The sequence below is a fragment of the Clostridium sp. CCUG 7971 genome, from assembly GCF_017590215.1.
GTDB lineage: Bacteria > Bacillota > Clostridia > Peptostreptococcales > Peptostreptococcaceae > Faecalimicrobium.
Genome location: NZ_JAFFPK010000045.1, coordinates 1 through 45698 on the forward strand (window position 1 = coordinate 1; position 45698 = coordinate 45698).

Sequence of the window (45698 nt, forward strand, 5' to 3'; positions counted from 1 at the left end):
ATGAATTATATTTAAGATAATCGGGGGATGACTATGAAAAAAGATAAAAATGATTTGAATGAAGTTTGGTATAACAAGATATTTTGTGATTACATTTCAAGGCAATATACTTCTTTGAATAGTATTAATAACCATAAAAGAAGAGAAGAAAAATTAGATGTATCAGGTAGTTGGTCAACAAATTGGGGAGCTTTGAAGTTATTTCAAGAAGGCAATGTGGTTACTGGAAGCTATGAGTGGGATAATGGAAAAATAGAAGGAACAATAGATGGATATAATTTTAAAGGATTTTGGTCAGAGCCACCAACTTATGAATGTCCAGATCTTAAAGGTGAATTAAATTTAAAAATTTCTATTACAGGCAAAAGTTTTGATGGAACCTGGTCATATTGTGATCTAACGAAAGGAGGAGTATGGGTAGGCGCAAAAACTGCTAAACCAGAATCAACAAGTGTAGATGGTTCATGGTCGGTTAATAATGGTATATTACTTTTAGAAGAAGGTAATGGAAAAGTTGATGGAACTTATATAGAAGGATTAAGTGAAAACCCTATTAGATTATATGGAGATATTGTAAAAGATGATAACTTAAATAAGTTTATAGTGGATGGTGAATGGAATAAAGGATCTACTTATGAATGTCCAAATGATAAAGGAAAGATACGTATAGAATTTGATATACCAATAAATAATGCAAAAATATATTTTCTAGATTGTGATGGAAACGTAGATAGAACTAAAATATATGAAGGCATAAGAATTGTTGGTCCAGAGCCGTTAAATATATCCGGTGATTGGAATGCAAATATTGGAAATATAAGATTTGTTCAAAATGGAGGAGTAGCATTAGGCTCGTACAAGCTAGGAAAGGCTAGTATGGAAGGAAGAATAATAGGTAATGTTTTCATAGGGAAATGGTATGAAGCTGGTAGTTATTCTTGCCCATATGATAGTGGAAATGTACAATTAATATTTTCAACTAATGCAAGAGTTTTTGAAGGATATTGGTCATACTGCAATGAAAATTTCAACTATACAAATGTATGGAAAGGTGTAAAGACTAGTTAATTATTAATGATAAAAAACTATAAAAGAATAAAAAATAGCAGCTTGAAAATTAATTTCAAGCTGCTATTTTTTATTCTTTTATTTTTAATTTTGCAACTAATTCTTCTGTTGGTGTAACATATACAGTAGAATTAGTTTCATAAATTACCATACCAGGTTTTGCTCCATTAGGTTTTTTGATATTTTTCTTTTTAGTATAATCAACAGGAACTTGTGATGACATTTTAGATTTACTAAAATATGCTGCAAGCATAGCTCCTTCAAATATAGCTTCATCACTAACTTCTTTACCTTCAGTTTTTATAATAACGTGAGATCCAGGTATATTTTTAGTATGCATCCAGATATCATTATTGTCTGCAATCTTTAAAGTAAGGTGGTCATTTTGCTTATTATTTTTACCAACTAGAATTTTAAATCCATCAGAACTTATAAATTCATGAGGTTTTGTAGTAAGCTTAGTTTCTTTATTAGTGTTTACTTTTTTATTATTTTTACCTTTAATTTTTAGATATCCAACCCTAGAAAGTTCTTCTCTTATATCTAAAAGCTCGGCTAAATTTTCACAGTTTTCTATACTTAAAATAATATTTTCTAAATAATTAATCTCATCAAGGCTTATTTCTATTTGATGAGCAAGCTCTTTTTTTGCAGTTTTCATTTTATTATATTTTTTAAAATACTTTTGAGCATTTTCAGAAGGAGTAAGATTTTTATTTAAGGATATAGTTATATCTTTATACTCAGGGTCGTAGAAGTTAGAAACTTCAACATTTTTCATTCCTTTTTCTATCATATAAATATAAGATGTTATTAACTCACCTTTAACTTTGAAAATATCTGCATTTTCAGATTCTATTAACTCTTCTTCTTGTTTGTGTAACTTATTGTAAAGTCTATCAAGCTTTATAGATATACTTTTTCTTAAATCAGAAGAACGTTGATGTATTCTATCTTTTATATCTTTAGTTCTATAATAATCCTCTAGTATTTTAGACATACTTTCATCATTTATAAATGATAATTCTTTAAATAAAGTTAAATCAATACAGCTAAAATCTATAACTTTATCTATATCTTCATTAATAACAATACATGGATTATATTTATTATTATTTATATTATTGAATAAATTTGAAAACTCACCGTAAAGAGAATCAAATTGACTATCATTACAATCTGTAGTATTAAGTTTTTCATCTATATTAGCCCTAAAACAAATTTCCTTAGCAACAATAGGACTTATACCTAAGAATTTAGAGTATACGGACTTAAAGATGGCTCCTTCAAAGCTCTTTAAAGTTGTTACAAAACTCTCCTTAGGTATATTATCAAGTGGATTAAGTTTATCCTGAGAAGGAGGTAAAACATAAGTTACACCGGGTAATAATTGACGAACTCTACTTACGCTAAAAGGAATTCTTTTAGCAGAGTCTATAACCTTATTATCTAATGCATGAGTAAGTATTATATTACTGTGTCTTCCCATTATTTCTATATATATATCCTTAGTAGTTTTTTCTTTTAGTTCATCAAAAGATTCAACGCTAATTTTTATGATTCTTTCGAATCCAATTTGAGATACTCCGACGACGATTCCGTTTTGAATATATTTTCTAAATAACATACAAAACATTGGTGCGCTTATTGGATTTTCCTTTTTATAATTTTCTGCAAGATATACCCGAGGATTAGAAGCACTAGCGCTTAATATTAATTTGAAATTTTCTTTATTGTTTCTTATATGTAAAACTAATTCATCATTTTCTGGTTGATGAACTTTATCTACTTTACCACCTAAAATTTTTGATGATAACTCATCTACTATAGAATGTATAACTAAACCATCTAAAGCCATGATATCACTCCTTTCATAAACGTAGTACGTTATAAACTAATTATTACATAATATATATATATTGTGAATAGTCAGCTTTATTTAATCAACTTTTTGGATGAATATTTAATATATTTTTTAACTTAATAAAATTTCCTTTTCTAAGTGAAATATTGTATAATTATAAGTTAGAGATTAAAAATAAAAGGGGAGATATTATGAAATTTTGGAAGTTGCATGGAATAGGAAATGATTTTATTGCTATAGACAAAAGATTTGATCAAAAATCATCCTCAAGCTACTCTAATTTAGCTAGACTTGTATGTCATAGAAGATTTTCAGTTGGAGCAGATGGTTTATTAATTGTTAAAAATTCTAACAGAGCAGATGTAGAAATGGTATACTATAACTCAGATGGCTCAAGAGCTGCAATGTGTGGAAATGGACTTAGATGTTTTGTAAAATTTGTTTATGATAATAATATAGTTACTAAAGAAGAGTTTAGTGTAGAAACATTAGATGGTATTAAAAATATAAAGATTAATACAGAAGATAAAACTATAAAAGTAAATATGGGGAAATATAGTTTTAAATCTAATGATATTTTATTAGATAACAATAAAGATAAACTTATAAATGAAAAGATTAAAATTTTAGATAAAGAATTCAATATAAACTTTGTACTAATGGGTGTACCCCATGTAGTAATATTAGTCGATAAATTAAATAAAGAAGAAGTATTTAAATATGGAAAAGAAATAGAAAATCATAATATATTCCCTAATAAAACAAATGTAAATTTTGTTAAAATAAACGATTATAAAAATATACATGTCCATACATGGGAACGAGGATGTGGATATACATTTGGATGCGGAACAGGAATGAGTGCATGTGCAGTAATTTGTAATTATTTAAATAAGGTAGATAAAAGTGTGAATGTCACATCACAAGGTGGATGTGTAAAGATAGATATAGAAGATTTTGTTTATATGACAGGACCTGCTGTAAAAATATGTGAAGGAAACTTGGAGGTATAAGATGGCTGTAAGTATGACAGGCTTTGGAAGAGGAGAATATAAAGATGATAACTACTATTTTTTAGTAGAGTGTAAAACTATAAATCATAAATATGCAGATATAAATATTCGCCTTCCAAGAAAGATATCATTTTTAGAAGATAAGGCAAGAAACTTAATTAAAGATCACGTTAAAAGAGGGAGAGTGGACTTATACATAAAACTTGACTTCCTAGGTAGTGAAGATGTAAACTTAAAGTTTGATGAGACGCTAGCTACTCAATATGTAGGTATATTAAAACAAATTAAAGAAAAATTTGATTTAGTAGATGATATAAGTGTTATGAATGTAGCAAAATTTCCTGATGTAGTTAAAAGTGAAGAAAAAGAAGAAGATGAAGAATTACTATGGTCTATGTTTAAAAAAGCATTAGAAGAAGCTTTAGTAAAATTAAAAGAAATGAGAAGTGAAGAAGGAAAAAAATTAGCAGAAGATATTGCAATGAGATGTGACCTTCTTAAAAATTATATTGAAGAAATTGAAAAGTACTCATATAATGTTGTTATTGACTATAAAGAGAAGTTAAATAATAGAATAAGTGAAATCCTGGAAAACCCTAGCATAATAGATGAAAATAGACTAGCTCAAGAGGTTGCAATATACGCAGATAAAAGTAGTATAACTGAAGAGATAGTTAGATTTAATTCTCATATAGAACAACTTAAAAAGACAGTTGTAAAAAATGAATCAATAGGAAGAAAAATAGACTTTTTAATTCAAGAAATGAATAGAGAGACTAACACTATAGGCTCAAAGTCATCAGATTTAAATATAACTAACTTAGTTGTTGAAGTAAAAAGTGAATTAGAAAAAATAAGAGAACAAATACAAAATATAGAGTAGATAGAAATAAAAACTATAACATAGATTCTAATAAAAATGAGAAACATTTGTATAATGAGAAAGGAAGATATTAATGCTTAAGAGAAAAGGGCTATTATTAGTTGTATCAGGGCCATCAGGTGCTGGAAAAGGTACTATATGCAAAGAGTTATTACAAAAAAATGATCAGATAAAATTATCCGTATCAGCAACAACGAGGAAACCAAGAAATGGAGAAGTTGATGGAGTAAATTATTTCTTTATAGAGAAAGAGAAATTTACAGATATGATAGGAAAAGGTGAGTTTTTAGAGTATGCTCAAATTTATGATAATTTTTATGGTACTCCAAAAGCAGCTATAATAGAATGCTTAGAAAATGGGCAAGATGTTGTATTAGAAATAGAAATGCAAGGAGCTAAGCAAATAAAAGAAGTTTATCCTGAAGGAGTGTTTATATTTGTACTTCCTCCATCTCTTGAAGAACTAAAAAATAGAATAGTTGGAAGAGGAACAGAAACAAAAGAAGAAATAGATAAAAGATTCAGCTGTGCATTTGAAGAAATAAATCAAATAGTAAATTATGACTACTTTGTAGTAAATAAAGATGTAAAACAATCAACAAAAGAAGTAGAAAGCATAATATTAGCTGAAAAGAATAAAGTTACTAGATATAAAAATAATATAATAGAAAAGTTTAAGGAGGAATTATAATATGTTAAAACCATCAATCAATGAAGTATTAAACAAAATAGACAATAGATACTACTTAGTAGGAACTGTTGCAAAAAGAGCTAGAGAAATAATCGACGGTGCAGATATCTATGTTTATAATAGACAAAATGAAACTAAACCAGTTAGCATAGCTACTCAAGAAGTTGCTGAAGGAGAAATAACTTATAGATTATTAACTCAAGAAGAAATAGATATAGAAGAAGCTAAAACTCAAGCAGAACAAAGACAAAATATAATAGAGGAGTAATCCAAATGCTTAAAAACAAGACTGTTGTAATTGGTGTAAGTGGCGGAATAGCCGTATATAAAGCATTAGATGTTGTAAGTAGACTAAAAAAATTAGGCGCAAATGTACGTGTGATAATGACTAAGTCAGCAACTGAATTTGTTACTCCGTTATCATTTCAATCTTTAAGCCAAAATTATGTAGTTTATGACATGTTTGAGGAGCCGAAAACTTGGGATGTAGAACATATATCACTAGCTAAATCTGCGGATGTGTTTTTAATAGCACCGGCAACGGCTAATGTAATAGGTAAAATGGCAAATGGAATAGCTGATGATATGCTTACAACAACAGTTATGGCAACAAAAGGAAAAATATTAATAGCACCAGCTATGAATACTAATATGTATGAAAATCCTATAGTTCAAAGAAATATAAGTATATTAAAAGAACTAGGGTATGAATTCGTCGAACCTGAAAGTGGTAGACTTGCTTGTGGAGATGTTGGTAAAGGAAAATTAGCAACTCCAGAAGATATAGTAAATCAAGTTGTCAAATTACTTACAAAAGAAAAAGATTTAAGTGGTAAAAGTATAATAGTTACTGCAGGACCAACAATGGAAAGTATAGATCCAGTAAGATATATAACAAATAGATCAAGTGGAAAGATGGGATATTCAATAGCAAGTGAAGCTATAAGTAGAGGGGCTGATGTAACTTTAATATCAGGACCTACAAATATAAATCCACCACAAAATCTTAAAAAATTAATTAGAATAGAAACAGCTCAAGAAATGTATGATGCAGTTATAAATAATATGGATGATAATCAAGTAATTATAAAAAGTGCAGCTGTGGCAGATTATAAGCCTAAAAACTATTCTAATAAAAAAATAAAGAAAACTAATGATGACTTATTTATAGAATTAGATAGAAATAAAGACATTGCTTATGAAATAGGTAAAGTTAAAAATGATAAAGTATTAGTTGGATTTGCAGCAGAAACTAATGACCTTATAGAAAACGCTAAAGGTAAAATTAAAAAGAAAAACTTTGATTTTATAGTAGCAAATGATTTAACTAAAGAAGGTGCAGGATTTGGAGTTGACACTAACATAGTAAAGATCGTAGATAAGGATGGAAACATTACTGAATACCCAAAAATGAAAAAAGAAGAAGTAGCTAACGTTATTTTAGATAAAGTTAAATTACTACTTGAAAGATAAGCATCTATTTAATAGATGCTTATATTTTTTAAGTATAATAAAATTATATTTTATCTGGTTTATGGAAAAAATATAATTTTTAGAAACTAAATTTGAGAAATGAATTTTAAATTATAAATAACAGTATGATAAAAATCGAGGTTATAATATGGAAAAATATGCAAAAGTCATAGTTAGAAGTAATACTATACATACAGACAACCTATTTACATACCAAGTTCCGGATTTTTTTATAGAAGAATTACATATAGGTCATAGGATCTTAGTTCCATTTGGAAAGGGAAATAAGCCAACGGAAGCCTTTGTATTTGAACTTACAGATGATATAGATGAAAAAATAAAAGCTAAAGAAGTTATAGATTTATTAGATGAAAATCCTATATTTAGGGTAGAAGATTTAGAATTAGTAAATTGGATGAAAAACAGATACTTATGTACATATATAGATTGTATAAACTTAATATATCCAAAGGGGTATAAGCTTAATAACTATAAAGTTGTAAGTTTAAGTGATAAACTTTTAAGTTTAAGTAACATTCAATTTCAAAAAGTTCTAGAAACATTAAATGAAAATCAAAGTAAAGTAGTAGATGAGATTTTAAGAAGTAAAGGTAAAGTTAAGGTTGAAAAGTTAAAATATATACAAAATATAAATAGTTTATTAGATAGAATGAGTAAGAAAAATATAGTTAAGTTAAGTTGGGAATATAAAAATCATAAAAATGAAAAAAAGATATGCTATATATCATTAGCTATTGAAAGTAATGAAATAGATGAATTTATAAAAACAAATAAAATAAATTTAGGAAGCAAGCAAAAAGAAATAATAAAATTCTTAAAAAATAATGATAATGTTGAAATAAATGATTTGGTTGAAATCTTAAAAACATCAAAACAAAGTATAAATTCTTTACATGATAAAAATTTAATTACATTAGAATTAAAAGATTATTATAGAAATCCAGACGAAATATATAAATCGGTAAATAAAGAGATAATACTTAATGATGAACAAGCCCATGCAATAAACAAGGTAACATCAGAAATGTTTGATGAAAATAAAAAACCATATATATTAAAAGGTGTTACTGGCAGTGGTAAGACGGAAGTATATATGGAAATTATAGATTATGCACTAAACCAAGGATTAGATAGTATTGTATTAGTTCCTGAAATAGCACTTACTCCACAAACAATATCTAGATTTAAAAATAGATTTGGTGATATTGTAGGAGTATTTCATAGTCAGTTATCAGAAGGTCAAAAGCATGATGTATATAAAGCTATAAAATCTGGAAAAGTAAGAATTCTAATAGGCGCAAGGTCGGCGTTATTTGCACCATTTAATAGCTTAGGCGTTATTATAATAGATGAGTTTCATGAATCATCATATAAATCAGAAAAGAACCCTAAATTTAGTGCAATAGAAGTAGCAAGATATATGGCTATGAAAAATGATGTATCTTTAGTTTTAGGATCAGCGACGCCTTCAGTTGAAGAATATTATAAAGCAAAAAATGGTGAGTATGAACTTATTGAAATAAAGCAAAGAGCAAATAAAAAGCCTCTTCCTAAAATTGAAGTTGTAGATATGAAGTCTGAGCTAAATAACGGAAATAAAAGCATATTTAGTAATAGGCTTCAAGGAGAAATAGAAGAAGCAATTAAAAATAAAAATCAGGTAATACTATTTTTAAATAGAAGAGGATATGCAAGTTTTGTATCTTGTAGAAAATGTGGATATGTATTTCAGTGTGAAAACTGTGATATATCTCTTACTTATCACAAAAGAAGCAATAGTGGAAGATGTCATTACTGTGGGTACGAAAAAGAAATACCAAAAGAGTGCCCTGAATGTGGTAGTAACTATGTAAAACCTTTTGGTATAGGGACGCAAAAGATTGAAGAAGAATTAAACAGTATATTTGAAGATATCAAAGTATTAAGAATGGATAAAGATACAACATCAAAAAAAGGTTCTTTAGAAGAAATTTTAAATAAATTTAAAAATAAGGAAGCTGAAGTATTAATAGGAACACAGATGCTTAGTAAAGGATTAGATTTTGATAATGTTACTTTAGTTGGAATTTTATCTGCTGATATGATTTTAAATTTCCCTGATTTTAAAAGTTTTGAAACAACATTCCAATTAGTTACTCAAGTTTCAGGACGTGCAGGCAGATCTGACAAAGAAGGAAAGGTAATACTTCAAACTTATGATACAGACCACTATGCAATAAGACGAGCTATAAACTATGATTATGAAGGATTTTATGAAGATGAAATAAAAATTAGAATGGCTTTTGGGTATGCACCATTTAATAATATGGTAAGTGTGGTAATAAGTGGAGAAAATGAAAGATTAGTAAAGCAAAACGCTCAAAATATGTATGATTCGATTATTTACTTACTTAAAAGTAGGGGGATAAATGATTTTGATTTTGTATTAGGTCCAAATCCTTGTTCCATATCTAAAATAAATCAAAATTACAGATGGCAGATATTATTTAAGGATGATAATATTGAAATTAATTTATTAAAGGGTATAATAAAATATATATGTATAACGAAAAGAGATACAGTATTTAATAAAGAAATTAATGTATCAATAGATATTAACCCAAATAGCGTATTATAAACTTAGGAGGAAAGAAAAATGGCATTAAGAGAGATTGTTCAAATAGGAGAACCAGTACTTAGAAAAAAATCAAAAAAGGTAGAACAAATAGATAATAAGATAATACAATTATTAGATGATATGGCAGATACTATGTATAATGCGGATGGTGTTGGTCTTGCTGCACCACAAGTTGGTATGCTTAAGAGAGTTGTAGTTATAGATATTGGAGATGGATTAATAGAACTTATAAATCCTGAAATAATAGAGACATCTGGAGAGCAAGTAGATGACGAAGGATGTTTAAGTGTTGTAGGTGAGTCAGGTGCTGTTAGAAGACCATATTATGTAAAAGTAAGAGCATTTGATAGACAAGGTAGATTATTTGAAATGGAAGGTGAAGAGCTATTAGCTAGAGCTTTCTGTCATGAAATAGACCATTTAGATGGAGTATTATTTGTAGATAAAATAGGAAAGTAGTAGGTGTTAATTTAATGAGAATATTATTTATGGGAACACCTGACATTGCAGTTGGATGTTTACAAAAAATTATAGATGAAAAACATGAAATTATAGGTGTTGTAACTCAGCCGGATAAACCAGTTGGAAGAGGTAAAAAACTAGGTATGCCACCTGTAAAAGAACTAGCCTTAAAATACAACATAGATGTATATCAACCAGTAAAGGCTAGAGATGAAGAATTTGTTAATGTATTAAAAGAGTTAAGTCCAGACTTAATAGTAGTAGTTGCATTTGGTCAGATATTACCTAAATCAATCTTAGATATTCCAAAACTTGGATGTGTAAATGTCCATGTTTCATTATTACCAAAGTATAGAGGAGCAGCTCCGATAAATTGGGTAATAATAAATGGAGAAGAAAAAACAGGTGTAACAACTATGTATATGGATGAAGGCTTAGATACAGGAGATATGATATTAACATCTGAATTTGATCTTGATGATGAAATAACAGCTGGAGAACTTCATGATAAAATGATGGAAATTGGAGCTAAAACTTTAAAAGAGACAATAAATTTAATAGAAAAGGGAGAAGCTCCTAGAATACCTCAAAATCATGATGAATTTTCTTATGCTCCTATTATGAATAAATCATTAGGTAATATTGATTGGAATAAAAGTGCAAGAGAAATACATAATCTTGTAAGAGGAGTAAATCCATGGCCAAGTGCTTATACAACTTATAATGATGCTACTATGAAAGTTTGGAAAACTAAAGTTCTAAGTGAAAGTAGTAAAAAAGCACCTGGAACAATACTTAAAGTAGATAAAGAGGGTATAAGAGTTTCAAGCAACGACAATGTAATTTTAATAGAAGAAATGCAAATGCCAGGAAAGAAAAGAGTTTTAGTATCAGAATATATAAAAGGAAATAGTATAGAAACCGATATAGTTTTAGGTTAGGTGGAAGACATTATGGACGCAAAAAAGTATATGACTACTGTAGGTATATTAATAGGAATACTTATAGTTGGAGGATTAGGTATAAATTTATTCGTATCTAATTTAACTCATGTTTTTTCAGTATTAATAAACATTATAGTTGTAGTATTAGTATGTATAATAATATTTTCATTAATTATTACAAATAATGTTATTAAAGATAAAAAAGTTAGTCCGCATTTTATGAAAATTAATTTTAATATAGTAAGTTTATTATTTCCTGTAATAACACTTATAGGAAATAGCATAGGTGTATCTAAAAATGAGCTAAGAAAAGTATTTGTTAAGTTAAATAACAATTATATATATAGTAATAAATATAATTTAAAGAGTGAAGAAATACTTATACTAATACCTCACTGTATACAAAAGAGTAGTTGTAAATTAAAAGTAACAACTAAAATAGAAAACTGTGCAGAATGTGGATTATGTAATGTAGGAGATTTAGTTAAACTAAAAGAGAAAACAAATGTAAATATATTCGTAGCTACAGGAGGAACTTTAGCTAGAAAAATTATAATAGAAAATAAACCTAAAGCAGTTATAGCAGTTGCTTGTGAAAGAGATTTAACATCAGGAGTTCAAGATGTTAAAGGTATACCAGTACTTGGGGTATTTAATAAAAGACCTAATGGACCTTGTGTAGATACAACTATAGATATAAGTGAAGTTGAAAGAGCTATAAACTTTTTCATAAATAAAAATTAATGATAGGAGTGTATTTTATATGCCTGGATACTATGGATATGGTTATGGAATTCTTGATCCAACAATGATTATATTAATTCCTGCTATATTATTTACAATGTATGCTCAATTTAAGGTGAGCTCAACAACAAGTAAATACTTAAGAGTAAATGCTCAAAGAGGATATAGCGGAGAGCAAGTGGCAAGAAAAATATTAGATTCAAATGGATTATATAATGTTAGCATAGAAATGGTTAGAGGACATTTAAGTGATCACTATGACCCAAGAAGAAATGTAGTAAGATTATCACAAGATATATACTATGGTACTTCAATTACTTCAGTTTCAGTTGCAGCACATGAGTGTGGTCATGCAATCCAACATGCAAAAGGATATATACCACTTAACTTTAGAAGCGCATTAGTTCCAGTAGTAAACTTTTCATCAAATATATCATGGCTTTTAATAGCTTTAGGATTTATTATGAGAGGCCCATTTTTACAAATTGGGATATTATTATTCGCTGCGTCAGTATTATTCCAACTAGTAACTTTACCAGTAGAATTTAATGCTTCAAATAGAGCGGTAGTTCAACTTGCAAACTTAGGACTTGTTGAGGGAAGAGAAAAAAATCAAAGTAGAGAAGTTCTTACAGCAGCAGCTTTAACTTATGTTGCAGCAGCATTAACATCGGTGCTTCAACTTTTAAGATTATTAGCAATAGCAAATAGAAACAATGATTAAAGGAGATTGTCCTAGTATTTCTAGGACTTTTTCTATTTAAGTAATGGACCGGACTTTAAAGGTCATTGGCGATATGAAGTGGTTTTAACGAAGTAAATTTGTATATAACTTAAGGAGAAATTTATATGAACGCAAGAGAAATAGCATTTAAGGTGCTTTGTGATATAGAAGAAAATAACAATTATTCTAATATAGCAATAAACAAGCACTTTAAAAATTTAAGTTTAAGTAACCAAGATAGAGGTTTTGCCACAGAACTTATATATGGAGTGGTAGAAAATAAGTATTATTTAGATTATATAATCGATAAACTTTCAAAGATTAAGACGCAAAAATTATCAACTTATGTTAAAATATTGCTAAGGATGGGAATTTATCAAATCGCGTTTTTAGATGGCATATCAGATTATGCGCTTGTAAATGAAACTGTAAATTTAGTAAAAAAATATGATAAAAGATCATCTGGATTTGTAAATGCAATTCTTAGAAATATAATAAGAAATAAAGAAGAAGTGTTAAAGGTAGATACAGGTAGTGAAATAATGGACTTATCTACAAAATACTCATATAGTCCATGGATGATAAAAAATTGGATGAATAGCTTCTCTAAGGAATTTACAGAAGATTTACTAGAAGCTAATAGTGAAAGGCCAAGTATTTATTTAAGAGTGAATATGCTTAAAACTAATCGAGATGAGCTTTTAAATAAGCTAAAGGAAATGGATATAAAAGCTTATAAAGTTACTCATGTAGAAGAAGCTATAAAGGTGGAAAATCTTAAAAATATAGAAAATAATGAGTTATTTAAAGAAGGCTTATTTACAATACAAGATATTAGTTCTATGCTAGTAGGAAAAGTAATTAATCCTAAGGAAAATTCTTTAGTATTAGATGTATGTAGTGCACCAGGAGGGAAATCTACTCACTTAGCAACACTTATGAATAACACTGGTAAAGTAGTAGCAAGAGATGTATTTGAACATAAGTTAAAACTTATAGATAATACAGTAAAAAGGTTAGGTCTTGAAAATATAGAAATCGGAAGTTACGATGCATCTAAATTAGATGTAGAAAGTATAGAAAAATATGATTATGTATTAGCTGATGTTCCTTGTTCTGGATTGGGTATAATAAGAAGAAAGCCTGAAATAAAATTTAAAACTAAGGCGGAACTTAAAGATTTACCATCAATACAAAAGACAATTTTAGAAAATGCATCAAAGTATGTAAAAGTTAATGGAATATTAGTTTATAGTACATGTACAATTCAAGATAGCGAAAATATTGATGTAGTTAATGAATTTTTAAAGGAAAATGAAAATTTTGAATTAGTACCAATTGATGAAATAAATATAGATTTAGATAATCAAGATAAAGGATATTTAAAAATATATCCAAATATTCATGGTATGGATGGTTTCTTTATAGCAAAATTAAAGAAAGTAAGGTAGTGATAATATGAATCAGAAAAAGACGGCATTAAAAAACTTTACAGAGTTAGAAATGAAAGAATTTATGAAAACTATAGGTGAAAAGCCATTTAGAGGTAGTCAGATTTTTTCATGGATATATAAAGGAGCTAAAAGTTTTGATGATATGAATAATATTCCTAAGAGCTTAAGAGAAAAGCTTGATGAGGTATCATACATTGGTAATATAGAAGTTGAATTAAAGTTAGAATCAAAAGTTGATAAAACGAAAAAATATTTATTCTTATTAAATGATGGAAATATAATCGAAACTGTAATGATGGATTATGAAGACAGAGTTACAGTATGCATTTCAAATCAAGTAGGATGTAGAATGGGATGCAAATTCTGTGCGTCCACAATAGATGGTTTACTTAGAAACTTAGAACCATGGGAAATACTAGATCAAATATTAAAAATACAAGAAGATACGGGTAAAAGAGTATCAAATCTTGTTTTAATGGGAAGCGGAGAACCATTAGATAATTTTGAAAATACTAAACAGTTTTTAAAAATAGTAAATGATGAGAATGGTCTAAATATTGGATATAGACATATAACACTATCAACTTGTGGAATAGCCCCTAAAATGAGAGAATTAGCAGATTTAGGTTTGCCTATAAATTTAGCCTTATCTCTTCATTCTCCATATGATGAAAAAAGGATAGAAATTATGCCAGTGGCTAAAGCCTATTCTATAAAAGATATATTAGATGCATGTAAGTATTATATACAACAGACTAATAGAAGAGTTACATTAGAATATTCATTAATAAAAGGAGTTAACGATTCAGAACAAGAAGCATTAGCCCTTGTAAAATTATTAAAAGGAATGTTATGCCATGTTAACTTAATACCAATAAACAACGTGGAAGAAAGAGATTTTGAAAGACCAAATAAAGCTTATATTTATAAGTTTAGGGATATCCTAGAAAAAAATAATATACCAGCTACTGTTAGAATTTCTATGGGCTCTGATATAGGTGGAGCCTGTGGACAATTAAGAAGAAAGCATAAGTAGCTTTAAGGGGGAAGTTGTATGATTTATAGTTGTGCCTCCCATATAGGAAAAGTGAGAAAAAATAATGAAGATTACTGTAAGGGGGAAATTATAGATACAGATTATGGATCTATAGGAATATTTGCGTTAGCTGATGGGATGGGTGGCCATAAAAAAGGTGAAGTTGCAAGTAAATTAGCTGTTGAAAATATAATTTGTTTTTTTAAAGAGAATTTATTACAAAGTACAAACATAAAAATAGATTATGTGGATGATATAGTTAAACAAGCTTACAATAATGTGAATTCCATTATACATGAAAAATCTATATCAAATGTAGATTATGAAGGCATGGGAACTACTTTAACGACAGCTATATTATATAAAAATAACTTATATATTGCCAATGTAGGTGATAGTAGATGCTATTTATTAAAAGATAATAAATTTGACCAAATAACAAAAGACCATTCCGTAGTTCAAGAGCTTATAGAAGCGAATATTATTACAAAAAGTGAAGCTAAAAACCATCCTCGTAGAAATCATATAACTAGAGCAATGGGCACAGATGAACTAGTTATAGTAGACATATTTAAGATAGAGATAGATAGAGGAGATAAAATCCTACTTGCTACAGACGGATTGACAGGATTTGTAGATGATGAAGTTATAAAAGAGATAATATCAAAAGATGAAGACATAATGAATTTAACTGAAGAGTTAATAAATACAGCTAATAATATTTCTGGTAAGGATAATGTTTCAGTTATATTAATAGAAGATAAATAGGATGGTGATAAAGTGGGAGAAACTGTTTTAGGAAACAGATATGAAATCATCAGAAAAATTGGTGATGGAGGAATGGCCTTTGTTTATGAAGCTAAAGATAGATTACTAAACAGAACTGTAGCTGTTAAAGTACTAAGGCCTGAGTTTGTAGATGATGAAGAGTTTTTAGGTAAGTTTAAAAGAGAAGCTGAAGCTGTGGCAAGCCTCTCTCATCCTAATATAGTAAATGTGTATGATGTAGGTGAAGATGGTAAGGTTCATTATATAGTAATGGAATTTATTGATGGACAAAACCTAAAAGAGATAATAAAAAATGAAGGAACTTTAGATGAGTATACTGCACTAGATATAACTAAGCAGATAGCTATGGCTCTCAGTGCAGCACATAAAAAGGGTATTATACATAGAGATATAAAACCTCATAATATACTTATATCTAATGAAGGTAGAATAGTTAAGGTAGCTGATTTTGGTATAGCAAAAGCTGTTTCTAACTCTACTATGACAAATATTGGGAGTATAATAGGATCAGTACACTATTTTTCTCCTGAACAAGCAAAAGGTAAATTTGTAAGTAATAATGCAGATTTATACTCATTAGGTATAGTTTTATACGAAATGCTAATAGGAAAAGTTCCTTTTAGAGGAGACAGTCCTATATCTATAGCACTTCAACATATAAATGAAGAGATAGAATTTACACCTGATGAAAAAGTAAACATACCTCAAAGTGTTAGAACTATAATAAAGAAATTAACTGAAAAGTCAAGCTCGGATAGATATCAAAGTGCTGAAGAGTTAATAGAAGATATAGATTATATAGAAAAAAATATAGACTTAGATTTTATAAAAGAATATGATAACTATGCAACTCAAAAAATTGATGAAAGAGATATGCAAAAATCTACAAAGCCTAGGGTTGTACCTGTAGGTTTTGATGAAGATGAAGAAGATGAAGATTTGCTTGAAGAAGAAAAGCCAAAAAGCAGAAAAGAAAAAAAGAAAAGAAAAAAACAAGAAAAAGAAGAAAGTCCTAAAACAAGAAAAAGGCTTAAAGTACTAATCGGAGTTTTAGTGTTAGTTTTACTTTCACAAGTAATTTTTGCTGCTAAATTATTAGGTCCAGTGCTTGGGTCTAAAGATGGAGAAGTTTTAAAAGCACCAAATCTTAAAGATATGCATATAGATGATGCTCAAAGAGAACTTGAAAGATTAGGTTTAAATGTAACGTTAAGAGATGAGTATGATCCAAATGTAGAAAAAGATCATGTAATATCTCAAATACCAGTAGCAGAGAGTGATGTTAAAGAAGGCGATACTATAAGCATAGTATATAGTAAAGGATCAAAAAATGCAGAGGTACCTAATATAGTAGGAATTACATTAGGAGAAGCAGAAAATACATTAAAAGAAAATAAATTACAATTAGGTAATATAAGCTATGAATATAGTGACAAATTTAAACAAGGTGTTGTTTTAAGACAAAGCCCTAAATCAGGAGCTGGAACTATTGAAGAAGGCGATAAGATAGATGTTGTTGTAAGTAGAGGTCCAGAGGCGGTTAAGCCTGAAGTTCCAAAAGAAGACGATGAAAAAGACAATACAACTCAACAACCTACCAATCCCAGTGAAGGAACAGGAAACTCAAACGGAGGATCTCACTCTGGAGGGAATAATAATGGATCAAGTTCAAAACCTAACGGAAATGGTCATGGATCAAAACCTAATGGAAATGGAAATGGTAATGGATCAAATGGGTCAACAACTCCAGGAGGTAATAACGGAAGCGGATCAACTGGTGAAGGAAACGCTGGAGGAAATACTGGATCAGGGACAGAGACTCCTGGAACAGGCAGTGGAGATAGTTCTAATGAAGCACCAGAGGTAAGCACAGAATCACAAGAATAATATAAAAAAAAGCTCAACTTAATAGGTTGAGCTTTTTTATATTATTAATTAAATTTGGTTAAAGTAAAACTTTTATTTGGAGAAAGCTATATACTATAAAAGTAACTTATTATAATTAATAGAAATAAATAGTAATAAATTTTAAGCTTATTATGATATTATATAAAAATAGGATACAATATTGATATGAGTTAGAATTTAAGGAGGAAATAAATGATAAATGGAAAAATTATAAAAGGAATAGGGGGATTTTACTACGTAGATACAGAAAATGGGCTTTATGAATGTAGAGCTAGAGGTATATTTAGAAAAGAAAAAATCACACCTTTAGTTGGAGATAGAGTTAGTATAAGTGTAGTTGATGAAGAGAATAAAAAGGGTGTAGTTGAGGAAATAGATAAAAGGGATACTGAACTTGTAAGACCACCTATCGCTAATGTAGATAAGGCTCTTATAGTATTTGCTATAAAAAATCCTAAGCCTAACTTATCCTTATTAGATAGATTTATAGTTTTAGCTGAAAAGGAAAATTTAGAGATAGTTATAGTGCTTACAAAAGCTGACTTAGATGAGGATGATACATTAGATAAATTAAAAAATGTCTATGAACTTAGTGGGTATAAAGTAATACCTGTAAGTAATAAAACTAAGCTAAATATAGATAAAATAAGAGAAGAATTAAGTGGAAATGTAGTCGTGTTTGCAGGTCCATCTGGAGTTGGAAAATCTAGTTTACTAAATGAAATAGATAGTAAGTTTAAATTACAAACAGGAGAAGTAAGTGACAAAATAAAAAGAGGAAAACATACTACACGACATGCAGAACTTTTAAAGTTAGATTGTGGTGCTATGGTTGCTGATACTCCAGGATTTAGTTCATTAACTTTAGATGATATAAGTGAAACTGAGCTTAAGGATTATTTTATAGAGTTTGATGAATTTGATGATTGTAGATTTGGTTCAAGATGTGTACATGAAAATGAGCCTAGTTGTGCTATAAAAGAGGCTGCCCAAAATGGTAAAATATCTAAACAAAGATATGATAGTTATATACAATTACTAAATGAAATAAGACAAGGGAAAAGGAGATACTAAAATGATTAAATTAGCACCATCTATATTATCAGCAGACTTTGCTAGATTATTAGAAGACGTAAAAAAGGTAGAAAATGCAGGGTGTGAGTACTTACACATAGATGTAATGGATGGCCATTTTGTACCAAATATTACTTTAGGGCCAGGGATTGTAAAATCACTAAGAAAAGATGTAAATATGGTATTTGATGCACATCTTATGATAGAAAATCCAGATCTTTATATAAAAGACTTTGTAGATGCAGGATGTGATTTAATAGTTGTTCATCAAGAAGCATGTACTCACCTACATAGAACTATACAAAATATAAAATCTTATGGTATAAAAGCAGGGGTTGCCCTAAACCCTGCTACTTCGATAGAATCAATAAAACATGTATTATCTGAGGTAGATATGGTACTTATAATGACAGTTAATCCAGGGTTTGGAGGGCAATCATTTATAGAAGGTATGATACCTAAAATAGAGGAATTAAAAGAGCTTATAGATAGTAAAGGATTAAATATTGATATACAGGTTGATGGTGGAATAAAACCTAGTAATGTAGATAAGGTAGTCAAAGCAGGAGCAAATATAATAGTTGCAGGTTCAGCTATATTTAATAGTGAGGATATACCAACTACTGTTAAATTATTTAGAGAGAATGCATCTAAATAGGAAATATATATGAAAATCTGTATTGTTTTAAATGGAGAAATCCAAGATTATAAAAATACAAAACAATTAATATCTAAAAATGAGTATGATTATATAATTTGCGCAGATGGAGGAGCTAATCATACGTATAATATGGAAATAAAACCGGACTATATAATAGGAGATTTAGATTCTGTATATAATGATATTATAAATTATTATAAAAGCTGTGGAGTTAAATTTGAGAAATTTCCATCTAAGAAAAATGAAACAGACACAGAGTTATGTATTTATTTAGCTAAACAACTTGGTGCAAAAGAAATCGACTTTTTAGGAGCATTAGGTGGTAGAGTGGATCATATGATTGCAAATATTAATTTACTTTATTATGTAAGATGTATGAATATAAGTACTAGAATAATATCTGATAAAGAAGAGATTTATATAGCAATAGATGAAGAAAAAATTATAAATGGAAATAAGGGAGATACAATTTCTGTAATACCTATAAAAGGTGATGCTATAGGAGTTACTCTTAAGGAACTAGAATATCCATTAACTGATTATAATATGAAGTACTCATTACCAATTGGTATATCTAATGTTATGTTAAAATCTAAATGCAGTGTAAAAGTTAATAAAGGAAATTTACTTATAATAAGAAATAAATAAAAAAGATGGTTTTTAACCATCTTTTTTATATGTGATTTATAATTTAGTAAATTTGAGCAAAGTGAATTTTATTTAAAAAGATTAAAGGGAAAATATAAACTTAGTCATATAATAATAATTATAAGTTTATAAATAGGGAGGTATATTATGGGGGATAAAATAGCAGTTATATATAAAAGTAAATATGGGACTACGAAACGCTATGCAGGTTGGATAGCTCTTAAATTAGGAGGAGACTTATATGAATTATCAGATATAAGAAGTAAAGATTTAGATAGGTATGACACTGTAATATATGGTGGGCCTTTATATGTTGGAAAAATAAAGGGTGTAGATTTTATAATTAAAAATTATGAAAAGCTATTAAATAAAAATCTTATAGTATTTGTTGTTGGAATGGAATCATATAGTGAAGAATGTAGAAATAAAATTATTAAAAATAACTTTGAAGGTGAGATAATAGATAAAATGGATTTATATCACTTTAAAGGAGCATTTAGCTACAAAGAACTAGGTATAATAGACAAAGCTATGATGAAATTTATGAAAAAGAATATAGAAGCGAAAGGTATAAGAGATTTAACTGATGATGATAAAAACTTATTAAAAGGATTTGAAAGTTCAATTGACTTAGCAGATAAAAAGTATATAAATAACTTAATAGACCATGTATATAGTATAAGCAAATAAAGGAAGTGTATTTTACACTTCTTTTTATTATGCAGAGTATTAAATTTTTAAATTAAAAAGTAGGACAGGTCTAAATTTATAATATTTTGCATAAATTTAACTATATAGAGTAACTAATAGATTTAAAAGCCATAGGAGGCGATTATGAGAAATCAATCAAAGGGTTTGTTGGGGATTGTATGTTTAGCAACTGGGGCTGCTGTAATACTGTCTATGATACTACCTAATTGGATATGGACGGCACTTACGGCATTTGTACTTATTGGATGTGGGGTATTATTATTCTTTTATTAATTAAAAAGCAATTATATAGGTAAATAACTAGTAATAATTAAAAAAACTAAGAATAACCTTTAAAGTCTAGGCAAATAAATTAAAAATTAAATTACAGGGGGAATAGATTATGAAAATGGTGACAATTAAATTACCAAAATGGATTTCAAATATTGTATTAAAGTTTATGAGAAGTGGTAAAAAAGATTAAAACATAAAAAAGGCCTACTAACACTAGTAGGCTTTTAAAGAATTATTAAGCTCTTTCAACTTTACCAGAACGTAAACATCTAGTACAAACTTTTACTCTCTTAGGAGTACCATCTATTATAGCTCTAACGCTTCTTAAGTTCGCTGACCACGTTCTTCTGCTGTGTCTATTTGAATGTGATACTTGGTTTCCAGAAACCTTACCTTTACCACATACGCTACATATCTTTGCCATTTTTCGTACACCTCCTTAAAATGATAACTATTTAAAGACTAAAAACATATTTATATTAACATAAATATTGAAAACGTGCAACAGAAATATATATTTGCTCTACACATATTGAAGAATTTGCTGTTATCATATAAAATTATATATATAGTTTTGTATAAAGTAAATATTAAAAAAGAAATACTAATATTTTCTTTAAATCTACCTAATATTTTACAAAAATATTTTTTAAATAATATGGCTAGGTTTAAATTATACCACATTTATAGTATTATAGGATATATAATTTTCTATGAACTATAAAAATAGAAAGTTTTAATATATTTTGAGCAAAATAAAATAAAAATGAACTTAAGGGGGTCAACCATGAGTGCAAAAGTAATGAATCAATATGGATGTATAGAAATAGATAAGCAAGTTATATCACAAATAGCATATAGATCTGCTATGGAAAGTTACGGGTTAGTAGGTTTAGCATATAAATCTAAGGGTATAGTAGAATTATTAAGAGGTGAGAATGCCTTTAAAGGTGTTTTAGTAGAAGAACTTGAAGATAATACAATAGCAATAGAACTTTATGTTATACTACAATATGGAACTAATATATCTACTGTTGCAAACAATATAATAGATAGAGTAAAATATACAGTTGAGAAATTAACGTCAATAAAAGTAAGTAAAATAGATATTAATGTGCAAGGAATTAGAGTCAAGTAATTAGGAGGAAGAAAATGATTCAATATATAGACGGTAAAGTTTTAAGAGATATGTTTGTCTCTGGTGCGAATAATCTTCAAAATCATAAAGATTTAGTAGACAAGCTAAATGTATTTCCTGTGCCAGATGGAGATACAGGAACTAATATGTCGCTTACAATATCTTATGCAATGAAGGAATTATCAAAGTTAGAAAATGATAATATAACAGATATAGGTAAGGCATTATCAAAAGGTTCTTTAATGGGAGCTAGAGGAAACTCTGGAGTTATATTATCACAAATAATAAGAGGGTTTGCAAAATCAATAGAAGGTAAAGAACAATTATCAACTGAAGATTTAGCAAAAGCGTTTAAAAACGGTTCTGATACTGCATATAAGGCTGTTATAAAACCGATAGAAGGTACGATATTAACAGTAGTTAGAGAAAGTGGAGAATTTGCAATAAAGTCATACAAAAGAGAAAATGATTTATTAAAGTTTTTAGAAATGGTTATAAAAGAAGCTAACGAGTCGCTTAATAGAACACCAGAACTTTTAAAAGCTTTAAAAGAAGCCGGAGTTGTTGATTCTGGTGGAAAAGGTCTAGTTCTTATATATGAAGGAATGCACGCGGCTCTAAAAGGTAATCCTATAAAAATAAAAGACTCAAGCGTAAATAATGTACAAACTATAAATACTTCAGCAAATTCTATAAACACTGAAGATATAAAGTTTGGTTACTGTACAGAGTTTATACTAGAAAGTGATAAAATAGAAGATACTGGAATAAGAGACATGATGTTAAAGTATGGAGATAGTTTAGCTGTTGTTGGGGATGAAGGTGTAATAAAAGTACATGTTCACACTAATGATCCAGGGCTAGTAATTCAAGATGCTTTAAAGTACGGTCAATTGATAACTATAAAAATAGAAAATATGAGAGTGCAACATGAAAATATAGTTTTAGATGCACAATCTGAGACAGCTTCTTCAGCAGAAGAAAAAGAGTTTGGATTTATAGCAACATCTATGGGTGAAGGACTTGCTAAAATATTTAAAGACTTTGGAGTAGATCACATAATAGAGGGTGGTCAAACAATGAATCCAAGTACAGAAGATTTCGTAAGAGCAATAGATACTATAAATGCTAAGAATATATTTATATTCCCAAATAACAGCAATATAATAATGGCTGCAAATCAAGCTAAAGAAATAAGTGAAAAAAATATTGTGGTTATACCAACTAAAAATACACCGCAAGGATTTACAGCTTTAGTAAACTTCAATGGTGATGCAACTGTTGAGGAAAATGAAGAAGCTATGATGAGCTCACTTGGATTAGTTAAATCAGGTCAAGTAACTTATGCTGTTAGAGATACAGTTATGAATGATATTGAAGTTAAAGAAGGAAATATAATAGGGATTGCAGAAGGAACATTATTATCTGCAGGAGAAAAAGTAGATGAAATAACTACAACTCTTGTTGAGAAATTAGTAGATGAAGATACTGCAATAATAACTTTATTCTTTGGTGAAGATGTAAGTGAAGAAGAAGCTTCTAAACTTCGTGACGAATTAGAAGAAAAGTTTGAAGATATAGATGTAGAGTTATACTATGGAGGACAGCCTCTTTATTATTACTTAATATCAGTTGAATAGATTAAAAAGTCCTGTATAATCATAATACTTAGTAAAAGTGATTATACAGGATTTTTTTAGTAACTGTGTTAGCAGCATGAAGTGTAGCGCCCACGCAGTGGCTTAAGTGAAGCTAATTTTGGTAATAGGTGATAAATATGATGGATTTAAGAAAAGATGTACAATATGTAAAAGGAATAGGCCCTAAAAGGGCAGAGAAACTTAATAAGTTAGGAATATTTACACTGAAGGACTTAGTGTATTATTTCCCTAGACAGTTTGAAGATAGAAATAATTTAAAGAAAATAATTCAATTAGAAAATGAAGAAAAAGCAACTATAAAAGTTATAATAGTAGGAATATCTACATCTAGCCCTAGAAAAGGCATGAATATAACTAAAGTTGATGTAAGAGACGAAACAGGATATGCAAAGCTAGTATTTTTCAATCAAGATTATGTGAAAAATACTTTCAGACTAGGAGATACAATATTAGTATTTGGGAAAGTAAAAAAGGAATTTAAAACCATAGAGTTAAGCTCTTGTGAAGTAGAACATCTTACAAATTCACCTAAAAACACTTGTAAAGTTATACCTATATATCCGCTTACATACGGAGTAACTAATAAGGACATTATAAGTATAATAAAAAATGTTTTAAGTGATAAAGAGCTTAAAATAAAAGAATATTTACCACAAAGGATAACTGAAAAGTATAAACTATGTAGCATAGATTATGCTATAAAAAATATTCATTCACCTAGTAGTAAAGAGGCCTTAAAAATTGCTCTTTATAGAATTGTATTTGAAGAATTTTTAATTTTGCAATTGGGATTATTCATGTTTAAAAATGGTGTAGATGAAGTTAATGGTATAAAGTTTAAGAAACATGAAAAATTAGAAGAGATACTAAAATCTCTACCGTTTAAATTAACTGGAGCTCAAGAGAGAGCATTATATGAAATTATACAGGATATGAATTCAGATAAGCTTATGAATAGATTAGTTCAAGGTGATGTTGGTAGTGGTAAAACAGTTGTAGCACTTTTAGCTCTTGCAAATTGCGTTTTAAATGGATATCAAGGTGCATTAATGGCACCTACTGAAATTCTTGCAGAACAGCACTATATTTCTCTTACGGAAACTTTAGAAAAGTTTGGAATGAAAGTTGAACTATTAGTAGGTAGTCTTACTAAAAAACAAAAAGAAAATGTACTTGAAAGAGTTAAAAATAATGAAGTAGATATATTAATAGGGACTCATGCTTTAATAGAAGATAAGGTTGAGTTTAATAAATTAGGACTTGTTATAACTGATGAACAACATAGATTTGGAGTAAGACAAAGAAATAAGCTTTCTTCAAAAGGCATTAATTCAGATATACTTGTAATGACGGCGACTCCAATTCCGAGAACACTAGCACTTATACTATATGGAGACTTAGATATATCTATAATAGATGAACTTCCTCCAGGTAGACAACCGATAGAAACTATTGCAGTTGATAAAGGTAAGAGAGATAGAGCTTATAATTCTTTAGTTAGAGCTGAAGTTGAAAAAGGAAGGCAAGTTTATATTGTATGTCCTTTAGTAGAAGAAAGTGAAGCGATAGAAGCAAAGGCAGCGGTAGAGCTTGTTGAAGAATTAAAAATAGAATACTTTAATGACTTAAGAGTAGGTCTATTACATGGAAAAATGAAAGCAAGTGAAAAAGATTTTATAATGAAAAGTTTTAAAAATAAAGAAATAGATATACTAGTATCAACGACAGTTATAGAGGTAGGAGTAAATGTTCCAAATGCAACTTTGATGATAATAGAAAATGCTGAAAGATTTGGACTAGCTCAGCTTCATCAGCTTAGAGGAAGGGTAGGAAGAGGTAGCCATAAATCATACTGTATTTTAATATATGCTTCAAAATCAGATGTTTGTAAACAAAGGATGTCAATTATGGAAGAAACTAATGATGGATTTAAAATTTCAGAAAAGGATTTAGAAATAAGAGGACCAGGAGAATTCTTTGGAACAAGACAACATGGACTTCCAGAGCTTAAAGTAGCTAATATATTTAAACATATGAAAATACTAAAAATAGCACAGCAAGAAGCTAGATATATCGTAGGAAATGACCATAAATTGCAAAATTTTGAAAATAAATATATAAAAAACGAAATAATTGACAAATTTGAACATTCCTTAGAAGAAATTTCGTTAAATTAAATTAAAATTATGTTAAAATATACAATGAGGTGAAGACACGTTGAGAGTAATATCAGGAAAAGTAAGAGGATTAAAGTTAAATACGCCTAAAAATGAAGATGTAAGACCTACTACAGATAGAGTCAAAGAATCTTTATTTAATATGATAAATCCATATATAATGGAAAGTAATGTACTAGATTTATTTGCAGGAACAGGTTCTTTAGGTATAGAGTGCTTATCTAGAGGTGCTAATAGATGTGTTTTTGTAGACATAAGTAAAGAAAGTATTTCTATAATAAAGTCTAATATAAAGAAAGCTAGAGTAGAAAATGAAAGTATAGTTTTAAATTTAGACTTTAAAGATGCTATAAGTAAACTAAAGATACAAGGAAATAAATTTGATGTAATATTTATGGACCCTCCATATTATAAAAATATGTTTATAGATGCATTACAAAAAATAGATAATGCAAGTTTATTAAATGAAGATGGAATAATAATTATAGAACATGATAGTAAGGATGCATTTCCAGAAAATATAGGAAGATTAGAAAAAACTAGAGATAAAAAATATGGAAATACTACTATAACATTTTATAAACCGGAGGAATAAACATAAAATGGAAAAGAAAATAAGAAAAGCTATTTTTGCAGGTAGCTTTGATCCAATAACAAATGGTCATTTAGACGTTATTTGTAGGGCATCAAAATTGTTTGATGAGCTACAAATAGGGGTTCTTTACAACCCTAACAAAAAAGGATTATTTAATTTTGATGAAAGAGTTAAACTTATTGAGGAATGTACAAGCCACTTAGGTAATATCAAAGTTGTAAGTTTTAATGGTCTTTTAGTAGATTATTGTGAAGAAAGTGGGATTGATACCTTAGTTAGAGGTATAAGAAGTGGGGCAGATGTTGAATATGAGTTGCAAATGGCTCATATGAACAAAGAGTTAAATCCTAATATAGAAACAATTATATTACCAACGAGTACTAAATACTCTTTTATAAGTTCATCTTTAATAAAAGAAGTATTAGCATTTAATGCAGATATAAAAAATTTAGTACCTGATATTGTTTTAAAAGAACTAAAAAGAAAAGCTAATAGGGGAGAAAAGATATGTATGTAGATTTAGAAATGATGGAATTATTTGAAGAATTAGAAAGTGTTATAAAAAATGCTTCTTCAATACCTTTCTCACATAAAAGTGGTATAGATAAAGATGAAGTATTAGGAATAATCAGTGAAATTAAGACACTAATTCCAGAAGAAGTTAAACAAGCAGATTGGATAAATAAAGAAAGACATAAACTTATAAATGATGCAAAGCAAGAGGCAACTGAATTAGTAGAACAAGCTAACAAAGAGGCTGAGAGAATAAGAGCAGAGTATACTAATAATATTGAAGAGTTAAAGAAAAATTCAGAAGAAGTTGTAAAAGCGTATGTTGAATCTAGCGAACCAGTAGTATTAGCAGAAGAAAAAGCAAATGAGATAGTAAAAAGAGCAGAAAGTATAGCTAGTGAAATAAAACTAGGATCTATTGAATATGCAGAAAATGTACTTACAACAATAGAATATAATTTAAAAGATATATTACAAGAAGTAGCAAGAGATAAAGCAGAATTAAATCCAAATAGATAAAATTCATTTCACTCATATCGCCAACAACTTTGAAATACAGGTACGTTGCTAAAAATAAAAAAGAAAGCATTAGCTTTCTTTTTTATTTTTATAACTTGTTTTTTCTAAAATTATAAGTGCTACAAGTATGTATACTATTACAAATATTGGAAGTATTGTTTTGTAATTAATAATATAATAATTCCATATAGGGTTATTATAAAATACATTGTATATATTTGAAAAGTTAGATACAACAGATGATGATTGGAATAATGGGTATAGTAAAAATGTAAATATACCAGCTAGTATTCCATGTAAAAATTTACTTAATATGTATAAATTAGTATTGATATCTGTCTTGGCTAGAAAGTTACAACATTGAGCTAATATAGATAGTCCACTAAAACCAATTAAGAAACTAGCTAGAGAGGCTCTGAGAACTTCAGGAGTAGATACTATACTAGCTACTTTACTACAACCTATTGTCATTTCAAACAAACCACTTATAAGGGCATGGCAAAGTTCAGAAGTTATACCAAATAATGATAAAGGAATAGATAGTATAGAAGATATCAATGAAATTATATTAAATAAAGAAAATATCTTAAATACAACAGAAAATACTATTACAAATCCTCCTACCATAAGTAATGTATTTATTCCACTGAATACTGCACTTCCAAATAAGACGAAAAATCCATTGCCATCAGATGCTTTAGTATCAATTACATTTTTTATATTTCTTCTTAATGAATACTTAGAATTAGGTAGTGATTCTTTACCATAGTTTCTAAAAAGTATACCTACAGATATGGATCCTAGATAGTGACAAGTTACCATAAGGTATCCTAAAGATGAATTTTGAAACATACCTGTTGCTACTGCACCTATTATAAATAAAGGCCCAGAAGTTGAACAAAATGATACTAGCCTTTGAGCTTCACATTTAGATATTTCATTGTTATTTCTAAGTTCAGATGCCAGTTTAGAACCAACTGGATATCCAGATACAGTAGATATAGCAAACACTAGAGCACTTTTTCCTGAAACATTAAATATAAACTTAGTTATAGGGTTTATTATAAATCCTATTATATCTACTATTTTTAAATCTACAATTAGATTTGCACCAATCACAAATGGTAAAAGAGAGGGTATTAAAACAGTTGTCCATATATGTAACCCTTCTTTAGCTGCGACTATAGATTCATTTGGAAAAATAATAATACCTAAAATTAAAAGTATAACAATTAATACAGGAGTAAAAAACGTTATAAGATTACTTTTTTTCATAAAATCACCTATTAAGTTATTGAATATATGATTATTATATTAACTTAATAGTCAAAAAAGACTTAAGAGAATTATATGAAATTTTCTTAAGTCTTTTCGATATAAAAGATTATCTTACATATATTGGTGAAGTATAAAAATCCATAGGACCTTTTAGTAAATTTTTATTTTTATCGTAATAAATTATATTATACATATTACTAGCTTTTACATCGTAATGTATTAAAGTTTTAAACGCATCATCATCCATAGAAAAAGATATATTTGAAAATTTATTTATTATATTTATTTCAGAATTATTTTTTATAGCTTTTAAAATCTCACGTCCCTTATCATTAAATGCTAATACTCTTACATAAGGAATAGAATTAATATTTTTTATCTTATTCATATCTTCTTTAGTAATTCCAAGAAGGATATTATTTAGAGTACGTTTAATTTTAGTTAAAGTATATCTTTTTGACTTTACAGATTGCTGTAAATCATAAAGAGAATTTGAAGTGAAAACACTTTGGTATATTTTATTTTCAATACCTTCATTAACTTCAAAGTAGTTATTTAGTATATTATAATCTCTAAGTATTATTGAAGATAGTAAATCAAAGTACTTATCATCAAACATAGGATTGAAATTACTTATTAGTTTATTATCTAATGTCTCGTAAGTAGGCTTTGGAACAACATTAGATATTAGTGACAAGTTATTATTATCCTTTAGTGATTTTCTAATAGCAGTAGCAGAACATATATTACTTTCTATGTTTTCTGAGTTATAAGAAGCAGAAATTCTAGAAATAGTATAAGGTTTTATATTACTTTTTAATTTTAGTAGACTTTTTATATATTCTAGTCCTAAAATGTTATTAGAAGAGTTTAAAACAGATAAAAGGTCTTCTTTAGAGATATCTACTAAATTATGCTTATTAATATAGTCAAATAAAGCAAAACTTCGAGCTGTAGGAAATAGTAGTCCTTCGTCTAAATATTTTTTTAAGTAAGATTTAAATTCATCGGTCTCATCAACTAATATTTTAGAAATTGTATATAGTATATCAACATGTCCTTCTTCACTACCAAAGCAAATAGAATCTATACAATTTAAAGAATTAAGAGTAGTTAGTGCTCCATGAGCAAAGATTTCTGCACTTTGGCAAGCAAACATAGTTGGAAGCTCAAGAACCAAATCAACACCGTTTTTAACAGCTGCCTCTGCCCTAGTATATTTATCAAATAAAGCAGGTTCTCCTCTTTGTAAGAAATTGCCGCTCATTATAGCAACGCTATGAGTAGCGTTAGTTATTTCTAACGATTTAGATAGATGATATAAGTGTCCATTGTGAAAAGGATTGTATTCAACTACAAGTCCGAGTATATTCATAAAAATCTCCTTTGCTAAATATAAATGAATTTAAATTAAAAAATTGTTAAATTTATATTTAATGTATAATTTAAAAAATAATTAAAATAAATAATTATATTATAATATTATAACAAATGGAGAAAAATAATCTATGTTAAGTAAAATATATTAAACAAATTAATACAATAAAGACTATACTTTTACATTGAAAAGTGTTATATTATTTATGACGAAATGTTTAATGTATACAACAATAAAAAATTTGTGAATAATAAGCCTGAGAAGGTTTTTTTACATATTAATTATAAACTTAAGGAGGTATACTAATGAAAGTATTAGTATTAAACTGTGGTAGTTCTTCATTAAAATATCAATTAATAGACATGTCAAATGAAGAAGTTTTATGTATAGGATTAGTTGAAAGAATAGGTATAGAAGGTTCTATACTTAAGCAAGAAAAAGATGGTGTAGAAGGTAAATTAGTTATAGAACAACCTATGAAAAACCATCAAGATGCTATAAAATTAGTATTAGAAGGTGTTGTTGACGCTAAATTCGGTGGAGTTAAAGAAATAAGTGAAGTTGAAGCTGTAGGACACAGAGTTGTTCACGGTGGAGAAAAATTCGCTGGTTCAGTTAAGATAACTGACGAAGTTATGGCTGCATTAGAAGAGTGTATAGAATTAGCACCACTTCACAACCCAGCTAACATAATGGGTATAAAAGCTTGTGAAGAAATACTTCCAGGTGTTCCAATGGTAGGAGTATTCGATACTGCTTTCCACCAAACTATGCCTAAAAAATCTTACTTATACGGATTACCTCATGAGTTATACACTAAGTACGGTGTAAGAAGATACGGATTCCACGGAACTTCTCACAAGTATGTATCTCAAAGAGCTGCTGCTATGTTAGGAAAGAACATAGAAGATATTAAGGTAATAACTTGTCACTTAGGAAATGGAGCTTCTATAGCTGCTGTTGATGGTGGTAAGTGTGTTGATACATCTATGGGATTCACTCCACTTGAAGGATTAATAATGGGTACTAGATGTGGAGATATAGATGCTGCTATATTACCATTCTTAATGGAAAAAGAAGGATTAGATGCTAAAGGATTATCTGATTTAATGAATAAAAAGTCAGGGGTATACGGAATGACTGGTATATCAAGTGACTTTAGAGATATAGAAGGAGCTGCTGAAAAAGGTGACGAAAAAGCTCAAGTTGCTTTAGATGCTTATGTTCAAAAAGTTAAGAAATACATAGGATCTTATGCTGCAGAAATGAACGGAGTAGACGCTGTTGTATTTACTGCTGGTGTTGGTGAAAATGGTATAGAAATAAGAGAAGCTATAGCTAATAACATGGAATTCTTAGGAATGAAGTTAGATGCAGAAGCTAACAAGGTTAGAGGAAAAGAAAGAGTAATATCTACAGAAGATTCAAAAGTTAAGATATTATTAATACCAACTAACGAAGAATTAGTTATAGCTAGAGATACTGTTTCTTTAGTAAAATAATTATAAATGCATATAATAATTTAAGGTAGGGTAAAACCTACCTTAAGTTTTGTTTTGTGATATAATATTAAGAGTATTTAGATTATAAAATAATTTATATACTGTCAAAAATATCTATCAAGTAAAAATACTTGACAAACAAATGCTAGATTTGTATAATAAATTTGGTAATGTATTGAGGTGAATTTAATGCAAATTAGTTTGGATAGATTAATTAGAAGAGAAACTGATAAAATAGACTTGAATTTTTCTCAAAAAGTTGATACTATTAATTATTGTGAAGAAAGTTATAAACTAGCTTCTCCGATAAGTGTAGATGGTAAAATTTCAAATACTAATAAGGGATTATACCTTGATGTAGATGTGAGTTTTATAATCGTTGATAAATGTTCAAGATGCTTAGAAGAAGTAGAAGTTCCTATCGAATATTCTATACAAGGATTTTTAGTTAAAGAAAATTTTGATGAAGATACTTTCGAAGATGATGATGCGTTTATATATGATGGACAAGCTATAAATATTGTAGATCTAATAGAACAAACATTAGACTTTAAATTACCGGCACAAGTGTTGTGTAATGAAGACTGCGAAGGTCTTTGTCAAGGATGCGGAGCAAACTTAAATAAAGAAGAATGCTCTTGCAATGAAATCGCGAACGACGAGGAGACTATAGATCCCCGTTTTGCTAAATTAAAAGATATATTTAAAAATGACTAAGGAGGTGGCGTAAATGGCAGTACCAAAGCGTAAGACATCTAAATCAAAGAGAGATATGAGAAGAGCAGCTAACTCAAAAATGGAAGCAACAGGATTTGTAAGTTGCCCACAATGTCATGAGCCAAAATTACCACATAGAGTGTGTCCAGATTGTGGATATTATAAAGGTAAAGAAGTTGTATCTAAGTAATAACTTCTAAAAAAACATGTAGATTAGTCTACATGTTTTTTTTATTTACAATGTCATATAATGGATATTTTATATATAAATGATATAATAAAAATATATTCTTATTTAGAGTTAATAATAAAAATAATAATAAAAGTGTTGATAAATTTAATGCAATACTATATACTACTATTAGTAGCTGGTACTAATTACAGCTATAAAAACTTGGAGGTAATATGAAAAAGAAAAGCAAAGCCCAAAGACAAAAAGAACTTGTTGAAATGCTACAGGCGGACCCTTTTTATACGGATGAAGAATTAGCAGCACTATTCGAAGTTAGTATTCAGACTATCAGATTAGATAGAATGAGTTTAAATATACCGGAATTAAGAGAAAGAGTTAAGACAATAGCAGAATCAGAAAGTTCAAAAGTTAAAACTTTAGGAATTAAGGAAATTACAGGTGAAATAATTGACTTATCTGTAGGGCAACTAGGAATATCTATGTTAGAAGTTACAGAAGACATGCTTTACTCTAAAACTAATACTTTAAAAGACACATATATATTCTCTCTAGCAGACTCATTAGCAATGGCTATAATAGATGCGCCAAAAGTTATTATGAGATTTGCAAATGTAAAATGCTTAAAATTAATAGAACAAAAGGATAGGCTTATAGCGAAGGCTGAAATTTATAAAAAAGCTGATAAAAAGCACTATGTAAAAGTTATTGTTAATAATAAAGCACAAGAACAAATATTTAGAGGGAAATTCATATTTGAGGAATTAGACTAGGAGGAAAGTTATGAAAATAGTAATAGATGGAATGGGTGGAGATAATGCACCTAAATCTAATGTAGAGGGAGCAGTTAATGCTATAAAAGAATATAATGTTGATCTAATAATAACTGGAGATAAAGAAATATTAGAAAAAGAATTTTCTAATTATGAATTTGATAGAAGTAAGTTAGAAATAGTTCATACTACCGAAATTATAGAAAATGAAGATAAGCCAGTAAAGGCTATTAGAGCTAAAAAAGACTCTTCTATGGTTGTTGCACTTAAAATGGTCAAAGAAGGTAAGGCAGACGCAATCATATCGGCAGGAAGCACAGGAGCACTTCTTGCAGGTGGTTTATTTGTAGTAGGGAGAATAAAAGGTATAGATAGACCTTGTTTATGCCCTGTATTACCAAATGCAAAAAGAGGAATGACAATGATAGCAGATGGTGGAGCAAATGTAGATTGTAAGCCTAGAAATTTAGTTGACTTTGCAGCAATGAGTAATATATATGCTAAAAAGGTTTTAGGAATGGGTAATCCTAAAATAGCATTAGCTAATGTAGGTTCAGAAGAAGGAAAAGGAAATGACTTAGTAAAGAAAGCTTATGAAGAGCTTAAAAATATAGATATAAACTTTATAGGAAATGTAGAGGCAAGAGATGTTATAAATGCTTATACAGATATAATAGTTTGTGATGGATTTACAGGAAACATATTACTAAAATCGGCAGAAGGTGTAGCCATGTCTGTTATGAAGCTTATAAAGGAAACTTTATTAAGTAGCACTAAAGGAAAAATAGGAGCTATGTTTATAAAGGATGACCTTAAAAAATTAAAAAGCTTTATGGACTATTCAGAGTATGGAGGTGCACCGCTACTTGGAGTTAATGGTGGAGTTATAAAGGCGCATGGAAGTTCAAATTCAACAGCTATAAAAAATGCTATAAACCAAGGAATAAAGTTTGCTAAAGGAAATGTTGTTGAAGATATAAAAGAGTTTATAAAAGATATGGAAGATAAGCAAGTAGAATAATAAAATAAACTCATCTTGGAGGTTTAAATTAAATATGAACAAAAAAGCTGGTATTTTAGGAGTTGGAAGTTATGTTCCAGAAACTATTATTGACAACTTCTATTTTGAAAAGATAATGGATACATCGGACGAATGGATAAAAACAAGAACTGGAATAAGTGAAAGAAGACATGCAAGCGAAAATGAAGCAACTTCAGACTTATCTACAAAAGCAGCACTAAAGGCAATTGAATGTGCGAATTTAACTCCTAAGGATATAGACTTAATAATTGTAGCGACTGCAACTCCTGATATGATTTTTCCTTCAACTGCATGTTTAGTACAAGAAAATATAGGAGCAAGTAATGCAGCTGCATTTGATATATCAGTAGCATGCTCGGGATTTATATATGGAATGACTATAGCTAAGCAATTTGTTGACACTAAAATGTATAAAAATGTTTTAGTAATAGGTGCTGAAACTCTTTCTAGATTTTTAGACTATAGTGATAGAACTACATCTATATTATTTGGAGATGGAGCAGGAGCTGTAGTAATAGGAAATGTTGAGTGTGGAGGAATATTATCTACGTATCTAGGATCTGATGGAAGCGGAGCAGACGTCTTAAATATACCAGCTGGAGGTTCAAAACTTCCAGCAGCTCAAGACACTATAAATAATAAATTACACAGTATAAAAATGGCTGGAAACAGCGTTTATAAGTTTGCAGTGAGAATAATGGGAGAAGCATCTCTAAAGGCTCTTGAATTGGCAAATTTAACTACTGAAGATATAGATTGCCTTATACCGCATCAAGCAAACACTAGAATAATAGATGCATCTGCTAAAAAATTAAAATTAGATAAAGATAAAGTTTTTGTAAATTTAGATAAATATGGAAACATGTCTGCTGCATCAGTTCCGGTAGCAATGGATGAAGCTTATAGACAAGGAAAAATAAAAAAAGGTGATAATGTTGTTTTAGTAGGCTTCGGTGGTGGTTTAACTTGGGGAGCTTCAGTAATTAATTGGAGTATACAAGGAGGAAATAATGAATAAAGTTTGTGAGTTATTAAATATAGAATATCCTATAATTCAAGGTGGGATGGCTTGGGTTGCAGATGCTTATTTAGCAAGTGCAGTTTCAAATGCAGGAGGTTTAGGATTAATAGCAGGAGGGAATGCTCCTAAAGACGTTATAAAAGAAGAAATACGTAAATGTAGAGAATTAACTGATAAACCGTTTGGAGTTAATGTTATGTTATTATCTCCATTTGTAGATGAAATAATAGAATTGATAATAGAAGAAAAAATACCTGTAATAACTACAGGAGCAGGAAATCCTGCTAAATATATGAATTCTTTAAAAGAAATAGGAACAAAGATAATACCTGTAGTTCCAAGTATTGCCCTAGCTCAAAGAATGGAAAAACTAGGAGCAGATGCTGTAATAGTAGAAGGTACAGAAGCTGGTGGTCATATAGGAGAGTTAACTACAATGGTATTGACTCCTCAAGTAGCAGACTCTGTTAATATACCTGTCATAGCAGCTGGAGGAATAGCCGATGGTAGAGGGATTGTTGCAGCTTTTGCATTAGGAGCTAGTGGAGTTCAGATTGGAACTAGGTTTATATGCAGCGATGAATGTAGTGTACATGAAAATTATAAAAATATGGTATTAAAGTCAAGAGATAGAGATGCTATTGTAACAGGTAGAAGTACAGGGCATCCAGTCAGAACTCTAAAAAATAAGTTAGCTAAAGAAATTTTAAATATGGAAAAGCAAGGTGTTGACTCACAAGAGATAGATAAAAGAGGTGTGGGTTCTTTAAGGATAGCTACAAAAGAAGGCGATGTACATAATGGTTCTTTTATGGCTGGTCAAATTGCATCCATAATAAAAGATGTAAAGTCTTGTAAAGAAATTATTGATAGTATGGTTAACGAGGCAAGAAATATTATGCCAAACATCAATCTATAAACTAGGAGGTAAGCTATGGGAAAAATAGCATTAGTATTTCCAGGTCAAGGTGCTCAGTATGTAGGAATGGCAAAAGATATATATGAAAAAAATAGCACTGCTAAAAGTATAATAGATGATGCTTGTAGCGTTCTTGACATGGATTTAAAACATATTATGTTTGAAGGTAGTGACGAAGAACTATCAAAAACAGAAAATACTCAGCCTGCAATAGTAGCTCATAGTATAGCTGTATTAGAAGCTATAAAGGAAGAAATAGATTTAAATTATGATGCGTGCCTAGGATTATCTTTAGGGGAATATAGCGCATTAGTAGCAGCTGATGCTATTGATTTTAAAGATGCAGTATCTTTAGTTAAAAAAAGAGGAAGATACATGCAAGACACAGTACCAAATGGACACGGTGCTATGGCTGCGATACTTGGTTTAGATAGAACTAAGGTAGAAGCTGTTATAAATAGCATAGACAATGGAATTGTTGAAGTTGCAAATTATAACTCTCCAGGTCAAATAGTTATATCAGGAGAATTTGATAAAATAGATGAAGCTATTGTAAGGTTTAAGGACAATGGTGCCAAAAGGGCAGTTAAGCTAAATGTTAGTGGGCCATTTCACTCATCAATGTTAAAAGAAGCTGGAAATAAATTATCTAAAGAATTAGATAAAGTTAATATTATGAAACCAAAAGTATCTGTAGTTTCTAATGTAAATGCTGCCTACTATGAAGATGAAGGCAAAGACTTACTTATAAAGCAAGTTAGCTCTTCGGTACTTTGGGAAGATTCAATAGAAAAGTTATTAGATGAAGGTTATGATACTTTTATAGAAATAGGACCAGGTAAAACATTAAAAGGTTTCATTAAAAAAATATCTTCTGGAAAAAAAGCTAATGTAAACATTTATAACGTAGATGGTGTAGAGTCTTTAAATGAATTTATACAAATTTACAGAAATGGAGAGATATAATGATAAACTTAGAAGGAAAAGTTGCTATAGTTACTGGAGGTTCAAGAGGTATAGGTAAAGAAGTTGCTAAAAAACTTGCTTCATTTGGAGCAAATTTAGTAATTAATTATACTTCAAAAGAAGAGGAAGCTCTAAAAACTAAAGAGGAGATAGAAGCTATTGGAGTAAAATGCATAACTGCAAAGTGTGATGTTTCTAAATCTGAAGAAGTTAATGATATGGTAGATAAGACTATAAAGGAATTTGGGCAAGTGGATATATTAGTTAACAATGCTGGTATAACTAAAGATGGATTACTTATGAGAATGAAAGAAGAAGATTTTGATAAGGTTATAGAAATAAACTTAAAAGGTGTATTTAACTGCACTAAAGCAGTTACTAAGCCGATGATGAAAAGAAAGTATGGAAAAATAGTAAATATGTCTTCTGTAGTAGGTGTTATAGGAAATGCTGGTCAAGCAAATTACTGTGCTTCAAAAGCTGGTGTAATAGGGTTCACTAAATCAACAGCTAGAGAATTAGCATCAAGAAATATAAATATAAATGCAATAGCACCAGGATTTATAGATACAGATATGACAAAAATACTAAGTGATGATTTAAAACAAAATATGTTAAATAACATTCCTAAAAATACATTTGGAAAGCCTGAAGATGTTGCTAATGTTGTAGCATTTTTAGTTAGTGATATGTCAAGCTATGTTACTGGTCAAGTTATAAATGTAGATGGTGGAATGGTAATGCAATAATAAATAAAGCTTATAAATTTATAGATAAGTTTTAAAACTATATGATTGAAAATTTTGAAAATAAAATTAATTTAAATTTCAGGAGGAAGAAAATATGTTTAATAAGGTTGTAGAAATAATAAGAGAGCAATTAAGTGTTGAGGATAAAGAAATAACTATGGAAACTTCTTTAATGAAGGATTTAGAAGCAGATTCATTAGATGCAGTAGAAATAATAATGGCGCTTGAAGATGAATTTGATGTTGAAATACCAGATACAGAAGCCGAAAAATTCCAATCTATAGGAGATATAGTTAAATTTATAGAAGCTAATAAATAGTTGGAGGTATTCTCTATGAAAAAGAGAGTTGTTATAACAGGTCTTGGATGTATTACACCTGTAGGAAATGGAAAAGAAACATTTTGGAATAATATAAAATCTGGAGTATGTGGAATTGATACTGTAACTAGATTTGATGCTAGTACTTTTCAAACACAAGTTGCAGGTGAAGTTAAAGATTTCAATGGAGAAGATTATATAAACAAAAAAGAACTTAGAAGATTAGATAGATTTACCCAGTTTGCCATAGCATCTGCAAAAATGGCAGTTGAAGATTCGAAACTTGATTTAGATACAGTAGAAAGAAATCGTATGGGAGTTATAATCGGATCTGGTATAGGTGGAGTTGAGACTATAGAGGAACAACATAAGATTCTTTTAAATAAAGGTAATAAAAGAGTAAGTCCGTTCTTTGTTCCAATGATGATAGGAAATATGGCTGCAGGTCAAGTTTCTATATACTTAGGAGCTAAAGGGCCAAATACTAACGTATGTACAGCGTGTGCATCAGGAACTCACTCAATAGGAGATGCTTTTAAGATTATTCAAAGAGGAGATGCTGATATTATGGTAGCTGGAGGAAGTGAAGCTCCAGTAACAGCCCTTGCATTTTCAGGGTTCTGCAATATGAAGGCTATGTCTACTAGAAATGATGACCCTAAAACTTCATCAAGACCATTTGATAAAGACAGAGATGGATTTGTAATGGGTGAAGGTGCAGGAATACTTATACTAGAAGAACTAGATCATGCTATAAAAAGAAATGCTAAAATATACGCAGAAGTTGTTGGGTATGGATTAACGGCAGATGCTTATCATATGACTACACCAGCAGAGGGTGGAGAAGGAGCAACTCGTTCTATGCAAATGGCGCTACAAGATGGAAATGTTCCATTAGATGAAGTTGATTATATAAATGCTCATGGTACATCAACTCCTTATAATGATAGACTTGAAACTCAAGCTATAAAAAATATATTCAAAGATAAAGCATATGATATATGTGTTTCATCAACGAAATCTATGACAGGGCATTTATTAGGAGCAGCAGGAGCTGTTGAAGCTGTTATATGTGCAATGAGTATAAATGATAGTTTTGTACCTCCTACTATAAATGTTCAAAATGTAGATGAAGAACTTGATTTAGATTATGTACTAGATAAAGGAAGAAAAAAAGAAATTAGATATGCAGTTTCAAATTCTTTAGGCTTTGGTGGCCATAATGCAACTTTAGTATTTAAAAAATATTAATCCTATAAAAAGTCGTACTGATATTATACAGTACGACTTTTTAAATACTATGGACATAGTATAAAAAATAATATAAACTTTAATTTATAAAAAGCATTCTATAAAGTATTATAGATGATAGCATTTTAAAGTATATATGAAAATTATACTTATTAAGAGATTTAAAATGAATATAATTTCCTATGTACTATAAAAATATCTAGGAGAAAATATATGAATATTATTGATATAGCTAAACTTTCAGGTGTATCTAAATCTACTGTATCAAGGTTTTTAAATGATGGATATGTAAGTGAAGAAAATAGAAGTAAAATTCAAAAGGTTATTGATGAGACCGGATTTATTCCATCAAGTTATGCAAAAACTTTAAGAACTAAAAAAACAAATTTAATAGGTGTCATATTGCCTAAAATAAGTTCTGAAACTATAGGTAAAATAGTTAGTGGTATAAGTGAAGAAACTTCTAATAGTGGATACAATATAATACTTGGAAATACAGATTTAAATATAGAAAAAGAAATAGAGTATTTACAAATATTTAAAAATAAAAACGTTGATGGAGTAATACTTGTAGCAACAATAGTTACTCAGAAGCATTTAGATATCATAAAGGATATGAAGATACCTATTGTTATAGTAGGTCAAAAAATAGATGGATATCCGTGCGTATATCATAGTGATTATGAAGCATCATATGATATGACAAAATATTTAATCCAAAAAGGACATAAAAAAATTTCATACATAGGTGTAACTAAAGATGATATATCAGCAGGTCTAAATAGAGAATTAGGATATAAAGATTGTTTGAAAAGCAATAAACTAAAAATAAACGAAAGTCTTATAAAAATTGGAGAGTTTTCTCAAGAATCTGGATATAAAAATGCAAAAGAATTAATTGAAAAAAATAAAGACATAGATGCTATATTTTGCGCAACTTATAATATTGCATTAGGAGCTATAGAATATTTAAAAGAAGTTAATATAAATATACCAAATGACGTAAGTGTATGTGCAATTGGAGATTCGAAAATTTCAAATATAATATCTCCAAGGCTTACAACTATGCATTATTACTATGAAAACAGTGGAATAGAAAGTGCACGAATGATTTTAAAGATGATAGACAGTAAAAATGGTGTAAATAGTATTAAGCTAGGTTATAAGCTTAAAAGTAGAGAAAGTGTTAAAATATAGAAATAGCCTATATAAATAAGTAGAGTAAAAAACTCTATTAATTTAAATAGGTTATTTTTAATATTAAAGTATATTTTATAGTTTAAGAAAATGTTTACAAACTACAAAAAAGAATATATAATTTAATAAAATAGAGGGAACGATTTCATATGAATTATATGGGAACGATACCTTATGATATTTATGTTTAAATAAATAAAGAATTTGAAGGTATAATAAAGTATATAAAGGAGAGAGGGTATGAATTATAAAAATGTAGCAAATGAAATTCTAGAAAATATAGGTAATAGCAGTAATATAGACTCAGCAGCACACTGTGCTACAAGACTACGCATAGTTTTAAAAAATGAAGAATTAATTGATAAATTAGCAATACAAAATATAGAAGGGGTTAAAGGCGTATTTATAACAGCAGGTCAACTTCAAATAATATTTGGAACAGGTATTGTAAATAAAGTTTATGAAGAATTTGCAAAAATTGCAGATATAAAAATTTCTACTAAAGATGAAGTAAAAAAGGCATCAATTAAAAAATCAAATCCATTTCAAAGGTTAATAAGAACTTTAGGAGATATATTTGTACCGATATTACCAGCTATAGTTTCATGTGGTTTAATGATGGGTCTTACAGAGGCTTTAAACTTTATATCAGCAAATGGATATATAAATATAGATATGAATAATTCATTCTTTGTAATGCTAAAGTTATTTAGTAATGCAGCATATGTATTTTTACCAATCCTTATAGGATATAGTTCAGCTAAGGTATTTGGCGGAAATGTGTACTTAGGTGCAGTAATTGCGATGATTATGATTCATCCAGACTTACAAAATGCTTGGACTGTTGCAACAGAAGGTTATAAATCTACGTTAAGTGTATGGGGTGGATTATATGATATTCCATTAGTTGGATATCAAGGTCATGTGATTCCTATAATGATAGCAGTTTATTTAATGTGTTTTATAGAAAATAAGCTACATAAAATTGTTCCGGCAATGCTAGATTTATTTTTAACTCCATTATTAACTGTCTTTATAACAGGATATTTAACATTAACAATAATAGGACCTATATTTGTGGGTTTAGAAAATGCTTTAATAGATGGAGTTCAGATATTAATACAAATACCTTATGGAATAGGTGGATTCTTAATGGGTGGTATATACAGTACTACAGTTGTTGGTGGAATACATCATATGTACACAATAATAGATTTTGGTCAAATATCACAATTTGGAATGACATATTTTTTACCAATAGCATCTGCCGCAAACATAGCGCAAGGTGGAGCTGCGCTTGCGGTTGCCCTTAAATCAAAAAATAAAAATACAAAAGCATTAGCTCTTCCAGCAGGCATAAGTGCTCTCTTAGGTATAACAGAACCTGCAATATTTGGTGTTAATTTAAGGTTTGTAAAACCATTTATAGCGGCTTCTATTGGTGCAGCTGTGGCAGCTTTATATGCTGCAATTGTTGGTCTTGGAGCTACAGGAACAGGGGTAACAGGAATATTTGGAATACTTCTTACTCTACATGCACCTATTCAATATATAATAATGTTTGCTATAGCACTTGGAGTTTCATTTGGATTAACAATGATATTAGGAATTAAAGAAGATTAGTTTTATACATGTAAATAATACTAATTCGCAAGCTATTTATATATTTTAATATAAATAGCTTGCGAATTTTATAATATAAGGAGATAGAGGATGAGTATTTTAAAAAGAGAATTTTCTAAGCTTATAGATATGCGCAAAGGATTAGAAAAAGATAAGGTAAATAAGGATGAATTTAGATTGAAATTTCATTTAATGCCACCAGTTGGTTGGCTAAATGATCCTAATGGATTATGTCAATTCAATGGAGAGTACCATATTTTTTATCAATATTCACCATTTGAGGCTAAGGGTGGATTAAAATTTTGGGGGCACTATAAATCAAAGGATTTGATTAATTGGAATGATATGGGGGCTCAAGTTTACCCAGATAACTTAAATGATTGTCATGGTGTTTATTCAGGTTCTGCTTTTGTTGAAAATAATCAAATATATTTTTATTACACGGGAAATGTTAAAGAAGTTGGAGATTTTGATTATATAAATAAAGGTAGGCAGCATAATACAATAATGTTTAAAAGTAATGATGGAATAAACTTTACTGATAAAAAATTAATATTTAAAAATATTGATTACCCTGAAAATATGACATGTCATGTTAGAGATCCTAAAGTATTTAAAAAAGATAATAATTACTATATGGTATTAGGTGCAAGAGATAAAAATGACAAAGGATGCGTACTTTTATATAAAAGCTCAAATCTTGAGGATTGGAGTTTTGTAAATATAATAACTAGCGATGAAAAATTTGGATATATGTGGGAATGTCCAGATATGTTTGAATTAACTGACAAAGTTAGTAAAAATACAAAAACAATTTTATGCATATCTCCACAAGGAATAGAAAAAAACGGGCATAAATACAATAATATATATCAAAGTGGATATTTCTTAGGAAATATGAATTTAAATGATGGAAAATATGATTTTAAAGAATTTACAGAACTAGATAGAGGATTTGATTTTTATGCACCGCAAACATTTATAGATGAAAAAAATAGAAATATACTGGTTGGATGGATGGGGTTACCTGATATAGATGATGATTACTATACAAATCCTACAGTTGAATTTGGGTGGCAACATGCACTTACAATTCCTAGAGTACTAGAACTTGTAGATAATAAAATATATCAAAGACCAATTGATGAATTAAAAGAACTTAGAAAAAGTAAAATAACAAAAGAACTAAATAATGTTCAATTATATGATGAATTAAAAGCTGAAATTTTCGAATTAGATATAGAGTTTGATAATGAAGTAAATGACTTTAAATTAGAATTAAGAGAAGATTGTAAGATTACTTTTAATAACGATAAAAAATTGATGGAATTAACTTTAGGAAATAGTGGTTACGGAAGAAAGTGTAGAGCTGTAGTTATAAATGAATTAAAAAAACTACAAATTTTTAGTGATACGTCATCTCTTGAAATATTTGTAAATGATGGAGAAGAAGTATTTACTACACGTATTTATCCAAAAGATAATAAAGATAAAATAGTATTAAAAGGAAACCTAGATAATGTAAAAATAAATTTATATGAACTTGGAGAGTATCGATATGTATAAAATAATTACTATAGGAGAGGCATTAATAGATTTTATACCTAATAAAAAGGGTTGTATGCTTAAAGAAGTAGATGGGTTTGAGAGGGTTGCAGGTGGTGCGCCTGCAAATGTAGCAGCAGCCATAGCAAAATTAAGTGGAGATGCTTATTTTATATCTCAACTTGGAAATGACTCATTTGGAGATCATATAATAGATGTTTTAAATGATGCTAATGTAAATACAGAATGTATACTTAGAACTAATAAAGCAAATACAGGACTTGCATTTGTATCATTAAAAGAAGATGGAAATAGAGATTTTTCATTTTATAGAAATCCAAGTGCAGATATGTTACTTAGTAAGGCTGAAATAAAAGAAAGTTGGTTTGAAGATTGTAAAGTTCTACATTTTTGTTCGGTGGATTTAGTAGAGTCACCTATGAAATATGCTCATAAAAAGGCTATAGAATATGCAGTTAAAAATAAAGCAATAATAAGCTTTGATCCTAATGTAAGGTTACCACTTTGGAACAATCCAGATGAATGTAAAAATGTAATAAAAGAGTTTTTACCACTTGCAAATATATTAAAAATATCTGATGAAGAATTAGAATTTATAACAGGTATAAAAGATGAAAGATTAGCTTTAGAAAGCCTATTTGTTGGAAATGTAAAGGCAATAATATATACAAAAGGACCAGAAGGTGCGTCTTTTATCACTAAAAAGGATAATATAATGAAAGTTGTTGAAAAAAAAGGAATTAATGTTAATGCCATAGATACAACAGGTGCTGGGGATTCTTTTATAGGATCATTTTTATATCAATTAGGTGAAAATTACATTGAAATAGATGAAATAGAAAATATAAGTGACGAAAAAATAAAAGATATGTTATTATTTAGTAATAAGTATGCAGCAGACACTACAACTAAAAAAGGAGCTATTGCTGCTATGTGTAATATTGAAGAATTTAAAACATTAAACTAGCATAAAGAGGAGAGTAAGAATATGGGATTTTTTGATATGTTTAAAAAATCAAAGCAAGAAGATATAGCATCAGTAGAGAACAAAGGGATCGTATCCCCTACTAATGGAGAAATATTAGATATATCTATAGTACCTGATGAAGTTTTTTCACAAAAAATGATGGGAGACGGATTTGCTATAAAATCTAGCGATGGAAATATAGTATCTCCTATAAATGGAAGTGTTGAGATGGTATTTGAAACTAAGCATGCTGTAGGTTTAAAAAGCAATGATGGAATGGAAATGTTAATCCATCTTGGAATAGATACTGTAAATTTAAAAGGTGAAGGTTTTACAACTTTTGTAAAGGCTGGAGATAAAGTCAAAGCTGGAGATAAATTAATACAGATGGATGTTGATTTTATAAAAAATAATGCAAAATCAGATATAAGTCCAGTTATATTTACTAACTTAAAAGATAATGAATCTATTAAAGTAGTTACAGGTAAGGTTAGTGTATTAGAAGAAAATAGAATAGAAATATGCAAATAATATAAAATAAAAAAATACCTCTTAAAGATGTAAAATGTACCCTTTGTA

46 protein-coding genes are annotated in these 45698 nt (G+C 28.8%); 42 read left to right on the forward strand and 4 right to left on the reverse strand.

Annotated features, from left to right (window positions below; translation table 11 throughout):
* The first annotated feature begins 33 nt into the window (after positions 1–33).
* The gene (locus JWF52_RS06550; RefSeq protein WP_208332709.1) at positions 34–1068 is read left to right on the forward strand and encodes a hypothetical protein; all 1035 of its coding nucleotides are present in this window, start codon (positions 34–36) and stop codon (positions 1066–1068) included.
* 70 nt (positions 1069–1138) lie between these two features.
* On the opposite strand, the gene JWF52_RS06555 is transcribed toward JWF52_RS06550, so the two are convergent.
* On the reverse strand, positions 1139–2926 hold the full coding sequence (locus JWF52_RS06555; protein WP_208332710.1) for an Rqc2 family fibronectin-binding protein: 1788 nt from the start codon (positions 2924–2926) through the stop codon (positions 1139–1141).
* Positions 2927–3123: 197 nt separating this feature from the next.
* Here JWF52_RS06555 and dapF point away from each other — a divergent pair, with 197 nt between their 5' ends.
* From dapF to JWF52_RS06650, 19 genes are all read left to right on the forward strand, one after another.
* A complete protein-coding gene (gene dapF, locus JWF52_RS06560; RefSeq protein WP_208332712.1) occupies positions 3124–3945 on the forward strand; it encodes a diaminopimelate epimerase in 822 nt (273 codons plus the stop codon).
* 1 nt (position 3946) lies between these two features.
* On the forward strand, positions 3947–4828 hold the full coding sequence (locus JWF52_RS06565) for a YicC/YloC family endoribonuclease (protein ID WP_208332715.1): 882 nt from the start codon (positions 3947–3949) through the stop codon (positions 4826–4828).
* A 73-nt stretch (positions 4829–4901) separates the two neighbouring features.
* Positions 4902–5519 carry a guanylate kinase gene (gene gmk / locus JWF52_RS06570; RefSeq protein ID WP_208332718.1) on the forward strand — a complete coding sequence of 206 codons (618 nt, stop codon included), beginning with the start codon at positions 4902–4904 and terminating at the stop codon, positions 5517–5519.
* A gap of 1 nt (position 5520) precedes the next feature.
* Positions 5521–5787, forward strand: coding sequence for a DNA-directed RNA polymerase subunit omega (gene rpoZ / locus JWF52_RS06575; RefSeq protein WP_208332720.1), 267 nt, complete (start codon positions 5521–5523; stop codon positions 5785–5787).
* 5 nt (positions 5788–5792) lie between these two features.
* Positions 5793–6992, forward strand: a complete 1200-nt coding sequence (gene coaBC, locus JWF52_RS06580; protein WP_208332722.1) for a bifunctional phosphopantothenoylcysteine decarboxylase/phosphopantothenate--cysteine ligase CoaBC — start codon at positions 5793–5795, stop codon at positions 6990–6992.
* Positions 6993–7140: 148 nt separating this feature from the next.
* Positions 7141–9630: a primosomal protein N' gene (priA, locus tag JWF52_RS06585; RefSeq protein ID WP_208332724.1), complete on the forward strand. Its 2490-nt coding sequence runs from the start codon at positions 7141–7143 to the stop codon at positions 9628–9630.
* Positions 9631–9648: 18 nt separating this feature from the next.
* Entirely contained in the window at positions 9649–10089 is a 441-nt protein-coding gene (gene def, locus JWF52_RS06590; protein WP_208332726.1) for a peptide deformylase, read from the forward strand.
* A 14-nt stretch (positions 10090–10103) separates the two neighbouring features.
* On the forward strand, positions 10104–11033 hold the full coding sequence (gene fmt / locus JWF52_RS06595; protein WP_208332728.1) for a methionyl-tRNA formyltransferase: 930 nt from the start codon (positions 10104–10106) through the stop codon (positions 11031–11033).
* Between the two features lie 12 nt (positions 11034–11045).
* Positions 11046–11780 (forward strand): DUF116 domain-containing protein, encoded by a 735-nt coding sequence (locus tag JWF52_RS06600; RefSeq protein WP_286184034.1) that lies wholly within the window; start codon positions 11046–11048, stop codon positions 11778–11780.
* Between the two features lie 19 nt (positions 11781–11799).
* Complete coding sequence (locus JWF52_RS06605) at positions 11800–12504, forward strand: zinc metallopeptidase (protein ID WP_208332730.1); 705 nt, start codon at positions 11800–11802, stop codon at positions 12502–12504.
* 125 nt (positions 12505–12629) lie between these two features.
* Entirely contained in the window at positions 12630–13955 is a 1326-nt protein-coding gene (rsmB, locus tag JWF52_RS06610; RefSeq protein ID WP_208332732.1) for a 16S rRNA (cytosine(967)-C(5))-methyltransferase RsmB, read from the forward strand.
* A gap of 7 nt (positions 13956–13962) precedes the next feature.
* Entirely contained in the window at positions 13963–14994 is a 1032-nt protein-coding gene (gene rlmN, locus JWF52_RS06615; RefSeq protein ID WP_208332734.1) for a dual-specificity RNA methyltransferase RlmN, read from the forward strand.
* A gap of 18 nt (positions 14995–15012) precedes the next feature.
* Positions 15013–15762 (forward strand): Stp1/IreP family PP2C-type Ser/Thr phosphatase, encoded by a 750-nt coding sequence (locus JWF52_RS06620; RefSeq protein ID WP_208332736.1) that lies wholly within the window; start codon positions 15013–15015, stop codon positions 15760–15762.
* Positions 15763–15774: 12 nt separating this feature from the next.
* Positions 15775–17670, forward strand: a complete 1896-nt coding sequence (gene pknB, locus JWF52_RS06625) for a Stk1 family PASTA domain-containing Ser/Thr kinase (RefSeq protein ID WP_208332738.1) — start codon at positions 15775–15777, stop codon at positions 17668–17670.
* Positions 17671–17883: 213 nt separating this feature from the next.
* Positions 17884–18765 (forward strand): ribosome small subunit-dependent GTPase A, encoded by an 882-nt coding sequence (rsgA, locus tag JWF52_RS06630; RefSeq protein WP_208332740.1) that lies wholly within the window; start codon positions 17884–17886, stop codon positions 18763–18765.
* A gap of 1 nt (position 18766) precedes the next feature.
* On the forward strand, positions 18767–19423 hold the full coding sequence (gene rpe, locus JWF52_RS06635) for a ribulose-phosphate 3-epimerase (RefSeq protein ID WP_208332742.1): 657 nt from the start codon (positions 18767–18769) through the stop codon (positions 19421–19423).
* Between the two features lie 9 nt (positions 19424–19432).
* Positions 19433–20074 carry a thiamine diphosphokinase gene (locus JWF52_RS06640; protein ID WP_208332744.1) on the forward strand — a complete coding sequence of 214 codons (642 nt, stop codon included), beginning with the start codon at positions 19433–19435 and terminating at the stop codon, positions 20072–20074.
* A gap of 147 nt (positions 20075–20221) precedes the next feature.
* Positions 20222–20764 carry a flavodoxin domain-containing protein gene (locus JWF52_RS06645; protein ID WP_208332747.1) on the forward strand — a complete coding sequence of 181 codons (543 nt, stop codon included), beginning with the start codon at positions 20222–20224 and terminating at the stop codon, positions 20762–20764.
* 144 nt (positions 20765–20908) lie between these two features.
* The gene (locus JWF52_RS06650) at positions 20909–21058 is read left to right on the forward strand and encodes a 2-oxoglutarate translocator (protein ID WP_286184036.1); all 150 of its coding nucleotides are present in this window, start codon (positions 20909–20911) and stop codon (positions 21056–21058) included.
* A gap of 235 nt (positions 21059–21293) precedes the next feature.
* On the opposite strand, the gene rpmB is transcribed toward JWF52_RS06650, so the two are convergent.
* Positions 21294–21482, reverse strand: a complete 189-nt coding sequence (gene rpmB, locus JWF52_RS06655; RefSeq protein WP_042271781.1) for a 50S ribosomal protein L28 — start codon at positions 21480–21482, stop codon at positions 21294–21296.
* Positions 21483–21845: 363 nt separating this feature from the next.
* On the opposite strand from rpmB, the gene JWF52_RS06660 reads away from it, so the two are divergent.
* The 6 genes from JWF52_RS06660 to JWF52_RS06685 all read left to right on the forward strand — a co-directional run bounded on the left by JWF52_RS06660 (position 21846) and on the right by JWF52_RS06685 (position 27661).
* The gene (locus JWF52_RS06660; protein WP_208332749.1) at positions 21846–22196 is read left to right on the forward strand and encodes an Asp23/Gls24 family envelope stress response protein; all 351 of its coding nucleotides are present in this window, start codon (positions 21846–21848) and stop codon (positions 22194–22196) included.
* A gap of 14 nt (positions 22197–22210) precedes the next feature.
* A complete protein-coding gene (locus tag JWF52_RS06665) occupies positions 22211–23836 on the forward strand; it encodes a DAK2 domain-containing protein (RefSeq protein WP_208332751.1) in 1626 nt (541 codons plus the stop codon).
* Positions 23837–23976: 140 nt separating this feature from the next.
* Entirely contained in the window at positions 23977–26034 is a 2058-nt protein-coding gene (gene recG / locus JWF52_RS06670) for an ATP-dependent DNA helicase RecG (RefSeq protein ID WP_208332788.1), read from the forward strand.
* Between the two features lie 40 nt (positions 26035–26074).
* Positions 26075–26629: a 16S rRNA (guanine(966)-N(2))-methyltransferase RsmD gene (gene rsmD / locus JWF52_RS06675; protein ID WP_208332753.1), complete on the forward strand. Its 555-nt coding sequence runs from the start codon at positions 26075–26077 to the stop codon at positions 26627–26629.
* Positions 26630–26648: 19 nt separating this feature from the next.
* Complete coding sequence (coaD, locus tag JWF52_RS06680) at positions 26649–27146, forward strand: pantetheine-phosphate adenylyltransferase (RefSeq protein WP_353654888.1); 498 nt, start codon at positions 26649–26651, stop codon at positions 27144–27146.
* On the forward strand, positions 27137–27661 hold the full coding sequence (locus JWF52_RS06685) for a hypothetical protein (protein WP_208332755.1): 525 nt from the start codon (positions 27137–27139) through the stop codon (positions 27659–27661). The genes coaD and JWF52_RS06685 overlap by 10 nt, the downstream gene beginning before the upstream one ends.
* Positions 27662–27730: 69 nt before the next feature.
* Here JWF52_RS06685 and JWF52_RS06690 read toward each other — a convergent pair whose 3' ends face one another.
* Together JWF52_RS06690 and JWF52_RS06695 are read right to left on the reverse strand one after the other, a co-directional pair.
* Positions 27731–28936 (reverse strand): sporulation integral membrane protein YlbJ, encoded by a 1206-nt coding sequence (locus tag JWF52_RS06690; RefSeq protein WP_208332756.1) that lies wholly within the window; start codon positions 28934–28936, stop codon positions 27731–27733.
* Positions 28937–29045: 109 nt separating this feature from the next.
* Positions 29046–30314 (reverse strand): nucleotidyltransferase, encoded by a 1269-nt coding sequence (locus JWF52_RS06695; protein WP_208332758.1) that lies wholly within the window; start codon positions 30312–30314, stop codon positions 29046–29048.
* A 308-nt stretch (positions 30315–30622) separates the two neighbouring features.
* On the opposite strand from JWF52_RS06695, the gene JWF52_RS06700 reads away from it, so the two are divergent.
* The 16 genes from JWF52_RS06700 (at position 30623) to JWF52_RS06775 (ending at position 45650) form a co-directional block, all read left to right on the forward strand.
* Positions 30623–31819 (forward strand): acetate/propionate family kinase, encoded by a 1197-nt coding sequence (locus JWF52_RS06700; RefSeq protein WP_208332760.1) that lies wholly within the window; start codon positions 30623–30625, stop codon positions 31817–31819.
* A 189-nt stretch (positions 31820–32008) separates the two neighbouring features.
* Positions 32009–32536: a YceD family protein gene (locus tag JWF52_RS06705; protein ID WP_208332762.1), complete on the forward strand. Its 528-nt coding sequence runs from the start codon at positions 32009–32011 to the stop codon at positions 32534–32536.
* Positions 32537–32549: 13 nt separating this feature from the next.
* Complete coding sequence (gene rpmF, locus JWF52_RS06710) at positions 32550–32726, forward strand: 50S ribosomal protein L32 (RefSeq protein WP_042271813.1); 177 nt, start codon at positions 32550–32552, stop codon at positions 32724–32726.
* 215 nt (positions 32727–32941) lie between these two features.
* A complete protein-coding gene (fapR, locus tag JWF52_RS06715; RefSeq protein ID WP_042271817.1) occupies positions 32942–33499 on the forward strand; it encodes a transcription factor FapR in 558 nt (185 codons plus the stop codon).
* 10 nt (positions 33500–33509) lie between these two features.
* Positions 33510–34520 (forward strand): phosphate acyltransferase PlsX, encoded by a 1011-nt coding sequence (gene plsX / locus JWF52_RS06720; protein WP_208332764.1) that lies wholly within the window; start codon positions 33510–33512, stop codon positions 34518–34520.
* A 34-nt stretch (positions 34521–34554) separates the two neighbouring features.
* Complete coding sequence (locus JWF52_RS06725; protein ID WP_208332766.1) at positions 34555–35559, forward strand: beta-ketoacyl-ACP synthase III; 1005 nt, start codon at positions 34555–34557, stop codon at positions 35557–35559.
* Entirely contained in the window at positions 35552–36481 is a 930-nt protein-coding gene (gene fabK, locus JWF52_RS06730; protein WP_208332768.1) for an enoyl-[acyl-carrier-protein] reductase FabK, read from the forward strand. The genes JWF52_RS06725 and fabK overlap by 8 nt, the downstream gene beginning before the upstream one ends.
* A 15-nt stretch (positions 36482–36496) precedes the next feature.
* Positions 36497–37447 (forward strand): ACP S-malonyltransferase, encoded by a 951-nt coding sequence (fabD, locus tag JWF52_RS06735; RefSeq protein WP_208332770.1) that lies wholly within the window; start codon positions 36497–36499, stop codon positions 37445–37447.
* Positions 37447–38196, forward strand: a complete 750-nt coding sequence (fabG, locus tag JWF52_RS06740) for a 3-oxoacyl-[acyl-carrier-protein] reductase (protein WP_208332772.1) — start codon at positions 37447–37449, stop codon at positions 38194–38196. The genes fabD and fabG overlap by 1 nt, the downstream gene beginning before the upstream one ends.
* A gap of 94 nt (positions 38197–38290) precedes the next feature.
* Positions 38291–38515 (forward strand): acyl carrier protein, encoded by a 225-nt coding sequence (gene acpP / locus JWF52_RS06745; RefSeq protein WP_042271830.1) that lies wholly within the window; start codon positions 38291–38293, stop codon positions 38513–38515.
* Positions 38516–38530: 15 nt separating this feature from the next.
* Entirely contained in the window at positions 38531–39766 is a 1236-nt protein-coding gene (gene fabF, locus JWF52_RS06750; RefSeq protein WP_208332774.1) for a beta-ketoacyl-ACP synthase II, read from the forward strand.
* 213 nt (positions 39767–39979) lie between these two features.
* Positions 39980–40963 (forward strand): LacI family DNA-binding transcriptional regulator, encoded by a 984-nt coding sequence (locus JWF52_RS06755; protein ID WP_208332776.1) that lies wholly within the window; start codon positions 39980–39982, stop codon positions 40961–40963.
* Between the two features lie 240 nt (positions 40964–41203).
* A complete protein-coding gene (locus JWF52_RS06760; protein WP_208332778.1) occupies positions 41204–42586 on the forward strand; it encodes a PTS transporter subunit EIIC in 1383 nt (460 codons plus the stop codon).
* A gap of 90 nt (positions 42587–42676) precedes the next feature.
* The gene (locus tag JWF52_RS06765) at positions 42677–44152 is read left to right on the forward strand and encodes a glycoside hydrolase family 32 protein (protein WP_208332780.1); all 1476 of its coding nucleotides are present in this window, start codon (positions 42677–42679) and stop codon (positions 44150–44152) included.
* On the forward strand, positions 44145–45119 hold the full coding sequence (locus tag JWF52_RS06770; RefSeq protein ID WP_208332782.1) for a carbohydrate kinase family protein: 975 nt from the start codon (positions 44145–44147) through the stop codon (positions 45117–45119). Before JWF52_RS06765 ends, JWF52_RS06770 begins: the two co-directional genes overlap by 8 nt.
* Positions 45120–45140: 21 nt before the next feature.
* Positions 45141–45650, forward strand: coding sequence for a PTS sugar transporter subunit IIA (locus JWF52_RS06775; RefSeq protein WP_286184038.1), 510 nt, complete (start codon positions 45141–45143; stop codon positions 45648–45650).
* The last annotated feature ends 48 nt before the right edge of the window (positions 45651–45698 follow it).

What these genes read in the sequence shown, in the direction of transcription:
- JWF52_RS06665 (WP_208332751.1), top strand. Translation starts at nt 22,211, where the DNA reads ATGATTCAATATATAGACGGTAAAGTTTTAAGAGATATGTTTGTCTCT.
- JWF52_RS06760 (WP_208332778.1), top strand. Translation starts at nt 41,204, where the DNA reads ATGAATTATAAAAATGTAGCAAATGAAATTCTAGAAAATATAGGTAAT.
- JWF52_RS06565 (WP_208332715.1), top strand. Translation starts at nt 3,947, where the DNA reads ATGGCTGTAAGTATGACAGGCTTTGGAAGAGGAGAATATAAAGATGAT.
- JWF52_RS06600 (WP_286184034.1), top strand. Translation starts at nt 11,046, where the DNA reads ATGGACGCAAAAAAGTATATGACTACTGTAGGTATATTAATAGGAATA.
- gmk (WP_208332718.1), top strand. Translation starts at nt 4,902, where the DNA reads ATGCTTAAGAGAAAAGGGCTATTATTAGTTGTATCAGGGCCATCAGGT.
- recG (WP_208332788.1), top strand. Translation starts at nt 23,977, where the DNA reads ATGGATTTAAGAAAAGATGTACAATATGTAAAAGGAATAGGCCCTAAA.
- fabD (WP_208332770.1), top strand. Translation starts at nt 36,497, where the DNA reads ATGGGAAAAATAGCATTAGTATTTCCAGGTCAAGGTGCTCAGTATGTA.
- fabK (WP_208332768.1), top strand. Translation starts at nt 35,552, where the DNA reads ATGAATAAAGTTTGTGAGTTATTAAATATAGAATATCCTATAATTCAA.
- JWF52_RS06700 (WP_208332760.1), top strand. Translation starts at nt 30,623, where the DNA reads ATGAAAGTATTAGTATTAAACTGTGGTAGTTCTTCATTAAAATATCAA.
- rpmF (WP_042271813.1), top strand. Translation starts at nt 32,550, where the DNA reads ATGGCAGTACCAAAGCGTAAGACATCTAAATCAAAGAGAGATATGAGA.
- JWF52_RS06755 (WP_208332776.1), top strand. Translation starts at nt 39,980, where the DNA reads ATGAATATTATTGATATAGCTAAACTTTCAGGTGTATCTAAATCTACT.
- def (WP_208332726.1), top strand. Translation starts at nt 9,649, where the DNA reads ATGGCATTAAGAGAGATTGTTCAAATAGGAGAACCAGTACTTAGAAAA.
- rpe (WP_208332742.1), top strand. Translation starts at nt 18,767, where the DNA reads ATGATTAAATTAGCACCATCTATATTATCAGCAGACTTTGCTAGATTA.
- acpP (WP_042271830.1), top strand. Translation starts at nt 38,291, where the DNA reads ATGTTTAATAAGGTTGTAGAAATAATAAGAGAGCAATTAAGTGTTGAG.
- rlmN (WP_208332734.1), top strand. Translation starts at nt 13,963, where the DNA reads ATGAATCAGAAAAAGACGGCATTAAAAAACTTTACAGAGTTAGAAATG.
- fabF (WP_208332774.1), top strand. Translation starts at nt 38,531, where the DNA reads ATGAAAAAGAGAGTTGTTATAACAGGTCTTGGATGTATTACACCTGTA.
- rpmB (WP_042271781.1), bottom strand. Translation starts at nt 21,482, where the DNA reads ATGGCAAAGATATGTAGCGTATGTGGTAAAGGTAAGGTTTCTGGAAAC.
- priA (WP_208332724.1), top strand. Translation starts at nt 7,141, where the DNA reads ATGGAAAAATATGCAAAAGTCATAGTTAGAAGTAATACTATACATACA.
- JWF52_RS06695 (WP_208332758.1), bottom strand. Translation starts at nt 30,314, where the DNA reads ATGAATATACTCGGACTTGTAGTTGAATACAATCCTTTTCACAATGGA.
- JWF52_RS06605 (WP_208332730.1), top strand. Translation starts at nt 11,800, where the DNA reads ATGCCTGGATACTATGGATATGGTTATGGAATTCTTGATCCAACAATG.
- rsgA (WP_208332740.1), top strand. Translation starts at nt 17,884, where the DNA reads ATGATAAATGGAAAAATTATAAAAGGAATAGGGGGATTTTACTACGTA.
- fmt (WP_208332728.1), top strand. Translation starts at nt 10,104, where the DNA reads ATGAGAATATTATTTATGGGAACACCTGACATTGCAGTTGGATGTTTA.
- JWF52_RS06770 (WP_208332782.1), top strand. Translation starts at nt 44,145, where the DNA reads ATGTATAAAATAATTACTATAGGAGAGGCATTAATAGATTTTATACCT.
- JWF52_RS06690 (WP_208332756.1), bottom strand. Translation starts at nt 28,936, where the DNA reads ATGAAAAAAAGTAATCTTATAACGTTTTTTACTCCTGTATTAATTGTT.
- plsX (WP_208332764.1), top strand. Translation starts at nt 33,510, where the DNA reads ATGAAAATAGTAATAGATGGAATGGGTGGAGATAATGCACCTAAATCT.
- JWF52_RS06645 (WP_208332747.1), top strand. Translation starts at nt 20,222, where the DNA reads ATGGGGGATAAAATAGCAGTTATATATAAAAGTAAATATGGGACTACG.
- fabG (WP_208332772.1), top strand. Translation starts at nt 37,447, where the DNA reads ATGATAAACTTAGAAGGAAAAGTTGCTATAGTTACTGGAGGTTCAAGA.
- coaBC (WP_208332722.1), top strand. Translation starts at nt 5,793, where the DNA reads ATGCTTAAAAACAAGACTGTTGTAATTGGTGTAAGTGGCGGAATAGCC.
- rpoZ (WP_208332720.1), top strand. Translation starts at nt 5,521, where the DNA reads ATGTTAAAACCATCAATCAATGAAGTATTAAACAAAATAGACAATAGA.
- JWF52_RS06620 (WP_208332736.1), top strand. Translation starts at nt 15,013, where the DNA reads ATGATTTATAGTTGTGCCTCCCATATAGGAAAAGTGAGAAAAAATAAT.
- fapR (WP_042271817.1), top strand. Translation starts at nt 32,942, where the DNA reads ATGAAAAAGAAAAGCAAAGCCCAAAGACAAAAAGAACTTGTTGAAATG.
- JWF52_RS06640 (WP_208332744.1), top strand. Translation starts at nt 19,433, where the DNA reads ATGAAAATCTGTATTGTTTTAAATGGAGAAATCCAAGATTATAAAAAT.
- JWF52_RS06775 (WP_286184038.1), top strand. Translation starts at nt 45,141, where the DNA reads ATGGGATTTTTTGATATGTTTAAAAAATCAAAGCAAGAAGATATAGCA.
- JWF52_RS06555 (WP_208332710.1), bottom strand. Translation starts at nt 2,926, where the DNA reads ATGGCTTTAGATGGTTTAGTTATACATTCTATAGTAGATGAGTTATCA.
- JWF52_RS06765 (WP_208332780.1), top strand. Translation starts at nt 42,677, where the DNA reads ATGAGTATTTTAAAAAGAGAATTTTCTAAGCTTATAGATATGCGCAAA.
- JWF52_RS06650 (WP_286184036.1), top strand. Translation starts at nt 20,909, where the DNA reads ATGAGAAATCAATCAAAGGGTTTGTTGGGGATTGTATGTTTAGCAACT.
- JWF52_RS06685 (WP_208332755.1), top strand. Translation starts at nt 27,137, where the DNA reads ATGTATGTAGATTTAGAAATGATGGAATTATTTGAAGAATTAGAAAGT.
- JWF52_RS06550 (WP_208332709.1), top strand. Translation starts at nt 34, where the DNA reads ATGAAAAAAGATAAAAATGATTTGAATGAAGTTTGGTATAACAAGATA.
- JWF52_RS06725 (WP_208332766.1), top strand. Translation starts at nt 34,555, where the DNA reads ATGAACAAAAAAGCTGGTATTTTAGGAGTTGGAAGTTATGTTCCAGAA.
- JWF52_RS06660 (WP_208332749.1), top strand. Translation starts at nt 21,846, where the DNA reads ATGAGTGCAAAAGTAATGAATCAATATGGATGTATAGAAATAGATAAG.
- JWF52_RS06705 (WP_208332762.1), top strand. Translation starts at nt 32,009, where the DNA reads ATGCAAATTAGTTTGGATAGATTAATTAGAAGAGAAACTGATAAAATA.
- dapF (WP_208332712.1), top strand. Translation starts at nt 3,124, where the DNA reads ATGAAATTTTGGAAGTTGCATGGAATAGGAAATGATTTTATTGCTATA.
- rsmB (WP_208332732.1), top strand. Translation starts at nt 12,630, where the DNA reads ATGAACGCAAGAGAAATAGCATTTAAGGTGCTTTGTGATATAGAAGAA.